Genomic DNA, 42704 nt, shown 5'->3' on the forward strand with positions numbered 1-42704 from the left:
ATTGCGATGGATCTATTATGATCAATGACGAGTAATAGTCTTGTTCCCTCTCTTTTGCTAACTTTAATAACCAAATATAATTCTCATTTTGAACCTATTCAATTATAGGGGCTAACTTACGATGACGAACCTGAAGAGAATTGCAGGGTCGGGTTTAATGTTTTTGCTCTAGATAAGATTGCTTCGTTCCTAGCAATAACCAGTTGATTGGAATTTTTCTTTCCATCAGGATTTTGATCGTAACTATAGTCTATTATACATTGTTTCAAACGCATTATAATACTCAACGAGTGGAGATTCTCTGAGCACTTCAACGTCAACCAATGAGAAACAACTAATTAACACTGCCTTAAATCACATAAGGTAGTATGTTGAAATAGCTTTATAATTTACATAGGGTGTCCCCAGAAGGATTTTAAATAGTTTTATAAAGTTTCAATTTAACTATATTTGATATCATAGTTATCATCATTTTATCTGATAAAATCATATGATTTTCATGAAGCAATTACAAATACATATTAATTTATGCTTAAATAACTCTATTACCAATAGTAATGTGCATTTTATGAAACTACTAAATCAAAGGTTTGTATCCTTATCTTCTATATTTAGAAGAGATGGGGTTTTATCCAATAAGTTTAGTAGTACTTGGTGAAAATTGAAAAGATATTATTTTATTAAAAGTAATACATAATTAGCTATTTTTGAACAAATAAAAGCTTATGGAGGAATATGCTAATTACTTTTTACTGGATGTGTTTACCAATCAAGCATTTGGAGGAAATCCTTTGGCAGTATTTCCTGATGCTGACAAATTAAGCACAGAGCAGATGCAAAGACTTACGAAAGAATTAAATCTTTCAGAATCTGTTTTTTTGTTAAAGCCCTCTAAAGCTGATGCAGATATTAGAATGCGGATATTTACACCAGGTAAAGAATTACCCACTGCAGGACACCCTACCATAGGCACTGCCTTTCTTCTATTAAAAGAATTACATTGCACCCCGCAACAGAAAAATATTTTAACCCTGGAGCAAAGTATAGGTGATATTCGGGTGAGCTTTGAAGAAAGTGAGGGTAATTACTCTAAAATAATGATGCAGCAACCCTTGCCAAAATTTGAGCAAACATTTACTGATAAGCTATTCGTTGCTTCTTTATTGTCTGTTAAGCAAAAAGATATCAAAGAAGATTTTCCTTGCAGAATAGTTAACTGTGGTAATCCATTCTTAATAGTACCCATAAAATCTTTGCAGGCTATGAAGCAGCTGAAACTAAATCATGAGCTATATTATCAAATACTTGATGAAGTGGAAATTACGGGAATAATGGCCTTTACAATGGAAACTACAGAGGCCAAGGTGCTTACTCATAGCAGAATGTTTGCGCCTCAATTGGGAGTTCCTGAAGACCCTGCAACAGGTAGTGCACATGGACCTCTGGCTGCTTATCTCTACAATTACCAAATGGCTGATATGACTACCTTAAAAGTGGGTGTACAAGGAATTGAAATGGGAAGACCTGCCCGACTAAAAATGCAAATCGAACAAACAGATGGTAAAATTTCAGCCGTAATGGTTGGCGGAGAATCTGTTATTATGGGAAAAGGAACCATTAGAATTTAGAACATGAGCAACAAACGAATCCTTTTCGTCTGTCCCTACCCTTTTGATGAAGCACCCAGCCAAAGGTTTAGATTTGAGCAATATCTAGCCATTTTAAAAGAAAACGGATACTCTTATCAGTTAAAGCCTTTTTTTAGCCTATACATGTGGCGCATCCTTTACAAAAAAGGAAAAGTGATAAGTAAAGCTTTTGGAATTTTCATTGCTTACATAAAAAGGTTTTTCCTTCTTTTTACGCTATATAAATATGCCTTTATTTTTATCCATAGAGAAGCTACACCTGCAGGCCCACCTTTTTTTGAATGGGCTACTAAATATATATGGAAAAAGAAGATTATTTATGATTTTGATGATGCTATTTGGTTGGAAGACCCTAATGAAACCGGAACTTTTAAAAGTACTTTAAAATGGAAAAAGAAGGTTAAGAAAATTTGTAATTGGAGTTATAAAGTAAGTTGTGGAAACCAATATTTAGCCAATTATGCAAGTCAATTTAATAAGCGGGTGGTAGTAAATCCTACCACACTGGATACAGAAAACCTACATAAAATCTCCATTAATAACACTGAACTGCAATCAAAAACTAAAGTAACCATTGGATGGACAGGTACTCATACAACTCTGCAGTACTTACAAGACGTGATACCTGCACTGGAAGCACTGGAGCTCAAGTATGATTTCAGTTTTCTGGTAATCTCTAACCAAAAACCGGATTTCAATCTAAAAAGTCTGAAGTTTATAGCCTGGAACAAAACCACGGAGATACAGGACTTAGATTTGATTGATATAGGTATTATGCCGCTTAGTAATGACATATGGAGCAAGGGGAAGTGCGGTTTTAAAGCTTTACAGTACATGGCTTTAGCTAAGCCTGTAATTGCCTCTCCAGTAGGAGTTAACGAAATTATAGTAGAAGATAATGTGAGCGGATTTCATGCAGAAACCAAAGAAGACTGGATTAATGCATTAGAGAAGCTTCTGCAAGACGAGGCACTAAGCATTAAAATGGGGTTGAAAGGGTTGCAAAAAGTGGAGAAATATTACACCGTCAAAAGTAATAAGAACAATTTCTTATCTTTGTTTCAGTAAATCATCATAAAATTTCTGAAATAGTTCAAATTTAAACAAGCTTATATGAAAAGACTATTTACTAACAAGACATTGCTTTTGATTGCATTTTCTTTGATTATTTCTCCTTTAAAGGCGCAAGATTTTGAAGAACTTGTAAGATCAGGAACACAGGATGCCAACACTTATCTATCCAATTACATGAATCCTTTTGCAGGTTCACTAGGAAATGGTTTGGCAAGTGGATGGTACAACACCGCAAGACCCCACAAAACATTTGGTTTTGATTTAACAACATCTGTAGGATTAGCTGTTATTCCGGATGCGTCCAAAGTATTTACTTTCAATGAGGCAGATTACGAAAATTTGCGATTGGTAGGTTCTTCCACCAACGAACTACCCACCTTTATAGGGGGTGAATACACTGGAGGTGGTCAATTAGAGGCTGAAGGGAGCAGAGAACTGGCACCGGGAGTATCATTCATTCAATGGAAGCGAACAATTTAATGTGCCTGATGGTATTGATTTAGATTTTCCGGGCCCGTTAGCAGTGCCTGTTCCCAACTTTCAAATAGGCGTGGGAGCGATTAAAAATACAGATATAATTGTACGTTTCACTCCTGAATTAAACTTTGATGATGTGAGTTTTAAGCAGTTCGGGTTAGGAGTGAAGCATGATATAAAGCAATGGATTCCAGGTATGAAATTATTACCTTTTGACTTATCAGCTTTGTTAGCCTTTAACAATATCAATGCCACTTACCAAATTGATGAAAGTGAGGATCAATACGCTGAGTTTAAAACTACTGCTACAACATTTCAGGTTTTGATTTCAAAAAAATTACTCTTTTTTACCCCCTATGCCGGACTGGGCTTTAACGCTATAAAATCTACTTTTGATGTAAAAGGCGACTATACCTTTGAAGATGATGGATTTGGCGGATCAGGGGATTCCGTTACAGTTACTGACCCTGTTTCCCTTGATTTTAAAGGAAATGGAGGAGCAAGATTTACCGTAGGTGCCCGGTTTAAAATCCTTTGGGTACTAGCTGCTTCAATAGATTATACCTTCCAGGATTACAATACTTTGAATGTTGGATTTGGTATTAATATCAGATAAGAAAAAAACCTTCTTTATACATTACCGTTTTAAGCCCTTGATAAAGCTATCAAGGGCTTAATTTTTTATTATCAATTCAATTACAAACAAATCAATTATGAAAATTAAACTATTTATTTTATTCGTTTTTGCTGCTGTTCAAACAAGTTATGCTCAGCTTGGAGCTGGAAATATTTTAGCCGGAGGCCAAATTGAAGTCAATTCGAGTGACAACCGTAATTCTTTCACCTTTGCTCCAACTGGCCATTATTTATTAACAGATCATATTGCTGTAGGTGCAAGTGTTGGCTTTGCGACAGGAAGAAGTAATCCGGGAGAAGATGATTATACGAGAGATAATAGCTTTAGCCTTGCTCCTTCTATAAGATATTTCCACAATTTATCAGAGCAAGTGTATTTGTATGGCCAAGGATCGATCGGCTTTGAATTCGGTGGGAGAAAACAATATGTAGGAGATACTAGCATTGATGTTTACGATGAAAATACTTTTGGTATTTCAGTAAGACCAGGTTTAATGTATGTAGTTTCTCCTAAAGTGGGTATTGACTTCAGCATAAACTTTATTTCTTACGAAAGGGAATCTCGAACAGAAGAAAACTTGGCTGGCAATGATGTAACAACTGAAAATAATTATTTTCAATTGGGTTTCAATACACTAGCACCTAGACTTGGATTATACTTTATCTTTTAATTAATTGGAAAGCCGGAGCAGACACATCAATTCGGGTCTACAGGTAAATACATCTTAGCCTTAGTCCAGAGTCTGTCCCGGCTTTCAATGTTCATGGTTCCTCCTATTTTCTTTAAAATTTCACGGGTATTGTGTAATCCCATCCCATTTCCGGTAGATAATTCGGTTCCTCTGTAAAACATGTCGAAAATTCTTGGTTTCACTTCGTCTTTAATACCTATACCATTGTCTACAATTTCAATGAGGTGAAAGTCTTCATTCTTGCTTACGTTAACTTCTATTATCAGATTATTCTTCCCTATATCCCGGTACTGATAACTATTTTTTAAAATTCCCTTTAATACTATTGCTAACCTGTCAGGATCACTGATCAAAGTATAATCATACGGAACGTTAATTTTCTTTACTGCATTTAGTTCGTAGATATTATTCATAAACAATAGCAATTCATCAACCATGTCATAAAGATTGATTTCCTTATATTTTACATGGGTATGGATATTAGTGGCTACATTGCTAATGTCATGAACAAATGAATTTAACAAACGCAAATTTAAACGCAAGTGATGTTTTAACTGATTAACAGCATTTAAATCCGAGATTTCTATCACCTTCAAAAGCCCTTCCAATGAAGCTATAGGGCCGCGGATATTATGCGACACACTATACAGAAACTTATCCAGTTCGTGATTGATCTGGTTAAGTTCGAGGCTTTTTGTTTTTATCTCTTGAGAGAAATTAGTTTTCTCCGTTTCATCCTCCAATAAAAAAATAAAACCTTCTGCTCCCTCATCCCCTACGGGGTTAGCAAGTGCTGTACATTTAATAAACAAATCTGTTCCGGATTTTATATTCTTTATTGAAAAGCTGGAACTTACAGGGGTACTTGCTTTCTTATTTTCCTTAACTCTGCACCAGAACTCATCAATATTATCCACCAAAATAGCATCAACAAAGCTAGATTGGGAAAGGCTGCTTCTTCCTAATAACTGATGGCTTTTCTCATTGCTCCACAAAACTTTAAAATCAGCATCGGTAAAAACAAATCCAAGAGGAGCTATTTCAAAAACTTTTAAAAAAGCTGTCTCTACCTTTTCCTTAAAAAAATCGAAAGCTTTAGAACTATTCTTTTTTTGGTTTAAAACATCTTGCTTCGATGTTAACTTACCTCCACCTGCAGGAGACTGGGTTAACTCAATAATTTGGATCAGAAGTAAATCTTCTCCTAAATTAGAAGAAAGAAGTTGGAATTTATTTTTGGAGTGTTCAACAAAAGTAGAAGGAGTATTTTCAGATGAATAATTAGCGGTCCAGATGGAGACTAAATGCTTGTAATGTGCTGTTTTTTGAAGAAATGCGCTATTATATGCTACGACTTTTTTTGAAATAGTATGAAAAAGAAAAATGGGTAACTGATTCTTCTCAAAAAATTCATACATCTGATCTTGTATATAAAGCGTAATATTTTCAGCACTTTCCATAAACTCAGACTAAATCTTTAAAAATTGAAACGCTCCAAATAGCGATATAAGGGGAAAAAATTATAATTGAAACATCATACAAAATTACTGAGAAGAAGGTTCATACAAAAGTTTATATAGGGCCTGACCTTACAGGAAAGCATAAGGGGATTTTCCGAACATTTAAACATATAAAGACAATGTAGTTGAAATTTTATCTTACAAATAAACCTAAACACGTAATTATATTCTATAATAAGGCAGATCTTAAATTAAACAAGAAATTAAATTAAAATTACTTACTTAAAGTTACATCAACACAGATCTTTATTCCAGTCAAGATGTTATTGGGAAGAATAGCTATTTTTATAACTCAACCGAAAAATTACAGTTAAAATAAATGAAAGACATAAAGTCTGAACAAAATATGTCTTTCCAATATTCTAATTTTATCTTTGTGATTTAATTTTGAGTGGCTAACATGACATTTAACTCACTTAGTCAGAAGGTTTAAAGACAAAGGCTTTAACTAACTTAGCGCCTCAGATTATTGTAATTGATTGTCTTACTAGTATTTATAATTAAAAAATAATATGTACGGAAATTTAAAAGAAAGATTACAGGAAGAACTCCAAACATTAGAGAAGGAGGGTTTATATAAAAGAGAAAGAGTAATTACTACCCCTCAGGATGCTGCTATAAAAACAACTACCGGTAAGGAGGTACTTAATTTTTGTTCTAATAATTATCTGGGACTTTCCTCTCATCCTAAAGTACTGGAAGCTGCTAAAAATAGTTTAGATACTCACGGATTCGGTATGTCCTCAGTAAGGTTTATCTGTGGCACGCAGGATATACATAAAGAACTTGAAGCTAAAATTGCTTCTTTTTTGGGCACTGAAGACACTATTTTATATGCTGCTGCTTTTGATGCCAATGGCGGTGTATTTGAACCCATTCTAGGCGAAGGAGATGCAATTATCTCTGACTCCTTAAACCACGCCTCAATTATTGATGGTGTTCGCCTATGCAAAGCAGCCAGATACAGGTACCAGAACAACGATATGGCTGACCTGGAAGAGCAGTTGAAAAAAGCCAAAGATGCAAAAAATAAGATTATTGTTACAGATGGTGTTTTTTCAATGGATGGTTATGTAGCTCAATTGGACAAAATCTGTGACCTTGCTGATAAATATGATGCTCTGGTAATGGTAGATGATTGCCATGCTACTGGCTTTATAGGCAAAACAGGTAGAGGAACCCATGAGTTAAATAACGTAATGGGAAGAATAGATATTATCACCGGTACACTCGGTAAGGCCTTAGGAGGTGCAATGGGTGGATTTACATCAGGCAGAAAGGAAATTATTGACATGTTACGTCAAAAATCAAGACCTTACTTATTCTCTAACTCGCTTGCCCCTTCAATAGTGGGTGCATCAATTGCAGTTTTTGATTTACTAAGTAATACTACTGAACTAAGAGACAAGCTGGAATCTAATATTAATTATTTTAAAAAAGAGATCAAATCAGCTGGATTTGATATTAAAGATGGAGATTCTGCGATTGTTCCTATTATGGTTTATGATGCTGCTTTGTCGCAAAAATTTGCTGACAGGTTACTGGAAGAGGGAATTTATGTTATTGGTTTTTTCTTTCCTGTAGTTCCTAAAGGTCAGGCCAGAATAAGAGTTCAGCTTTCTGCTGCGCATGAGAAAGAACATCTAGATAAAGCAATTGCTGCTTTTACTAAAGTAGGAAAAGAGCTGGGAATCATTTAAATTACTGTCCATTGCTTGTGATACTACTTCTGCTCAGTTTAGATTGAGCAGAAGTAGTATGCTTATTATAGAGCTCCTTCATGAAGAATATAATGTTTTATAGGATGAGAAAAATATCTGTCATTTACCTGTTTTTATTGGGGTTCATTTTGTCTGCCTCTCTTCAATCCTGCAATAGCAAGGAAAAAGATATTGAAGTATTAAAAGATGAAGTAATCAGCATACATGATGAAGTTATGCCAAGGATGGATGAGCTTATGAGATTAAAAGGAGAGCTAAAAGAAATGCAAAACACTCTGGACTCAACAGCCACTCAGGAAAGTAAAAGAGAAATCACAAGACACATTACCTCTCTAAACAAAGCAGATGAAGAAATGATGAACTGGATGAGGAAATATGACCCTCAAATGGAAAATAAGTCTGAGCAGGAAAAATTAGATTATCTTGAATCTCAAAAAATTGCTATTAAAATGGTGAGACAAGAAATGCTAAGCGCTATAGCGCAATCTGAAGAATTTCTTAAAAACAACAATTGATTAATCTGCAGCTAATTTTAACTTAGATTAATTTTATTGGCAATTACTTAAAGAAGTTTCTACCTCCTTTACTGTAACAAATCCTCTTTCGTTTCCCCAGGAATTATATATATATGTTGCAATTTCCGCAACTTCCAAGTTTGTAAGTTCTTCTAAAGCTGGCATCTCCTGGTTATACGTAATGTTATTCACTATTATTTCCCCTTTAATACCATTTTTTATAAGGCAAGCTGTTCTATTTACATTTTGCATCATAAAATCTGATTTTGCCAGAGGAGGGTAAAGTTTTCCTAAGCCCTGGCCACTCTCTTGATGGCAGTTGCTACAGTGTGTAGTATATAACTGCTTACCAGCAACCATATACTTTGCAAATTTCTGCATCTCAGCTCTACTGTAATCCTTTGTAGCTTCACTGGAAAATTCCGAGTAGCTACCGCATCCAGTAGAAAAGATGAGGCTTAAAAATGTAATATAACTAAGACTTTGTTTTAGGCTCATTGTAAGTGGCTAGTAATCTATCAATATCTTTTATTAACCGATCTACATCATTAGAATTGGTGCCGTCATAAACACCCCTTACGTGCTTCTCTTTATCTACTAAAATGAACGCCCCGCTATGAATGTAACCGCCTTCTTCATTTTCGTCTTCCATGGCTGTTACCATATAGCCTTTCTGACCTAATTCATAAATCTCTTCCTTATTACCAGTAACAAAATTCCATTTAGGAGCTTCAACATCCAATCGCTGAGCAAAATCTTTTAAAAGGGCAACAGTATCATGCTTTGGATCGATTGTATGAGAGATAATCGCTACACTATTATTGTTTTTGTAAGCATTGTAAACCCGCAGCATTTCTTTTTTCATAGTAGGGCAAATGGTAGGACACGAGGTAAAGAAAAAATCCGCAACATACACTTTATTCTCAAATGATTTTGGTGTTACCCAGATGCTATCCTGATTCACTAATCTGAAGTCAGGAATAGTATGATCAATAGTATCAACTACTGTTTCACCATTCACTGTGCGCTCTACAAATTGCTTACGCCCCAATATTGGAAATTCTTCGTTTTTATTTTGCTTTTCCGCAGGATCGCATCCTAAAAGAGAAACTCCAAATATGATTGCTATAAATGTTTTAAAGTATATTTTCATTGATCAATTAATTTTATATTTATCTGATAATATCAACTCTTACCTGAAGGTTTGTTTTCCCTTATTGCTTTATACAGTTTAATAGCTACCATTAGCAACACGCCAAAAGCTATAAAGCCCAAAGTTCCCCAAATCCAGTTGATCTGACTTTTAAGAATGATAAGAAACACTATTGCCACTAAAAATAAAGTAGCTACCTCGTTCCAAATTCGTAACTGAGTAGAAGAATATTTGATTTCTCCCTTCTGTAATTTCTTGAAAATATAATGACAAGAAAAGTGATAAAGATAAAGAAGGAAAACGAATGATAGCTTAATATGCATGAATGACATTTTCAACCAATCAGGCTGCAATATTAGCAATGTTGTAGCTAAAATAAGTGTAATAACAGCAGAAGGCCAAGTGATTACATACCATAACAAGCGCGACATTTTACTTAGTTGCTGGTGTAAAATAGACCTTTCGGGTTCGTTTTTTTGTAATGCTTCGGTCTGATAAATGAATAGACGAACAATATAAAAAAGGCCTGCAAACCATGTGACAACAAAAATGAGATGTAGAGATTTTATATATAAATACATTAATTAATTTATCAGAATAGTTTGATTCTTAACAAAGCAAAAGGAGTTTAGGTTGAGCAAAATCATTAATAATTTTAATACCCGGGTAGCATTAACCTTAACTATGGCAAAAGTAAGAAATAAGAACCAATTGTGATAGAAAAACGTAAGTAGTTAAAATTTAAATATTCATCCTTTATCTGGTTTATCTTTTTAAAATGAAATTGTCAAATTGCTCCCCCTCTGTTGAATCCACTTACTATGGTATGATGAGGCTTATAAATTGAACACTGCAATATGATAACTAGTATAAAAAACTCATGTCAGAAGTAAGTAATCTTTGGTATTTTGAAAATGTGGATCTATTCAATGTTTTATGCCCTCACAAAGTAAAAGGGTTAGGGGGAAAACATGTGTTTAATAAATTCAAAAAAGAACAATTTATCTATTTTCCCGAAGAGACCTCTCATCATGTGTATATGATAGCTGAGGGAAGAGTAAAGATAGGTTCCTACACTTCTGAAGGAAAAGAGGTGGTGAAAGCAATTTTAGGAAAGGGAGAACTTTTCGGAGAGCTGGCATTGGCTGGCGAAGAAATAAGAACAGACTTTGCTCAGGCGATGGACAATAATACTACTATTTGCCCAATGAGCCTTGAGGAAATGAATGAGATGATGGCTCATAACAAACCCTTAAGTTTTAAACTATTAAAGCTTGTCGGCCTACGTCTGAGAAAAACAGAAAGAAGATTGGAAGCATTGGTGTTTAAAGATGCAAGAACAAGAATAGTGGATTTTTTAAGAGATCAGGCAGAAGAAAAGGGACAAAAAGTAGGCTACGAAACTCTCATCCCCAGCTATCTTACTCATAAAGACATTGCTGCTTTAACAGGTACCTCCAGACAAACAGTTACGACAACATTAAACGAATTAAGAGATAAAAATCTGATCAACTTTGATCGTAGAAAAATATTGATTAGGGATTTAACTAAGCTTTCGTAATTATATTCAGTAAAAAGCTTACTCACACATAATTAAAAGGCATCCATCTGAAGTGATGGATGCCTTTTGAAATTTGTACTATTAATATTTATTTAATTATTAATTAGCAAATCCGTTTCTGATGATAAAATCCTCATAAGCTTTTTGATAAATTTCCACCTCTGGTGCCAGCTGAATGGCCTTTTCATAAGAAGTAAGTGCATCAAGCAAAAGATTGTTGTCTTCATAAAATGCTGCCATCACTACATTATCTAAAGCATTTTCTTCCTTTACTTCAGTTTTAAGCTGGTTCATTGTCTTTTTTATTTCTGCAGATTCATCCTCTGGCTTTATGATGATAGCATATTCTTCAGAGTTTAAATCTTTGCCCACCACATTGATTTTAACTTTTACAAATTTATTTTCCAACTGACTGAAAGGAGCTTCATTCATATTAAGCATGTAGGCAGTTTTATCTGTCTGCTCTGTCTTTATCACCTCATCAAATAAGTTACTAAAGACCACCTCATACTTTAGTGCTTCCTTCTCTCCCACCTGTTTTGGCTCGCTCCATCTGATGAGAATTTCAGGATTTATGATGTCAGTTGAACTGTGAGCCATCACCTTTATTTTTGCACCACTCGCCAAAGCGCGATCAACTGCTCCAGTTGCTCCTAAACTTTTTCTGTAATCACCCTCACCTTTTTCACTGCTCATCCTATTCATTACAAAATCAGCATATTTACTAGCTACGCTAGAGTTTTTTCCTTTCAGGTTATCTGCAAGTGAACTCACTTTGTACTCACCTGAAGATTTTACTTCCAGGGTTTTACCTGACTTATGCATCAATCCAAGGTACGCTTCACTGGAAAGCTTTAATTCATCTCCTGAATTTAAGGACTGGCCTGTTTTGAGTGGAGCCCAGGCTTTACCTTGAAGCTTAACAGAATTATCGCCTTTATTAGCCAATACTTTAAAAACATACTCCTGCGCATTGGCGGTAGCACCAACCATATAAACAGCCACTGCTAAAATTCTTATAATAGTTTTCATAATTGATTAATTTATCACCACTTTTTTTGTCTTTCTTTTAAAGCTAAATAATTCTTTCCTTCCTTCTTTGGTAAACATATTTTTCACCACACCATTGTATACTTCGAGAGAATCGCCTACAGCAGCCACAACACCCATTGCAAGCGTAAGCTCCAGATTCCAGTTAAACCAATGATATGAATAAATGATTAAACCTATAATCAACAGCAGTTCCACCAATTGAGTGAGTTTTGTAATGCCATCATACCAGTTTGGCAGACTATAATAAACCCACATAAAAGCTACCACATTCAGGTAACAAAGAATGATGGCAGCTAATAGTTGATAGGTTTTATCTAATTGATAAACATACTCCTGGTCTAAAATCATGGAAATAATATTAGCATGAATTACGGCTCCATACATATCGGGAGCACCTCTGCCTGCATATTTCACATTCAGAGGAGTGAAGTACTTGTCTTCAATATTGTAAGGATCACCAAAATAATCACCCATAAAGCCAAAGATCACAATTTTCCCTTCTATTACATCAGGGGTGAAATTCTCATTGAATACATCCTGAATATCTAATGCATAAAAGGTGGTGGCAAAATTGGATTCAGAGCCAATTGAATTCCCTTTAAAATCAATATACTCTACTGCGTTTCCCCTCGCTAAGAATTTTTCAACCTTTTCAGGTGCATAATAATTAGCTATCCTTACAGCAAATGCCATTTGTATTTCATCTTTATATTTTAATGTAGGAGTGAAAGTACGACATGTTTTTACATCTTCCTGTGTTACTCCTTCGGCAGTAACAAGATTGGCAAAAGCGAAGTCAGCATTCGGCCTGAAAGGTGCTGCCGATATGCGCATTGAATCAAAATAATTTTGTTCTTCTTTCAAATTAAGTAGCTTAGATGCCATCACAAGATTTTCAACCTCAGATAATGCAACAGCCAATATGCTATCCTGAGTAGGATCTTTCGGGTAAGGAAAAAAGGAATCTATACCAACTACCCTGGGGTTATATTTATTTATAATTCGTATTTCTTCAGCTACACCTGCCCGCGGTAAACGGCCTATATTTATAAGCACAATGTCATCTTCCGCTGGAGGCGCCTCACGCAGGTTACTGTAAACCAGATCCGTAAACTCCACATCCTCAAGTGCCTCCCCTATGGGATCAATGGCTTCCAGTCTATTCAATAAAGATGATAAAACATAGATAATAAGGAAAATGAAGGCTGTTGCCATTATTGAATCCAACCAAATGTTCCCTATTATTTTTATTTTCATACTATATAAAAAAAATGCACTTTTTTAATCGAATAATAAAATTATGATAAAAATCAATAAATACCAATTATTCCACTTAAAAACTTGCTTATTCCGTAGCAGTAGTAGTAACTTTTGAGCATTATTATCCAAATGAAATTCATTGAAGAGAAAAAACAGACTTAGTATAAAGGAGTATAAGGAGGGCATTTTATCCGGCAATCGGGTAATTCTTAGCAGAGCTATTACTTTAGTAGAAAGTGCCCTGGAAGAAGATAATGAATTGGCCGCTGAGTTGATTGATGAAATTTATCCTCATACCGGAAACTCCTTCCGCATTGGAATAACAGGAGTTCCTGGTGTTGGGAAGAGTACTTTTATAGAGTCCTTTGGACTACATTTATTAAAAAAGAGAAAAAAACTGGCAGTTTTAACCATAGACCCCTCAAGCCAAAAAAGTGGTGGAAGCATTTTGGGTGACAAAACCCGAATGGAAAGACTTAGTGTTATGGAAAATGCTTTTATAAGACCTTCTCCTGCCGGTGATGCTTTAGGAGGAGTAGCTCATAAAACCAGAGAAACTATGCTTCTGTGCGAAGCGGCAGGCTATGATGTGGTTTTTATTGAAACAGTTGGAGTCGGGCAATCCGAAACTGCCGTCAAAAATATGGTAGACTTTTTCCTACTCTTGATGCTTGCAGGTGCCGGAGACGAGCTCCAGGGAATTAAAAAAGGGATTATGGAAATGGCCGATACAATAGCTATTACAAAAGCAGATGGAGCCAATTTAGCAGCTTCAAAAAAAGCCCGAAAAGAATATCAGAATGCTTTACATTTATTTCCTGCAAATGAAAATGGCTGGAACCCGGAGGTAGTAGTTTGTTCTGCTTTGGAAAATTTTGGATTGGATGAGATAGAAAAAAGGCTGAATGATTATCAACAAAAAATGAAAGAATCAGGCTTTTTCAATTATAATCGAAAACAGCAAGCAGTCCACTGGATGCACCAAACCATCAACTTTTATCTGAAAAGAAATTTCTATAATCAGGAAAAGATCAGAGAAAAAATTGACATATTTGAAGAAGCTGTGCGAGCGGGTAACAAACATTCTGTTCAGGCAGCAAGAGAACTGCTTTCAATTTAAAGTAAACCAAAAATGACTAAAATCTACTATCTTTTAATTTGTTTATTACCAATTCAACTCTTTTGCCAGACCCCGTGCGAAAATGGGTCCGTAAACGGTTACCCGTGTAACCAGGTAGATTTTTATGCCCGACTAAGTAATACAGAACTTTCAGGTGATGCAAATATTGAATCAGCTGATATCTGGGGATGGACAGACCCTGACACCGGAAAAGAATACGCACTGGTAGGCATGACAAATGGAATCGTATTCGTGGACATCAGCTCTCCTGCTACTCCTGTTATTATAGGAAGGCTTCCCAGCCATACGGGAAAATCGAGCTTATGGAGAGACCTTAAAGTATTTAACAACTATGTTTTTGTAGTTGCTGATAATAATTCCGGCCATGGAATGCAGGTTTTTGACCTTACCAGATTACGAAATGTGACCAACCCTCCTGCAACTTTTGATAACGATGGTCATTATGATGGCGTGAGTAGTGCTCATAACGTGGTAATAAATGAAGCAACAGGTTATGCTTACATAGTAGGCGCCAGAGGGGCTAGCAACGGTTGTGGTCAGGGAGGCTTGCATATTGTGGATATCAATGACCCTACAAACCCTGTATTTGCAGGCTGCTTTGATGCTGATGGCTACACACACGATGGCCAGTGCGTTATCTATAATGGTCCTGACGTTGATTACCAGGGCAAAGAAATCTGCTTTAATGCTAATGAAAACACTATTACTTTGGTAGATGTAACCAATAAATCTGCCCCCAGCCTTATTAGTAAGCAAGGATATCCCCAGTCGGCTTACTCACACCAGGGCTGGTTAACCGATGACCATCAATATTTTATTTCTAATGACGAACTTGATGAGAATAGTTATAATATTAACACAAGAACCCTTGTATGGGATGTAAGAGATTTAGATAACCCCATATTATTAACACAGTATTATGCGGAAGGGAATACGATTGACCATAATTTGTATGTAAAAGGAAACAGAATTTATCAGTCAAACTATGAAAGAGGCTTCGTTATATTAGATGCTGAAAGAGTAGCAGAAGGTAAAATCAGAGAACTCGCTTTTTTTGACACCTATCCTTCCAGTGATAACACACAATTCAATGGAGCATGGAGCAATTACCCATTTTTTGAAAGTGGGATAATAATAGTGAGCGATATAAACAACGGGTTATTTATTTTAAAGCCGAATATCGCTAACATAATTGAGACTCATCCTGTATTAGATATTGAAGCAAATATTAACTCTTTATTGGTTGAGATAGGTGATGAGTATACTGTAAGCAACTATCAATGGCAATCATTTAATAATTTAGTCCCTAATGATATAGAAAACAACTACTATTTTGAAGGTACAAAAACAGCTAACCTTGTACTTAAACAACCCCTTAACACTTATTTAAATCAAGTATACCGATGTAAAATCACATTGACAGATGGACGAATTGCCTACAGTTTCCCTTCAGGTTTTCCTTCCAATGTTTCGGTTTTAAATAACCGGAAAAAGCAAGATAGGCATGTACAGGTTTATCCAAATCCGGTAATGAATCAACTTCATATTAGAGCAACTGAGGGAGAAATAAAACTGGAAAGTATTCAAGTTTTAGACGCTCAAGGACGCGTGATGGAGCAAATAACACCGTCAGCATTCGAAAACATTAAAATAGATACTGATAAATGGCCTGCAAACATTTACTTGTTGAGACTTAACTATGAAAACGGTGAAAAGTCACAATTAAAAATTGTTAAAAGATAATAGATATAAAGAATAATCTGTACAGGTATAAATGGGTAAATAGAAAAGTCTTACACTAAATCAGCAAAATAGAATTCACTTTTCACCTCTTCAATTTCTCCCGCTTCATTTTCAATTTTGTATTGATAAAAATGGGATTGTACTTCTTTCAGGACAACATTTATTGGCTTTGAAAATAGTGGCCCACCATATACAAAGGTGTGGAATTCGCCATTTTCACCGCAGGGATCCACATGTATAGTTAATTGCTTAATTAAATCGGCTGATAATGTCTGTCCAACCTGTACTTTATTAAAGTACTGCGCATTACCTGCACAAATCTTAGTCTGGTAGCCTAAACTAAGGAAATCATGAAGTTGCTCTGTTGTATCATTTTTCCATAGAGGAAATAAAGCTTTTAATCCTGTCGAAGCTAGCTGCTTCTCTCTATATTTTTTTAAATCTTCCAGAAATATATCTCCGAAAACTATAGCAGAAATTCCATTTTGAATACATTTCTTACAGTAGGCCTCCATTACTTTTTCATAGGAATTATGGCTTTCATCAGCAGGGAGTTCACTAAATATAACAGGGATACCTAATGAATCTGCCTGTTTTTGTATTAAGCTTTTATGGATCCCATGCATGCCTACACGCTGAGTGGATTCACCAATGACAGTATGTAAGTGATGAATCTCATAATCAGTTGATTCTTTGATTTGATGCAGGGCCATCATTGCATCTTTACCCCCACTCCAACTTATTGCTACTTTTGGGTTACTCACTAATTTATAATAACAAAAATGAGACATATAGCTCCATAAACAAAGCTGTTAAAAGAAGTGTAAAGTAAAAGAAACCAAGAATCATAAATTTCAGAATGGCTTTCATGAAATCATTCTTGTATACTCTTTTAACAGAAATAAATGCATATAAAGTAACTAAAGCAAAGCTGACAAAAAACAAAAGCCCATTTATTGCTTCAAAATTAAATATGAGTATAATCCCCACCCCATAGAAAAAATATGCAAAAGCATGTAAGTGTAATGCATGAATTAAATGCTCCACATAAAACTTCTTATTTTTAAGATGTAGCACCATTAATATAAGAGCAAAAAGTGGTAATAAAACAAACATCATTATCGGAAGATTTCGCAAGGAGTTTGTTAAGTAAAGGTTTGAATTCGCAATAAAAGACCTCTTCTTTTGAATTGTAAATGAAGAATTGCTTGAAACAATTTTGTAAGGTTGCAGTTTTAAAATCTTGCTAAAAGCCGAATCACTAACTTCCTCATCAATTGCTGCTGCTTTCAAATTAGCCCACTTAGTGTAATTTCTTGATGAATCTTTTGATAAAGTGGCGCTTGTGGAATCGGCAAATCTTCCATTGAGAAACTCAGGAACACCTCTATCTCCAAACGCTTGTTCTAATTCCCTTCTTTGAGTAGAATCCATTGCAGCAAAACCGGCCTTTATATCGGATGAAGACAAGAGTTTGTTCATTACTTTATCCACAGCGTTATTCGGCACCACAATACTCACAATAAAAAAATAGAAGAGCGAAAAAATAAGGTAAAGACGAATAGGATGAATATAATAATTTCTCTTACCAGAATTAAATTCAATAGTTAATTTTCCCGGCTTGAAAAAAAATGGTTTCAAAGTCCTGAAAAAGGTAGTATCAAAACTTAGGTAATTTGATATAAAGTCATGGAGAAAAACACCTATAGATACTCTCTGATCTGTATTTTGCTGCCCACAGTTTGGGCAATAATTCTCTTCATTACTTAGCGGCTGCTCACAATTAAGACATTGCGAAAGTTTCCTTTTACTTTTCAATTTATTGAATGGAAAGTGATTTAAAGCGAAAAGTACAAATAGAACAGTAAATTAAAAAATGTGAAGAATCATTTTTGATCCTTCACATTCTCATAAGCATAAGGACAATGCCTGCACTTGTTACCGCAACAGTAGCCTCTTTTAAGATGATATTGTGCCGTGAAAACGTAGAATCCGTTTTCAATGTAAAAGTCATCCTTCTCTATAGCTACAGGCTTTGTTTTATCCTTTTTCATAAAATAGCAACCGGCTTTTTATCATCATCTACAGCTACCATAGTAAACCTCCCTGAAATTGACATTTCTCTGTTTTCAGAATACATTTCCTCAGTAAACACATCTACTTGTACGTCCATACTCGTATTTCCCACGCGCACAACGGTACCAATAAGCTCCACAATGGTGCCTGCTGGTATAGCTGTGTTAAAATCAATTTTATCACTACTTACAGTAACCATTTTTTGACGGGAGTAACGGGTAGCTGTTATAAAAGCTACCTCGTCCATCCAGTTTAATGCGGTACCACCAAATAATGTATCGTAATGATTGGTGGTATTGGGGAAAACCGCTTTGGTCACCTTGGTGATAGATTTTTGAACTTTTTCTGCGTTCATTTTTAATTAAATATGAATTGAGTAGGTAGGATACCAGAAATGAAGTCATCCAACAACTCTCCATTAGCAGAATATCTATATACTAAACCTCCATCGCTATAATCGACACCATCACCAATATATATTTCTCCATTGTTAGGATCTACAGCAAATGCGTAAGGAGTTGTGATATCTACTGTATTGAATAGTGAAATGATTTCACCGGAACTAATATTTACTTTTTTCACCTTATTTTCCTGCAAGAAATATATTTCATTAGAATAAATATCTGCTTCTCCTAGAATAGCACCTGATAAGTCTATAGTTTCAACTGCAGTTCCCTGCTCTTCATCTATTCTTACAAGAAATCCTCCTGAACAAACAACCCATGGGTTACCTGCCCTATCTACTATTATTTCCTGTGGGCCACTCGGAAGCTCTATATCCTTCTCAACCTCATTATTATCTATATTTATAATTGTCAAATTCTGGTAGGCACCGTAATAATTACGAGTAACTAACAACTTATTACCAACTATTTCCACATCTTCTACACCATTCTCTGTATCGATGGTGCCTGATACTGTATTAGTTGTTAAGTCAATAGTGAGAATATTACTATCAGTTAAGGAAAAGTTTTCTCCATACGGGCCCCAATTACTTAAGTAACCTGTGGTACCGCTTATTGTAATAGCTCTTGGCTTATCTATCATTTCATCCTCAACTGAAGCTATGAAGTTTAAATTTTCCAAACCAATTATTTCTACTGAATTGCTCCCATTTAATACACTGTAAAGGGAATTTTCATGCTGAAGAACACTTTGTTGAACATCTCCGATAAAAGGGCTACTGCCTTTCATAAAAGCATTTGCATTATAAGATTTTAGATCGGGATCGTATGATCCTATTGTTGCATTTTTACCGTTAAAACCTCCTTCGTGAATTATTAAAACAGAGCCTGTTTCAGGTTTTGGACTTTCATCATCACAACCGGTAAATAAAATCAGTGAAAATACGGCAAAAAAAGCCTTGTTTAGTAAATTTAGTTTCTTCATTTGTTAAAGTTTAATTGATATTGAATTGATAATTGATAATTTATTCCCGGCATAGCATAGCCTGCGTATACTCTGTAATCAGTATTAAATACATTGTTCACCCTTCCTGAAAATCTCCAGGATCTTTTTTCCCAGGCAAGTGCAGCATCTGTCAGAAAAAAAGCATCTAATGCATATATTTCCGAATTAGTATTTGTTGTATATACTTTACCTGTCCACTGTTGAAATGCTTGCAAAGAGAAACTCCTCCATTGCAGAGTAAAATCCCCATTAGCTTTGTGAAGTGGTGTATAAATTAGCTGAGTACCTATTTCATTAGCATTCCTTTCAGATTGCTCAACAGTAGACTTTGAGTAACTATATTGAAGATTGGTTTTAAAATGAAGCACCTCAGCAATTGGTGTGTTAAAATTAATCGATGCCTCCACTCCTCTTGCTAATACTTCTTTAATATTTCTCGGGCGGAAAGTACCCTGAGCATCAGGAGTCCATTGAATCCAATTATCAACAAGATTATGAAAGGCAGTTACTGAGATATTTAACTTAACATTCTGAAGATAATGCTCACTAGAAATACCGACTTCCTTATTCCAGCCAGTTTCTGCATTCAGTTCCGGATTTCCAGCATTGTTCCAAAACCTATCATTCAAAGTTGGAAGCCTGTAATTATATGAGGTATTGGCTTTCAGTCTCAATTTGTAATTATTTTGTTCTATGAGAGGAACAGATAGGCCTATGTAGGGAGAAACAGGTATATTAACATCCTGGACCATCTGTTGTCTTATATGAAGAGCGTACTCTAATTCATTTCTAAATAACCTTCCTTTTAATTGCAGTCCCAAACTATATCTTTGCTCCTCAGCTCCTCCTCCATTGTATGATTCATTTTCTGCTTTAATTGCATTATGCCGGGCAGAAAATTTGATTTGATGATGATCAGAAAGATGGTAATTATAATCTGCAAAGCTTTCAATCCTATTTACCTTAAAATAAGAAGTCGCCTGATCCAATCTGTAGACCATCTCATCCTGAAAAAACCCTGTTCCTAAAGAAAGTTTACTTCGATTACCACTATATTGATAGTTTAGAGTGGATCTGAAATTCTTATCTTCCTGATTATTAGTATTTCTTTTGATACCAATAGGAGGTTGGATCTCCCTGAAGTTATCATTGTACCACAAGGCCGCCTTTAAACTGCTATTCTTATTAATTTGATAACCTAAAGATTGATTTATACCCTTACGCTCAAAATAAGCATTGTTTTGATGTTCTCCTGTGCTAAGAATCTCAAAATCATTATCTGATTTGCCCCAATAAAGGCGCGTATCAAAACCCAATTTTCGAATTGATCCTTCAGCATTTAGACTTGTGCTATATTGCCCAAAACTACCTACTTGCTGGCTAATTGTAATACTTGGTGCAGCATTAAAATCAACTTGGTTCTGTAATAAAACACTACCTCCGAAGGCGCCACTTCCACCTGCACTGCTTCCACTACCAGGAATTATGGTAATTTCATCTACTGCTTGAGTAGGAAGTAAAGAAAAATCCATTTGGCCTAAAGTGAAACTATTAATATTAAAGTTGTTCCATAACACAGTAGTTTGAGAAGCATTTGTTCCTCTGAAAGCAATAGTGCTTAACATTCCATTACCGTATTCTTTTATATGTATGCTGCTTTGCTGCCTAAGGACCTCGCTAATATTATCAGAATGATAAAATTGAAGAGTTGTAGCTTTAGGAATGATAATATCATTTCCTGGAAGAAATTGTTTCTCAAAATTACCCAGCACCATTACCTCCTGCAAAGTAATAGCAGAATCTACTGGAGTTTGTGCATAAATATTCAGGGCAAATACCCAAAATAGCAATACTATACCTAATCGCATAATGTTAATTTAGATGCGACAGATGTAAAATCAGATGTAAAAAAGTATGCTTATAGCTTTAGTACATTCATGACCTTTCACCCGAAAGTCGTTAAATAGTTAAGAATTGTGGCAGGTCTCCTGACTCGTCCGAAGTATGTCGGCCTTCCCATCACGGCTTAGCGTAACAGTGGCAAAGGTGTGCATACTTACAAAAATGGACTTACAGTTGCGGGGACAGTTTCGGAATTGTAAATAAACTTGTTATTTACGCACCAAATTCCCTTTTAATTCTGAATCACCAATCATAATTCAGAAACCATAATTCAGTGCAAATGTAAAGAGAAGATTTTAGTTTCCAAATAAATTTCATCTTTGGAGTATGAGCATGATAATTAAATGACTCCCAAGAAAATGAAAAGTTCTTACCTCTCTAAACTGACTTCTTATTGAGCTATTCAATAAAATTAAAGAATAAGTTTATTTACCATATTAAAGCAATTACCAAGACAACAGTTTAATTTTATTTTTTCATTAAAATGAACAATTTTAAAATTGAAATTAGTATGTTTATGGATAAATAAATTAAAATTTAAACTTAACGATTATGGCTTACGTAACAATTGACGGAGAAAAGTATGAAAAAGAGCTAATAGACTTGGCAAAGGAACATACAACAGGTGCAGGCGAAGGAAAATTATCTAAAGATGAAGTAAACATACTTTTCAAGTCTGCAGCAGATGGTGTTTCAATTACAGAAACTGAAAAGAAAACATTAGAATATATCCGTAAAAACTTTGAGTTTACAGATGCCTCTGCTAAGCTTTTTGACGAAAAATTTGGTGAATTATAATTGATTTCATTGAGAATAAACTGTTGTAAAAAGGTGGGAATTTTGCCCCGCCTTTTTTACAATCTTCTATAACCAACATAAGAGTTATTCCTTATATATTATTGGTAACAATTACTGATTAACACACCGCAATTAGCTTAAGAAGAGAATTATTTCTTTTATATAGAAAAGAAAAAAGCTTTGAAAGATAACTAAATTTCTTCTCGCAACTCATTATGATGAGTAAGCACCCTTTCCAAAACTATAGCGATTATGCGTTTATTCAAAGCTGATGAAAAATTGCGGTAGATTTTAAATTCACCGGTGGTAAATTGGCCAACTATAATCCCTTTTAGTTGATTCTTAAATTGAAGATCTTTATTAAAAATTGATTTAATATAATCTGATCTTTTATCTTCAGAAATCTTAAAGTAGTGGTTTTTCTTCAGTATAAGCGTGTGGTTAAAAAAAGCGATCAACAAATCATGCTTCATTTTGATAATAGGCCGCAGTGTCTCATTCTGAAATTGTTCTTCTTTGTTGGTAAATGCTGTTACTGTAGCAGAGGGAATGATAGGCCGATTATTACTTATTTCAGACATTACTATTTAAAAGCGAATAAAGTGGCTTTTGTTTATCAGGCTTACTAATAATTACTTCTCAAGTCAAAATTTTCTTTTTGGGAATCCAGCAATTTTCCCTGATAGCATTTAAATACCCTGGCAGGATGCTTTTCCAAAAAACTATGATCATGTGTACCCATTAAAATTGCGGTACCACTTTTATTGATATCTGTAAAAAGCTTGAAAATTCCATCAGAAACTTCCGGATCGAGGTTACCTGTTGGCTCATCGGCAATCAGTAAAACCGGCTCATTTAGTAAAGCGCGAGCTATAACCACTCTTTGTTGCTCTCCACCTGAAAGCTGGTGGGGCATTTTAGAATCTACTGAGCCCAAACCAACCTGCATGAGTACGTCAGCCATTCTGGCTTTCATCTTAGATCTTTCTTTCCATCCGGTAGCCTTCATTACAAATATCAGGTTTTCTGCTACCGTTCTGTCGGGAAGTAATTGAAAATCCTGAAATATAATGCCTATTTTTCTTCTCAGCTGAGCTATTTTCTTCGCGGAAATGCCATTGATCTTAAAACCCGCTACTTCCATAGTGCCAAGGCGAAGCTCCAAATCCGCATATAAGGTTTTAAGTAAGGAGCTTTTTCCGCTTCCTGTTCTGCCAATTAAGTAGGCAAACTCACCTTTTTCCATTGAAAGGTTAATGTCATTTAATATTGCTACATCTTCCTGAAAAATAGTAGCATTTTCTATGCGTACAACTGGATCGTTTGAAAAAGAATTCGCCATGAATTAAAGGTCTAATGCTTGTATCTTGCCAAAAGGCAACTCATTAATTAATTTTTCCAATGCTTCCTCTTTACCCTCCAAACCATACTTTTCCATGTTTTTAAGAGGTCTGTCTGCCCTGAAATAGGCTATTAGAACGAAGTCTTCGTCTCTTAATTGAATATAATCAGGAATTTTAGCCTTCCCTTTTACTTTAATTATGTACATATAGTATAATGTAAAGGATAGACAAAACTTTTCCGAAGCTGAATAGCCCGGAAAAGCTTGAATCTCAATTTAAGAGTTTACTTTTTTATGGTCAGCAAGAAATTTCGCTAAGCCACTATCTGTTAAAGGATGGTTTAATAAAGCGGTAATAACATTCAATGGACATGTTACTACATCTGCACCCATATTGGCACATTCTAATAAGTGCATTGTGTGTCTTACAGAAGCTGCAAGAACTTCAGTTTCGTATGCGTAATTATCGTAAATCCGGATAATATCTTCAATTAGTGTTAGTCCATCTGTAGAGATATCATCCAACCTGCCAATAAATGGCGAAACGTATGAAGCACCTGCTTTAGCAGCTAATAAAGCTTGCCCTGCTGAAAATACTAATGTGCAGTTAGTACGGATATCCATCGAAGAAAAGTATTTAATGGCTTTAATCCCATCTTTAATCATAGGCACTTTTACCACAATTTTATCATCAATCTTAGCCAGTTCTTTTCCTTCTTTAATGATATTGTCAAAATCTGTAGCAATAACTTCGGCACTTACATTATTGTCAACTATATCACAAATAGCTTTATAATGAGCTCTCACATTCTCCTCACCCTTAATACCTTCTTTAGCCATTAAGCTTGGGTTAGTAGTTACTCCATCCAACACGCCCAATTCATAGGCTTCTTTGATTTCGTTGAGGTTAGCGGTATCAATAAAAAATTTCATAGTAGTATTTATAGAGTATAAGAAATAGTTTTTCTGACGTAAAGTTAGAATAAATTAGCTATAAAATGAGAAGAAGCCGCGAGAAGATATAATGAAAATGTAGAATAGAGAAGAAATAAAAATGGCAAACCAACATCGCACCGCTACAACCGCCTACCCTTGCTACCTTCCGGTCCTGGGGGAGTTCAGCAGGAGCTGGTCGTGCCGATTTGCCGATGCAAAGGTAGGAAGAAGTTATGAAATTGTAAACCTGAGAATCAAAATTTAACCTAAAATTATAAAATAAAATCTCGATTTATCCCATGACACTCCACAAGCGTCTGACAACCAATACTTAACCATTTTTTATTAGTCCCTGGGGTTAATGACAATATCCATAACCAACAAAAAACCCCGAAGTGATAAACAATCACCCCGGGGCTTCAACACGTAAAAAAAAGAGAATCTACTTACTTAATCACAAAATTGGTACTCACCTGCTCTTTTGCAGATTTAGCTTTTATAAAATACATTCCTTTAGAAAGATTGCTTATATCTATCTGAGTCTGCCCTTCTTCCATCATTAACTCTTTTACCAAAGCACCAGTATTGTTAAAAATTCTTACTGGCTCATTCGTATCAATATCTTTTACATTGAAGTTAATTATGTTATCTGCAGGATTAGGATAAAGCTGAACCAGACGACTATTAGCTTCATTACCCAATATTTCAGAAGCTCGATCACTGAAAGCCGTCATTACAGATGCACTGCTATTGACAATATTTACTGTATAATCCTCCACCTCACCATAAGCAAAAGTTTCGCATGAAGTTGCCTGAGCATTGTATTTCATTGTCACACGCATTCTAGTAGGCCCAGTTAAGGCACTGGTAGGGATATTTAATGTTGCGCTTAATAAATTTGCACTGCTGGATGAACCATTTACTAATCTTTCCGCAGTAGAGAAAACCCCATCCTGATCTAAATCAATCCACACACTCCAGTATTCATTGTAACTTGAACCACTAAAACCTGCCTGTAAGTTTATAGTTGCAGATGCACCTCTGGCCAGGGAAGCAGACTGACTGGTAAAGTCACCATACCCATTATTATTTCCACTGGTGTTATTGATAGCCCCCAGTACCACTCTGTTGATCCACTCATAGCTAGAGTTATCACCTTGAGATGAACAGTAGCTTACTTGCACCGGAGCATCAGTTGTAAATGTAGCTGAGGAAGAATAACCACTTGTAGTGCTTCCGCAAACGCTTCGCACCTGGAATTCATATTGAGTATCAGCAACCAGACCGCTTACAGATAGCGAGTTGGAAGAAGACGACAAGTTACTCCAGGAAGATGTTCCTGTAGCTCTTACTCTCACATTATAACTATCAGCAGACTCATTAGACCAACCTAAAGTAGCAGTAGTTTCACCAATTGCTGAAGCAGACAATGAACCAGGAACAACACAAGATACTCCACCGGATGTAATATTAACTGTATAATCTTCTACTTCACCATAGTTGAAGGACTCACATGAGGTTGGCACACCATTATATTTCATTGAAACCCTCATTCTTGTAGCACCTGTAGCTGCCCCTGCCGGAACAGTAAAGGTTCCACTGATTGAAGCACTATTTGTTGCGGATTGAGTGAAAACCTGTTCACCTGCATCAGTGAATGAGCCATTTTTATTATAATCTATCCAAACGCTGTATCCTTCATTATACGTAGTACCTGTCCACTCAGGAGTTATACTAATTGTATAGCTACTATTTGCGCTGAGAGAGGTACTAATTCCGGTATAATCAGCATAACCTCCGGCAGAAGCTCCTGAAGTATTATTAATACCCGCAAGAGTTACATTACCAATATATTCATCAGCAACGCTATTACCATTTGAGGCACAATAAGTAATTTGAACTTCTGTAGTAGTGAATGTAACTGAAGAACTGTATGAAGAAGTAGTTCCATCTGAACACTTGCTTCTTACCTGAGCCTCATACTGTGTAGTGGCTGAAAGTTCTGATAATTGCGTAGAAGAACCTGTAGCGGAAACTGTTGTCCAGCTACTGCTACCCGTTGGCCTGTAACGCACGTCATAAGTAGTACCTGCAACAACATCCCAGCTTAAAGTAGCAGTAGAAGAACCAATATTAGAAGCACTTACACTTGTTGGAGTGCTAACTTCACAAGCAACAGGATCACCAGAGATACCAGTTACTACTAAGGAAAAATCCTGACTTCCACCCACTAAGCTACCTTTGTGTGTAACAGTGATGGTATAAGTACCAGAAGCATTATTAACATCGATTCTCTCATAAGGATCCACATTATTATCCCCTTTAGCATTAGAGTTTACCCCTGTCAGTTTGTAAGGCTGATAGGTGGTACTTCCTTTTGTAACTCTGATATCCAAATCATTCACTAATACTGGTGTGGAAAGGTTTGTAGTACCTGTATTGGCGGTTCCGGCTAAGTCAGTCCATGAAATTGAAGCTAATAAAGGAGAAGAACCATCAGAATCTACAGTTATACTGTATGATTGACCTGAACTCAAGGTTAATTCTTCAATTTTAGAAGCGGTTCCGTTAGCGGTAATTGCCTGAGCTGCAGCTTTTGCATTTAATAAACCCCAGCCAAATACTGCGTCAGGACCCGAAATACCTGCATCATCAGCAGTATGAAGTGCAAGGCCTTTTAATGTGGCTGCTCTTAAATAATTACCAGTAACATCTGAAGCATGTTGTTGTAATAACAAAAGAGTACCCGCTACATTAGGAGAAGCCATTGAAGTACCTGTAATAGAAGCGTATGCGGTATTACTATTTTCATAAGTAGAATAAACACCTGTTCCATTTCCAGTAATATCTGGCTTGATACGTAAATCATCGGTTGGACCTTCACTGCTGGAACTATTAATAGATACTGAAACTAAAGTACCATCATTAGCAATATTAGCGTCATTTGCATTGGCTACCACCATATTATTTTTAGAAGTGGAGTGACCTGTTAATTTATCGAAAGCAGAATTCCCTCCTAAAGGTGCTCCATTATAATTAGTATTCCCATCATTACCTGCAGCTACTACCATTAAGAAATAAGGAGAGTTGTGCATTAATTCATCCCAGTCTCTGGAATCAGTAATGTATGCACCAAAGTACCAGTCAGGCACTAAATCTGATCGATACCCGTAAGAGTGATTTGAGATTAACATACCATTAGCCGCAGCACTAGTTGCTTCAGCCAAATCACTATTCCAATCATAACCCACAGCACTGGCGTATGGTGCCATTCCTTTAGCATTTGCTACTACTCCGGAAGCAATGATTGTTCCTGTAACGTGAGCAGAATGGTAATTAAGCGTAGTGGTTCCATCTCCAATTGAAAACCTGTTGTTCCCACCCGGACCATCATATTCCTGATGGGTACTTCTGGCTAATCCGCCATCCCAAACATGGGCAGTCATATTCTGGCCGTTTAGGTTTAACCCCAGTGAACCACCTGAATTTAGGTGATTAGCACGGGTGGAGCGCGCTGCGGCAACGTTGTAAGTAGTGTAATAAATCGGATAACCGTCTGTCGTTACACGCTGTAGTTCCGCATAGCTCCCATCTTCCATTTTCAGGGTAAGCTCCCACCCTTTTGCCTTAGCAATAGCAATAGCTTCCTGCTTTTCCTGAATAGCTTTGGCTGAAAACTCAGCTTGCATATTACTGAGTTTTATTTTGTTGTAGTTTCGAGTTAGTTGAGTGACTTCCTGTTTCGTCTGCGCGAATGCAGCAGTAACAGGCAAACAGAAAATGACTAACAGCATTTTCAAATTAGTAAACTTACTTTTCATATTAGATTGTTTAGGTTAGAAAAAAATTTAAATCACATCTTTACCTGATGTGATTTAAATAAAATATTTGATAGAATTTTTGAGAAAATTATATAATTACACATCCTTCTTAAAACAGAATAATCCTAAATTAAAATCTTTTGTATAAAAGGAACGGGTTGTGCAGAAGAGGATCTTCCATGATTATTCATCCATTGAAATTGCTTCCATAACAGATTGAGAGTAATTAGTTGTTGGCACATTGAATTTGGGTTTTAGTTGAATAATTAATTTTAAGTACTACATTAATCCAAAATTATAAAATAAAATTCGGAATAAGAAATTTATTTTCCATTTAATACAATATTTCGAAAATGAGTATGTAAGTAAAACACAGTACTATTTTTCATAATATTTAATTAAAAAAATCAACAACCATATAAAACACCTCAAACTTCACTAATAATTAATTATAAAATAAATACAATTTATAAAATCACCGGTTACGTTTAATATTGATGACATCATAACGTTCAATTTATCCGGACACCAAATTATTTATTGATAGAGTTAGTGAACTCTTAAACCTGGTATTACGTTAGAAATAAGGCTAAAAATAATAGCTAAAACGATTTTAAATTTTCAGAATTTAAATCGTTCATAAGGCGTGACGGATCTTAGTTTACTGAAATGAACTTAATGTTTATTTTTACAATCGCTTAAATTATTGTAATCTTGCGCTCTTCTTTTTTTTTAAAAGAGAGACAAAATAAGTTCTTTAACATATGGGGTTGACCGGTATTGACGGTAAGTGTGAATTGTGTATCAGCATGTCGGGTGGAGCATATACATCCGCAAGTAATTTATGCGAACTATAATTGGCGAAAATACTTACGCCATGGCTGCCTAATCTCAGTTTAACAACAGAGATAAGGGCTTAATGGGTTGAGCCCGCTAAAGCGGGCTCCCCGGCCACATCCCTCAGCGCTTCGTTTTTCCGGGGCTGATCAAGGGGTGTCGACTAGGAGAAACTAGCAGCTATGATGCTATTAAGTGGTTGCGAAACTCAAATAGATAAGCTCTGCAGCAGGATTGTTACCTTCCATAGCAGAGACGAAAATTCAATTGGTAACTAAGCATGTAGAGGATGCATTGTTTCCTTATCCGGACGAGGGTTCGAATCCCTCCAACTCCACAATTAAAGCCTTTTCATTGATTTGAAGAGGCTTTTTTGGTTTAAAAGGGACTACATTGGGGACTACACAAATTTTTCGCTTGAGATTTATTCTTCAATTAATTCCAATAATCTCTGAATGTTGGACGACCACTTTTCTTTTTTTACATCTGAGTCAATGTAACCATCATCAGTGTATAGCCTCACTTTAGCAATTGGACTACTTTTCAACATTGAAATTTGATCACTATCTAAAACAAACCTTAAGTTAGCACCAGGTGCATCAGACCCAAGAACCCCAACTGCTCCGTTGCCATATCCAGCTACAACATAATCATCTAATCTTAAGGTAACTACCTTTTCATTCTTTAGCTTCAATAGCAATGCATTACCTTTATTTATAGTGACAATTTTACCCGTAATCATAAACCTGTAATTCAAAACAGTCTCATTATTAATACTGGAAACCCTTACATAGCTAAACATGCCATTTTCCCTAAGTAAATTTTCCTCACTTGTTCTAATGATTTTTGACCCAGTGAAATCATCTGTTTTTTTCTCCTCAATTGTTTGACTCAAAGTTGGATAGCTAATTAGCATTCCAATTACTCCTATTAATACTTTTCTTAAAATCATAATTGTTAACAGTTTAATTGTTTAATATAAAGTAAAATATTGAGGTTACAACAAACTCAACTGATTAAAGCAATCTCAATAGCATTAGGGGGTAAATTGTGAGCTTTATCTAGTTCATTAAGTAGTTTTAAATATCTCTTAGTCGGCTTGCCTGAATAGGTCTTCTTAAAATACTTTTTATTTAATTGCTGAGCATATTCTGGTTTCAACAACAAGGGCGCAATCCATCTCATTAAACTTCTATTCTTTTTACTGAGTGTTTGAGAGTCATACATTGCATTTTTAAATGCTTCTCGGTGATAAAAATAGCCTGCCACTTGATAGAGAATGCGACAACGTTTGTTTGTATGCGGACAAATGAAATAGTAAACTTCGCCATTATTGAGATTGGAAGGTATAGCAGTTAAATACACTCTGTACCTTCTAGGTTCATTATTGAATTTATAATCTAATTCAATAAAAGGGGTTGTACTACATGTATCTATAAAAATGGCAATACTACCTGAAGGACTACCATTCCTAGTCCACTTGTAGTTTGAATTTATAATCTGATTAGGCTCAAGATAACCCCATTCTTTAAGCTTTGAAATATTTAATTTTAAAGTATTATCAAAAAGGGTCGGTAAAGTAATTGGTTTAGGCATAATGTAGTTTATCTATACGGGTATAACCTAAATAACTAAGGAAAACTAACTTAAATTCCCATTGAAATGGAGGTACAAAATGTACTTTTAAAAGCCTTTTTCATCACAGATAATTCACAGTTAATGACCATTTTTAGGAGTTACTTTCTAACATTATAATTGAATGGTAAAATAGTAATGAAATGTTTATTTATAATGCGGTAAATAGGTAATGAATTATTGACTAATTCAAACCACTTATTTTTGATATCCCTACCTATTTTAGAATGTCTATTATCTGAGTGATCCTCCACTAATGAATGATAGGCTTTTCTTACTTCATACCTTCTTTGCTTTGTCAATTCAAGCCAGTAGTTCACATTCTGCCACTGATTAAGCTTTTTAAGAACTACATAAGGCGTAAGCTTGCTTTTTTGTATTGTTTTATCATACAAAAGCGTTTCATCCCAAGCAATTTCCAGAAGATCAAAAATAAAAGCCAGGTTATCAGTATCAAATAAATCATTTAATACAAAAATACCTCTATCATTTAGCTTTTGCATTTTGAAATATTTTAGTTCGAACCTTAAAAGTTCATTTTGAAATTGTGGAAACTCCCTTCTGTACTGCTTACCTTTGTCATAAATCTTTACTAAATACTGTGAATGAGTCGCCTGCTTATAATTACCATTTATTAGACTTACATCTTTAAACCTTACTGTTTGATGGATTAGTAAATAGTTAAGGATTTGAGAAGCTTTAAAGCTAATGGGAATATTTACTCCTATTTCGATATTAGATAGCTTATAACGTCCTAAATCAATCTTAAATAGACTTTCTATTTGGTTTAGCACAGTAAGTAAATCCAACAAACCAAATTCATCAGCATTGTGGAGGCCTCCATTAAAAAACTTGTGGAGGCTCCCGGATATTTCAGCATAATTATCAGCAAAAACAGTAAACTTTAAGTCATTGTATTTGGCTACTTGTTTCTTGGATAATTCACCAGTCCTGTTATTTAATTCCTGCTTAAATTCTAAGTATTCATTTTCAAGCAATAGTGGAATATGATTAGGTGGAATAACGGCCTTAATAAAATCAACCATCAGAAAAGGCTTATTTGGTTGTTTCCAAAACCTCGTAATCTTTCAAAGTCACTAGCATTTGTACAAATTTCCTTTGCCTCCTCAGATGTATAAGGACATCTAATGTTTGCAAAGGATTCAATCAATAAGCCTAATTTCTCATAGTGCCTCTTATACCTACAAGCTCCCTCAACTGGAATATTTAACGCTTTTGTAATTGCTTTTTTGGTGGTTGACACATGCTTCAGCGCAATAAAAAATACTTTATCCTCTGAATGATGCTTTTTCAACTCTGCAATAGTTACTCCTGTGCCTTTTTCTACCTCTGCGATTATTTCCTTAATCACAGTTTCCCTATCTTTACCTAGTTGAAAAGTAAAAGCCTTTGCATTATGATTCGTACTCATAGCTTAGGCTTTTTTGTTGATCCAATTTTCTACATCACTTCTTTTGTAAAGCGTTTTTCTTCCTACCTTATCATAGAGAAGCTTATCACTATTCATAGCGTTGTGAATGGTGCCAAAGCTTACTTTGTATTGCTTCTTAATATCGGCTCTGGTTAGCCGTTCGTGTGGGTCAATTTTGGCACTGTCTGAATTATCTCTTTTTTGCAGTCCTTGAATTAGTGCTTCCAGTTCATCAAATCTTTGGTCAATTTGCTGAAAAGGATTTTCTGTTTTTGAATACATTTTTTACCATTTTTGTTGATGGTTCAAAAGTGCATTACTATGAATTTATAGGTAGTTCATTATTTCATTGCAGTTAATTAATGAACTAAATATTCAAAAATCTATTGAAAAATGTTCTTCAGTGCGTCCTTGATATCTATAAATAAACTTTCATTCCAATTATTTCTATTATTAAAATACTTATTTACCGACTCATATTTTAAAGCAGGATTATCTAATTCTTTGGCAATAGTTTGAATCAACTCTTTCGCATTACGATAATCAGTTTTTTTATCTTTTAAAATTTTTTGCTCCATCATTGCCATTAGTAAATATGCAACTTCCTTTGGTTTATAGTTTTTAAACTCATCGATGAAATGATTCTTTACTTCTTCATATTTTCGTTTCAAATCATCATTAAGTAAAAGCTTCTTGAAACTTAATGGCTCCTTTACTTCATTCTGTAAAGCATTTTCAACTTTCGTACCCGTTCTTCGAGCAATTAAATTATCTAATTCTCTTAACTTGGGTGAGATAACCGATTGGTAAAATGGACTTTTATTCAAATCATAACCGTATTCACTTAGCTGTCTTTTCATTAAAACGCCAAAAACATATTCAAATAATTGTTGATAGCTTTTTAATAAATTTTTATCGTGAAACTCTAAGGAATCCAGTGCATGAATAAAGTAAAAATTGGTAACACTTCTAAATGAGTGATTAAACTGAATTAAAATAAAACTAGAATTGTAATTAGCATAAAATTTACGAAGATCTTCGCTTTCAGCTATCTCTAATTTTCTAATCAATGTTAAATCAAATCTTTCAATGTTTTTAATAAGTTCCTTTAGATAATAGTTTAATTCTTTATTATTTAAGGCGTGATTTGGGATTTTTGCTTTAATTAAATTTAAGAGATCAGGAGATGTAAAGCTTGGAATGGTTTCGTAGAATTTCAAATTCTCAATCCAATCTTTTAGTTTCTCTAATTGATTCTCCTCAGTTATACCTATCTTATTTTTTTCATCTCCGAAAAAATACTTATCCTTATTTTTAAATATTGGGGTTTTAAGAGATTCAATATTTTTTAGAAACGGACTTTTTATTTCAAAATAATTTACTATTTCCATTATCCTGCCATTACATTTCTCACAATATCCATTTTTGACTTTTTCGGAATGTTCACATACTTACTAAAGCTTTCATAATCTCTATGCCCTGTAAACTCCATTACTATTTCAGCCGGAACACCTTTCAATAATAAATTTGTGGCAAAAGTTCTTCGGCCTGTATGGGTGGTAATTAATTCATATTTTGGAATGCTTTTAGTTAGCCTAATATTTCCTTTATACTGGATTACCTCAAAAGGCTCATTAATCTTTGCAAGCTTGCAAAGCTCTTTAGCATACAAATTCATTTTTTGATTACTGATAGGGTGTATTTCATTTTTCAAGAGCTTTCTAACGATCTGTAAGGCTTCATCATTAAGCGGTATTTCTACATAGTCATTGGTCTTTTTCTGCATCATTAGAAGGCTGTAGTTCGATTCATTATCTTTTATGAGATGTTCGCTCTTAATGCTGGAATAATCGCTAAATCGAAGCCCTGTAAGGCAGGAAAGGATTAATAAGTCCCGAACATTGTTTAGATACTTCTTTTCTTTACTTTCATAGCTTCTAAGCTTACCCAAATCAACATCGTTCAATACTGCTTTAATAGTACGGGGCTGGTGTTTAATTTTGAACTCTTTAAAATCAGTGTTCTTTGAATACTTATTCATTAAAGCCCAATTCATAAACATTTTGAAGGTGCCTAAATATTTGGCTGTAGTTTGAGTATTCAAGCCTTTATACTCTTTACCCTCACTATCAATTTTTATTACTACATCCTCATAAAAATAGCTTTGTAGCTCCTTCATTACCTTGTTGGTAATCGTTTCAAATTGTAGGGGTATTTTTCTTTCCAGTTCAAAATTCTGCAAATGCTTTTTAAGGGAATTGAATTTTTTAACAGTACTTAGTGAAAAGCTTTTCTTTTTCTCATTCATGTAGTAATCAAAAACTTTCCAAAATTCAGTATTTCGGTTTTCTACTTCCTTATTGGGCTTCATTTCCAATTCAAAATACTCCCGGTTAGGTATCAATCGTTTTTCTTTGGCCTCTAAGTAAACCGAAAGAGCTTTTTTAGTGAACTCCTTTAAGCCTTTATTAATTGCCACCGCATTAGGGTTGGCCGATAGTACGTTTTTATTTTTCTTACTCCAATGGGTTGGCTTTACAGAAAATCCTGTGGATAGTCTTAATTGAAATTGTCTACCGTCTGTAATCTTTGCTATTATCCTGGTGTTACCCTCCACCGAATTATCTTTTAGCATTAATGAAATTGAAGCCATAAGCACTTTATAATCTATGTAAGTGCAATATACGACTTTCTTAAATTGGGGACTACATTGGGGACTACATTTTTATATTTTAGTGAACTTTAGTAAATCTCAATTTAACATAAAGTTGATTTAATGGTATTTAGGTGCATTTTTAAGCTTTTGGAAGTACACGAAAATACAAGGGTGAGATTCCCTCCAACTCCACAATTAAAGCCTTCTAATTGACTTTAGAGGGCTTTTTTACTTTTAGAGAACCCACCTCTCAATCCAGGAACTGTAGCCTGGCACCGGGATTTAGCACTTTAACTTGCTAATTATTACAATCATGAACATCGGCACTATTAAGTTTTGAAAAAGAAATTTTAACAGATAGATTACTTACCTGCTAACTGGTGCTGCATTAATATTTAAAATTTCACGTAAAATCTCTTCATTTTAAAACATCTTCTCATGTGTAAATCGATATTAGAATATCAGTTTTAAGAAATAATTCTTATTCTGGTTAGTATAACTTGAAACAAATTACGTACACAGGTTTATATAATATCATCCTCAGGTAAGGTTTAAATCTGTTATATTATAAGTTTTTAGAATTTCATAAACTGATTTACATGATAATTGATAAAATTAAAAATGGCAATAGCATTCTCGACTCCATAGGTCAAACTCCTTTAATTCAACTCAATAAAATATTTTCAGAATCTAAACTTAATTTTTATGGAAAATTAGAAGCTGCTAATCCTTCCGGCAGTTTGAAAGACAGAACTTCTGCATTTATATTGAAAAAAGCCTTTGAAGAAGGTGAAATCAAAATTGGTGACACAATCATCGAATCAAGTTCGGGAAACATGGCCTTAGGTCTAGCACAAGCATGTTTATATTATAAATTAAAATTAATTGTAGTGGTTGACCCTACTTTAAATAAACACACTGAAAAGTTGCTAAAAACCTACGGGGCACATATTGAATATGTGCTTGAACCTTTAGAGGAAGGAGGTTTTCTTTCCGCCCGGTTAAATAAAGTAAAACAACTTTTAAAATCTGTCCCTAACAGCTTTTGGACCAATCAATATGGGAATTATAACAATCCTCTAGCGCACCATAAAGCTATTGAAGAAATCATGATAGCATTAGATGGAAATGTAGATTATATTTTTGTTTCCACAAGTACTTGTGGTACTCTTATGGGGTATGCAGACTATATTTCTGAAAACAACCTTAGCACCAAATTAATTGCTGTAGATGCAAAAGGCAGTGTATTATTTGGGGGTGATTCTAAAAAGCGATTAATTCCCGGACACGGTTCCTCGGTACAATCGCAATTTTTACAGCAAGAAAGAATTTATGATTATTTAACTGTAAGCGATTTGGATTGCGTTGAGGGATGTTGGTCTTTGCTGAAATCTGAAGGTATTTTATGCGGTGGCTCTACAGGTGGGGTGGTTACAGCAATTAGAAAATATAAAGAAAAACTTGATGATTCCAGTAATTGTGTTTTTCTTTTATGTGACAGAGGTGAACGATATTTAGATACAATTTATAATCCTGACTGGTTACAATCAAATTTCCAAACCTATAAGTCTATTGATAATTCTGTAATTGGGTGGTAGATATCGGAAGTTCTGAAAATAGTAAAGTACAAACTTACAGGGTGGCTATAGTTGGAATGGGGCCCAAAGGCCTGTATGCACTAGAGCGATTGTTAGCTCAAGTAAACCATAAGTGCATTAAGGATCCTATTGAAGTACATATATTTAATTCTAATGAGAGTTTTGGTTCCGGTAATGTATACGACAAAAATCAACCTCACTATTTGATAATGAACTATGCAAGCAGCAACATCAATGCTTGGATAGAGGAAATACCTAAACCTGTAGTAGAACATCCTTTAAGCTTTACACAATGGTTAACAGAAAATCAAGTTGACAAGAAGTTCAACATACCACTAGACTTTGCTCCCAGGGCAATAGTAGGTGATTATCTAAGTAGCGTTTTTCAACAATTAGTGAATAACTCTCCAGATACAATTACCTGGTATTTCCATACAGACATAGTTGCAGACATAACAAAAATTGAAGGGAAATTTCAAATTAAAAAGCAGTCTTCTCCTGATGAGGAGAGTCAAAGGTTTAATAGCATTATATTAACCACCGGGCATCTTGGTGCAGGAGCAGATTTCTCTTCAAAGCAAAACACATCCTCTTTTATCAACTTTATATATCCTACTAAAACCAAATTAGGTTCAGTAGGGTCTGGCAACATTGTTATTCGTGGTTTTGGTTTAACATGCATTGACACAATTTTGGAATTAACAGAAGGTAGATCAGGTACTTTTACCTCTAACTCCTCAGGCCAATTGGATTATGTACCATCTGGCAATGAACCTAAATGTATTTATGTGACATCAAGATCTGGTTTGCCTATGCTGCCTAGAAATAGCAGCAATAAAGAAATCTCTTCACTCTATTATTTTACAGAGGAGAATATTGAAGCAGCTCCGGAGTTTTCCTTTATCGATCTGTTTTTACCTTTGATAAAGAAAGAATTTTACTTTCAGTATTACAAAACACTTTTCGGTATTAAGAATCGCGAGTTAAAATTTGATAAAAATTTTGATGTTATTGCTGCTCAGGTTACGGAGTTTCATTCAGAATTCCCTGAGGAAGAAAAATATAGCTGGGACAAATTTACAGACCCATTTTTGAATCAGAAATCAATCTCCAACAAGCAAATAATAGAATATTTAAAATTTTTAGTTTCAGAAGCTAAAAAAGGGTTACATGAGAGTCCTACTATGGCCGCTGCTGGAACATGGCGGAAAATCAGTCCTATATTTAACAAATATTATAGCTTCGGAGGTATGGATGCTGATTCACAAAAATTATTCGACACTCACTATTTTGGCCTATTTAATCGCCTGGCCTATGGCCCACCTATCAGAAATACCCAAAAATTGATCGCATTAGGAGAAAAAGGCCTTGTAGACTTTAGCGGAGTAAGAAATGCCAAAATCACTAAAAACGAAGAAAATAGCTACGACTTGGTATTAGAACAAAATACCACATCGCATAAGAGCAATAATTCTGAAAAAATAAATACTGATAAAATTAAGGTTGATGCAGTTATCAATGCTATTATACCTAGGGGCATTGACATGCGCCCTGACTTGTTATTTAATAATTTAATTACCAAAGGCTTACTACGTAGTTTTAAAAACAAGAATAATGGACACTATGAATCTAATGGTATTGATATTAATAAATCAGGTAATGCCATCAATGCAAATGGTTCCGTAGAAAATAATCTATCCCTTTATGGAACACCAACAGAAGGGGTAACACTGGACAATGACACACTATCCAGAACACGAAATAATTTTGCCTCAATATGGGCTCAAAATTTAATTCAGGATATTCAAAATAAAAACAAAAAGCAATCACTCAATAATAAAAGCAATGTATACAAAGGGTAATAAAACAAATGGCTTAACACCTGTAACCTCTGAATGGATGAAGCAGATAATGAGTGATAAATCGCTGGTTGAAAACTTGATTTCGATTTATGGTTCCCCAGTAAACCTTCATCATTTAACTACTTTTTCAGCTAATATCAAGAAATTTAAAGAACTGTTTAAACAATATGATCTTAAGCATCAAATTTACTATGCTCGAAAAGCAAATAAGAGCAAATCGCTCGTGCAACATGCTTTAAATAATGGCATTGGAGTGGACACAGCAAGCTTTCGTGAATTAGAGCAATCTCTGGCTTTGGGAGGTACAGGAAAAACGCTGGTACTTACATCCGCCATTAAAACCAGGGAACAATATGCATTAGCCATTAAAAAGCAGGTGCCTATTATTCTAGATAATATAGATGAGTGTGAATTAGCCAATGCTATTGCTTTAGAAGTGGGTGAAACAGCAGTTATTGGTTTTAGAGTAAGCGGATTTGAGGTTGATAATAAAAAATTATACAGTCGCTTTGGATTCGATATAGAATCACTGAAGCAATTTATATTCGAAAATATTGGCGGTCAACTTAAATATAAGCACTTAAATATAAAAGGTTTGCACTTTCATTTAGATGGCTACTCCACTCTTGAGCGTGGAAAAGCATTAAGTGATTGTATTACTATAGTAAGCGAGCTAAACGAAGGCGGATTTGGTTTAGAATTTATTGACATAGGAGGTGGCATATTAATCAATTACCTGGAAAAAGAACAAGAGTGGATCAATTTTGACAGCCAGCTAAGAGAGCAAGTAGCTTCAGGAAAAGGTAACTTGACCTTCAATCAAAATGGACTAGGTTATGAGCTTATTAACGGGAATGTGGAAAGATCATTAAAAACATATCCTTATTACAACAAAGTAAATGGTGTTGACTTTTTAAAGGGTGTGCTGGAATATAAAGCGTCTGAAGAGTCTTTGCCAAATTTCTCAAAATTACAAAGTGGAAATATAGAACTACGTATTGAACCAGGCAGGTCACTTTTAAACCAAGTAGGAATGACAGTTGCTAAAGTTGCACATCGTAAGCAAGACGCAAGGGGACAATGGTTGGTTGGTTTAGAAATGAATATGAGCCAAATGATGAGTTCAAGCGAAGATTTCCTTTTAGACCCCTATTTTATTTATGAGGATGATTCTTCTGATAAATCAGCGGTTGATGTTTTTTTTACTGGTGCGTATTGCCTTGAGAGAGACCTACTCTTGAAGCGTAAAATAACTTTACCGCAATTACCCAAAATTGGGGATTTAGTAGCCTTTGTAAATACTGCTGGTTATATGATGCACTTTTTTGAAACTGAAGCTCACCTTTTTGAGCTATCTGCTAATCTTAGCTTCGAAAGCTCCGAAAAGCTTAGCGCTTCTGATTTTGTGAATGATGATAATTTGTAAGCTTAAGTAGAGTAAGCGGTTCAATTTTTTCTCTATACTAAAGTGATTCGGTCATTTAGTTTAGAATTTTTTTAAGAACTCTCAAATAAGGGTTGAGATTAAATTTCATGTTTCGGAGCTGAGTTTACAAATTACCGCTTCGTAATATTTAAGAATTTAAATTGGTGGCTAAATAGGTAGAGGATGCATTGTTTCCTTATCGTGAGGAGGGTGAGATCCCCTGTCACTCCATAAGACAGTTAAGAGTTTGAGTAGTGAGTATATATACTCCAGATAGTCATACTCTTAACTGGCCCCACCCTTTTCCTCAATTACCTTCAAAATATTTTTTGGGGCGAAAGTTACATTCATTAAGATTTATATATTATATAATCGATTAACATATTAATATTTATTTATGCTATTTGATTTTGTAAAACTTTTACTATTCAAAACAAAATAAAAATTTTTACCAGACCGATAGATATGATCCTCACAATTGCAGAAGCGTTTATCAGATTTTAAAAATAGATAAAAGGCATTCCTTTTTGATTCCCACAGGTTCACGTTATTACAACCCTTGATCATCTGAAAGAAAACAATTTCTTAAATTCACCAATTAACTAAAAGAATTATCTAAAATTCAATCTTCTCATTTTAATTGGTCTAAGTGATTTGTTACATGCTCAGAATTTTAAAAAGAAAGTTTTAGCTTGTCCAGTATTTTCAACAAAAGCTTTATTCTGAGAAAACTCCAGGCTTAAGTTGGAAACATATTCGATTTTTAGCATGATGTATGTTTAGCTTCTAATTAATTACTCATTTCTTTTTTACAAAAAAATAATTGGTGAGGTTTTGCTTTCTTTCTATTTAGTCCAGTAACATACCAATCTAATATTACATTGCCTATAGATGGTTATGGATACAAGAACTGACTATCCTATGGTCAATAAATCAATAAAATACCATTTTATAGAAAAATTATTTAATTTTTTGAAATTACTTACATCCACAGGCTAGCTACCTACTATCCTAGTATCTTTATAGCTTTATTTAAACTACCTTATATGAAAACAATCTTTACTAATGTAATTGCTTTATTATTGGTTTTATTATGCTTTAATGGCTTATCACAAGTTCAAAAATGGGAGAATAGTTCTGCTTTTCCCGGTACAGCAAGAAGTGAAGCAATAAGTTTCACTATCAATAATGTAGCTTATGTAGGACTTGGATCAAATAGTTCTCAAAAATTTACGGATTTTTACAAGTTTGATCCAGTTACTGAGCAATGGACACAAATTGCAAGTTTTCCTGGAGAAGCCAGATCCGGTGCTATTGCTTTTACTGCTTCTGGAAAAGGTTATGTCGGAACTGGAATGAGTACATCTTCAACAAGATTGAAAGACTTCTACGAGTACGACCCAACATCTAACACCTGGGCTCCAATAGCAGAGTTTCCAGGCTCTGCACGGAATTTAGCCTCTTCATTCAGTATCAATAATATTGGATATGTAGGACTAGGTAAAAGTGCTAATGATGAAGAATCTGATTTCTATAAATTCAATCCTGCCAGTGGTACCTGGTCTGCAATAGCAGGATTAGGAGCCGATAATAAAAGATTACAAGCGAAAGGTTTTTCTGTAGCAGGCAAAGGATATATTACAGGAGGAACTGAAGTTGATGAAGTTAATTATACTACTACAACATTTAGTGATGTACAATCATACGACCCCATAACTAATACATGGAGTGAAGAAGTCTTTGCTGATAGTAAACTCAGTGGACTAAACGATGCTTCCCTTTTTGTTGATGATAATAATTTGGTTTATCTACTTGGAAAATCTTATTCATTTTCTACAAGCTCCTATACTGCTAAATCAGTAAAGTATGATCCTTCCGATAATTCTGTAACTACATTTACTCCGGCTTTTGCATCGGCAGGAAGAAGTTATTCAGTTGCTTTTTTTGTGAATAATACAGCATACGCAGGCTTAGGTTCTTCTAGTACTTCTTTTGGCGGAGCAACTACTTACCATAATGATTTACAAAAATTGGTCACAGTAGAGCCCCCTGCTTCACCAACTAATTTCTCCGCATATAATATTTCTAAAACAAGTGCAAGGATTTCATGGACCAGACCTTCAGGGATTGATTCTGTTGTGGTCAGTATTTCCCCGATTAACAATGAAAGCTATGTTGAACTTGATATGGTTAGATATTCATCCTATTATGACGTAACAAACTTAACTGAAGGCACAAAATATTATATTAAATTAGAATCTTTAAAAGAAGGAGTTAAATCAACCCCATTATTGGGAAGTTTTACTACTTTAAGTGATGTACCAATTGCTATCACAGATCTTCATGCTGATACCACTAACATCTTAGGGTTTAAACTTACATGGAGCAGAGAGAGGTCCTCTTATTATGATAAATACTATGTTGAGAGAGCAATTGGTGAGGGGGCTTTTGAAAGAATAGATACTGTAGATTATGGCTACACTACAGAATATTACGACAGGGATATCATAGACAAAAACAGTGATTTATTCCGGTACAGAATATTCATCTACAACCCTGATAAAAACACACTATCCGAGTCATCGAATATAGCAGAGGTCACTACTGAATACATGGCCCCAATAGCCATAGAACCTTCTATTACAGTGTACTTGTAAGCTTCCCTTAAAACCGAACTGTTTAAAAGTATAGAAATATTTATTAATTTTAAACAGTAGTTATGAAGAAGAGTAAATTTTCACCACAACAAATCGCACGGATTTTAAAGGAATTCGATAA

39 protein-coding genes, 2 other RNA genes, 1 pseudogene and 1 riboswitch are annotated in these 42704 nt (G+C 34.8%); of the genes and pseudogenes, 16 read left to right on the plus strand and 26 right to left on the minus strand.

What is annotated here, in order from left to right:
• Nucleotides 1–725: 725 nt before the first annotated feature.
• The 5 genes from IEV85_RS23295 (at nt 726) to IEV85_RS23315 (ending at nt 4507) form a co-directional block, all read left to right on the plus strand.
• Nucleotides 726–1628 carry a PhzF family phenazine biosynthesis protein gene (locus tag IEV85_RS23295; protein ID WP_188467682.1) on the plus strand — a complete coding sequence of 301 codons (903 nt, stop codon included), beginning with the start codon at nt 726–728 and terminating at the stop codon, nt 1626–1628.
• A gap of 3 nt (nt 1629–1631) precedes the next feature.
• Nucleotides 1632–2717: a glycosyltransferase gene (locus tag IEV85_RS23300; protein ID WP_188467683.1), complete on the plus strand. Its 1086-nt coding sequence runs from the start codon at nt 1632–1634 to the stop codon at nt 2715–2717.
• 45 nt (nt 2718–2762) lie between these two features.
• Nucleotides 2763–3203 (plus strand): DUF6588 family protein, encoded by a 441-nt coding sequence (locus IEV85_RS23305; RefSeq protein WP_188467684.1) that lies wholly within the window; start codon nt 2763–2765, stop codon nt 3201–3203.
• A gap of 1 nt (nt 3204) precedes the next feature.
• Nucleotides 3205–3816: a DUF6588 family protein gene (locus IEV85_RS23310; protein WP_188467685.1), complete on the plus strand. Its 612-nt coding sequence runs from the start codon at nt 3205–3207 to the stop codon at nt 3814–3816.
• 97 nt (nt 3817–3913) lie between these two features.
• Entirely contained in the window at nt 3914–4507 is a 594-nt protein-coding gene (locus tag IEV85_RS23315) for an outer membrane beta-barrel protein (RefSeq protein WP_188467686.1), read from the plus strand.
• Nucleotides 4508–4533: 26 nt separating this feature from the next.
• Here IEV85_RS23315 and IEV85_RS23320 read toward each other — a convergent pair whose 3' ends face one another.
• Nucleotides 4534–5988 carry a PAS domain-containing sensor histidine kinase gene (locus IEV85_RS23320; RefSeq protein ID WP_188467687.1) on the minus strand — a complete coding sequence of 485 codons (1455 nt, stop codon included), beginning with the start codon at nt 5986–5988 and terminating at the stop codon, nt 4534–4536.
• A 572-nt stretch (nt 5989–6560) separates the two neighbouring features.
• On the opposite strand from IEV85_RS23320, the gene kbl reads away from it, so the two are divergent.
• Together kbl and IEV85_RS23330 are read left to right on the plus strand one after the other, a co-directional pair.
• On the plus strand, nt 6561–7748 hold the full coding sequence (kbl, locus tag IEV85_RS23325) for a glycine C-acetyltransferase (protein ID WP_188467688.1): 1188 nt from the start codon (nt 6561–6563) through the stop codon (nt 7746–7748).
• A 104-nt stretch (nt 7749–7852) separates the two neighbouring features.
• Nucleotides 7853–8284: a hypothetical protein gene (locus IEV85_RS23330; RefSeq protein ID WP_188467689.1), complete on the plus strand. Its 432-nt coding sequence runs from the start codon at nt 7853–7855 to the stop codon at nt 8282–8284.
• 33 nt (nt 8285–8317) lie between these two features.
• Here the strand turns inward: IEV85_RS23330 and IEV85_RS23335 are convergent, their stop codons facing one another.
• The 3 genes from IEV85_RS23335 to IEV85_RS23345 are packed head-to-tail and all read right to left on the minus strand — an operon-like array spanning nt 8318 to nt 10018.
• Nucleotides 8318–8782: a c-type cytochrome gene (locus IEV85_RS23335; RefSeq protein ID WP_188467690.1), complete on the minus strand. Its 465-nt coding sequence runs from the start codon at nt 8780–8782 to the stop codon at nt 8318–8320.
• Nucleotides 8760–9437 (minus strand): SCO family protein, encoded by a 678-nt coding sequence (locus IEV85_RS23340; protein ID WP_188467691.1) that lies wholly within the window; start codon nt 9435–9437, stop codon nt 8760–8762. The genes IEV85_RS23335 and IEV85_RS23340 overlap by 23 nt, the downstream gene beginning before the upstream one ends.
• 32 nt (nt 9438–9469) lie before the next feature.
• Entirely contained in the window at nt 9470–10018 is a 549-nt protein-coding gene (locus IEV85_RS23345) for a CopD family protein (protein WP_188467692.1), read from the minus strand.
• A gap of 299 nt (nt 10019–10317) precedes the next feature.
• On the opposite strand from IEV85_RS23345, the gene IEV85_RS23350 reads away from it, so the two are divergent.
• Nucleotides 10318–10998: a Crp/Fnr family transcriptional regulator gene (locus IEV85_RS23350; RefSeq protein ID WP_188467693.1), complete on the plus strand. Its 681-nt coding sequence runs from the start codon at nt 10318–10320 to the stop codon at nt 10996–10998.
• A 99-nt stretch (nt 10999–11097) separates the two neighbouring features.
• Here IEV85_RS23350 and IEV85_RS23355 read toward each other — a convergent pair whose 3' ends face one another.
• Together IEV85_RS23355 and IEV85_RS23360 are read right to left on the minus strand one after the other, a co-directional pair.
• The gene (locus tag IEV85_RS23355; RefSeq protein WP_188467694.1) at nt 11098–12030 is read right to left on the minus strand and encodes a FecR family protein; all 933 of its coding nucleotides are present in this window, start codon (nt 12028–12030) and stop codon (nt 11098–11100) included.
• Nucleotides 12031–12036: 6 nt separating this feature from the next.
• Entirely contained in the window at nt 12037–13308 is a 1272-nt protein-coding gene (locus tag IEV85_RS23360) for a CHASE2 domain-containing protein (protein WP_188467695.1), read from the minus strand.
• Between the two features lie 142 nt (nt 13309–13450).
• Here IEV85_RS23360 and meaB point away from each other — a divergent pair, with 142 nt between their 5' ends.
• Together meaB and IEV85_RS23370 are read left to right on the plus strand one after the other, a co-directional pair.
• Nucleotides 13451–14431 carry a methylmalonyl Co-A mutase-associated GTPase MeaB gene (meaB, locus tag IEV85_RS23365; protein ID WP_188467696.1) on the plus strand — a complete coding sequence of 327 codons (981 nt, stop codon included), beginning with the start codon at nt 13451–13453 and terminating at the stop codon, nt 14429–14431.
• A gap of 12 nt (nt 14432–14443) precedes the next feature.
• Nucleotides 14444–16195, plus strand: coding sequence for a choice-of-anchor B family protein (locus IEV85_RS23370; RefSeq protein ID WP_188467697.1), 1752 nt, complete (start codon nt 14444–14446; stop codon nt 16193–16195).
• Nucleotides 16196–16245: 50 nt separating this feature from the next.
• Here the strand turns inward: IEV85_RS23370 and IEV85_RS23375 are convergent, their stop codons facing one another.
• From IEV85_RS23375 to IEV85_RS23400, 7 genes and pseudogenes are all read right to left on the minus strand, one after another.
• Nucleotides 16246–16959 (minus strand): Dph6-related ATP pyrophosphatase, encoded by a 714-nt coding sequence (locus IEV85_RS23375; RefSeq protein ID WP_188467698.1) that lies wholly within the window; start codon nt 16957–16959, stop codon nt 16246–16248.
• Nucleotides 16960–16963: 4 nt separating this feature from the next.
• Nucleotides 16964–17677: a hypothetical protein gene (locus IEV85_RS23380; protein ID WP_229712709.1), complete on the minus strand. Its 714-nt coding sequence runs from the start codon at nt 17675–17677 to the stop codon at nt 16964–16966.
• Nucleotides 17678–17734: 57 nt separating this feature from the next.
• Nucleotides 17735–18013: pseudogene (locus IEV85_RS25275) on the minus strand (DUF3667 domain-containing protein); the annotation flags it as partial.
• Nucleotides 18014–18081: 68 nt separating this feature from the next.
• Nucleotides 18082–18249 (minus strand): C1orf53 family protein, encoded by a 168-nt coding sequence (locus tag IEV85_RS23385; protein ID WP_188467700.1) that lies wholly within the window; start codon nt 18247–18249, stop codon nt 18082–18084.
• Complete coding sequence (locus IEV85_RS23390; protein ID WP_188467701.1) at nt 18246–18626, minus strand: acyl-CoA thioesterase; 381 nt, start codon at nt 18624–18626, stop codon at nt 18246–18248. The genes IEV85_RS23385 and IEV85_RS23390 overlap by 4 nt, the downstream gene beginning before the upstream one ends.
• A gap of 2 nt (nt 18627–18628) precedes the next feature.
• Entirely contained in the window at nt 18629–19660 is a 1032-nt protein-coding gene (locus tag IEV85_RS23395) for a YncE family protein (protein ID WP_188467702.1), read from the minus strand.
• Entirely contained in the window at nt 19657–21549 is a 1893-nt protein-coding gene (locus IEV85_RS23400) for a TonB-dependent receptor (RefSeq protein WP_188467703.1), read from the minus strand. The genes IEV85_RS23395 and IEV85_RS23400 overlap by 4 nt, the downstream gene beginning before the upstream one ends.
• 93 nt (nt 21550–21642) lie before the next feature.
• Nucleotides 21643–21867, minus strand: a riboswitch (cobalamin riboswitch).
• 268 nt (nt 21868–22135) lie between these two features.
• Between IEV85_RS23400 and IEV85_RS23405 the strand changes: the two genes are divergently transcribed.
• Nucleotides 22136–22381: a hypothetical protein gene (locus IEV85_RS23405; protein ID WP_188467704.1), complete on the plus strand. Its 246-nt coding sequence runs from the start codon at nt 22136–22138 to the stop codon at nt 22379–22381.
• A 191-nt stretch (nt 22382–22572) separates the two neighbouring features.
• Here the strand turns inward: IEV85_RS23405 and IEV85_RS23410 are convergent, their stop codons facing one another.
• The 6 genes from IEV85_RS23410 to IEV85_RS23435 form a co-directional block, all read right to left on the minus strand.
• A complete protein-coding gene (locus IEV85_RS23410) occupies nt 22573–22962 on the minus strand; it encodes a glyoxalase (protein WP_188467705.1) in 390 nt (129 codons plus the stop codon).
• A 44-nt stretch (nt 22963–23006) separates the two neighbouring features.
• The gene (locus IEV85_RS23415) at nt 23007–23723 is read right to left on the minus strand and encodes a cell division ATP-binding protein FtsE (protein ID WP_188467706.1); all 717 of its coding nucleotides are present in this window, start codon (nt 23721–23723) and stop codon (nt 23007–23009) included.
• A gap of 3 nt (nt 23724–23726) precedes the next feature.
• Nucleotides 23727–23930: a fructose-6-phosphate aldolase gene (locus IEV85_RS23420; protein WP_188467707.1), complete on the minus strand. Its 204-nt coding sequence runs from the start codon at nt 23928–23930 to the stop codon at nt 23727–23729.
• A 69-nt stretch (nt 23931–23999) separates the two neighbouring features.
• A complete protein-coding gene (gene fsa, locus IEV85_RS23425) occupies nt 24000–24656 on the minus strand; it encodes a fructose-6-phosphate aldolase (protein ID WP_188467708.1) in 657 nt (218 codons plus the stop codon).
• 118 nt (nt 24657–24774) lie between these two features.
• An RNA gene (gene ffs / locus IEV85_RS23430) (signal recognition particle sRNA small type) lies at nt 24775–24872 on the minus strand.
• 233 nt (nt 24873–25105) lie between these two features.
• Entirely contained in the window at nt 25106–28480 is a 3375-nt protein-coding gene (locus IEV85_RS23435; RefSeq protein ID WP_188467709.1) for a GEVED domain-containing protein, read from the minus strand.
• 766 nt (nt 28481–29246) lie between these two features.
• Here IEV85_RS23435 and ssrA point away from each other — a divergent pair.
• Nucleotides 29247–29657: a transfer-messenger RNA gene (gene ssrA / locus IEV85_RS23440) on the plus strand.
• A gap of 84 nt (nt 29658–29741) precedes the next feature.
• Here the strand turns inward: ssrA and IEV85_RS23445 are convergent.
• From IEV85_RS23445 to IEV85_RS23475, 7 genes are all read right to left on the minus strand, one after another.
• A complete protein-coding gene (locus tag IEV85_RS23445; RefSeq protein WP_188467710.1) occupies nt 29742–30269 on the minus strand; it encodes a hypothetical protein in 528 nt (175 codons plus the stop codon).
• A 56-nt stretch (nt 30270–30325) separates the two neighbouring features.
• Nucleotides 30326–30913, minus strand: a complete 588-nt coding sequence (locus IEV85_RS23450; RefSeq protein ID WP_188467711.1) for a hypothetical protein — start codon at nt 30911–30913, stop codon at nt 30326–30328.
• 140 nt (nt 30914–31053) lie between these two features.
• A complete protein-coding gene (locus IEV85_RS23455; protein ID WP_188467712.1) occupies nt 31054–31998 on the minus strand; it encodes a hypothetical protein in 945 nt (314 codons plus the stop codon).
• Nucleotides 31998–32384 carry a hypothetical protein gene (locus tag IEV85_RS23460; protein ID WP_188467713.1) on the minus strand — a complete coding sequence of 129 codons (387 nt, stop codon included), beginning with the start codon at nt 32382–32384 and terminating at the stop codon, nt 31998–32000. Before IEV85_RS23460 ends, IEV85_RS23455 begins: the two co-directional genes overlap by 1 nt.
• Nucleotides 32385–32387: 3 nt before the next feature.
• A complete protein-coding gene (locus IEV85_RS23465) occupies nt 32388–32666 on the minus strand; it encodes a MerR family transcriptional regulator (RefSeq protein WP_188467714.1) in 279 nt (92 codons plus the stop codon).
• A 101-nt stretch (nt 32667–32767) separates the two neighbouring features.
• A complete protein-coding gene (locus IEV85_RS23470) occupies nt 32768–33775 on the minus strand; it encodes a hypothetical protein (RefSeq protein ID WP_188467715.1) in 1008 nt (335 codons plus the stop codon).
• Nucleotides 33775–35037: a tyrosine-type recombinase/integrase gene (locus IEV85_RS23475; RefSeq protein ID WP_188467716.1), complete on the minus strand. Its 1263-nt coding sequence runs from the start codon at nt 35035–35037 to the stop codon at nt 33775–33777. The genes IEV85_RS23470 and IEV85_RS23475 overlap by 1 nt, the downstream gene beginning before the upstream one ends.
• A gap of 602 nt (nt 35038–35639) precedes the next feature.
• On the opposite strand from IEV85_RS23475, the gene sbnA reads away from it, so the two are divergent.
• From sbnA to IEV85_RS23495, 4 genes are all read left to right on the plus strand, one after another.
• Nucleotides 35640–36638 (plus strand): 2,3-diaminopropionate biosynthesis protein SbnA, encoded by a 999-nt coding sequence (gene sbnA, locus IEV85_RS23480; RefSeq protein ID WP_188467717.1) that lies wholly within the window; start codon nt 35640–35642, stop codon nt 36636–36638.
• Entirely contained in the window at nt 36632–38500 is a 1869-nt protein-coding gene (locus IEV85_RS23485; RefSeq protein ID WP_188467718.1) for an FAD/NAD(P)-binding protein, read from the plus strand. The genes sbnA and IEV85_RS23485 overlap by 7 nt, the downstream gene beginning before the upstream one ends.
• Nucleotides 38484–39926, plus strand: coding sequence for a type III PLP-dependent enzyme domain-containing protein (locus tag IEV85_RS23490; protein WP_229712710.1), 1443 nt, complete (start codon nt 38484–38486; stop codon nt 39924–39926). The genes IEV85_RS23485 and IEV85_RS23490 overlap by 17 nt, the downstream gene beginning before the upstream one ends.
• A gap of 1046 nt (nt 39927–40972) precedes the next feature.
• Nucleotides 40973–42583 carry a Kelch repeat-containing protein gene (locus tag IEV85_RS23495; protein ID WP_188467719.1) on the plus strand — a complete coding sequence of 537 codons (1611 nt, stop codon included), beginning with the start codon at nt 40973–40975 and terminating at the stop codon, nt 42581–42583.
• Nucleotides 42584–42704 lie beyond the last annotated feature (121 nt).

This window comes from Marivirga lumbricoides (genome assembly GCF_014636295.1).
GTDB lineage: Bacteria > Bacteroidota > Bacteroidia > Cytophagales > Cyclobacteriaceae > Marivirga > Marivirga lumbricoides.

Coding starts and splice junctions, on each gene's coding strand:
- IEV85_RS23295 (WP_188467682.1), top strand. CDS start 726: ATGGAGGAATATGCTAATTACTTTTTACTGGATGTGTTTACCAATCAA.
- IEV85_RS23300 (WP_188467683.1), top strand. CDS start 1,632: ATGAGCAACAAACGAATCCTTTTCGTCTGTCCCTACCCTTTTGATGAA.
- IEV85_RS23305 (WP_188467684.1), top strand. CDS start 2,763: ATGAAAAGACTATTTACTAACAAGACATTGCTTTTGATTGCATTTTCT.
- IEV85_RS23315 (WP_188467686.1), top strand. CDS start 3,914: ATGAAAATTAAACTATTTATTTTATTCGTTTTTGCTGCTGTTCAAACA.
- IEV85_RS23320 (WP_188467687.1), bottom strand. CDS start 5,988: ATGGAAAGTGCTGAAAATATTACGCTTTATATACAAGATCAGATGTAT.
- kbl (WP_188467688.1), top strand. CDS start 6,561: ATGTACGGAAATTTAAAAGAAAGATTACAGGAAGAACTCCAAACATTA.
- IEV85_RS23330 (WP_188467689.1), top strand. CDS start 7,853: ATGAGAAAAATATCTGTCATTTACCTGTTTTTATTGGGGTTCATTTTG.
- IEV85_RS23335 (WP_188467690.1), bottom strand. CDS start 8,782: ATGAGCCTAAAACAAAGTCTTAGTTATATTACATTTTTAAGCCTCATC.
- IEV85_RS23340 (WP_188467691.1), bottom strand. CDS start 9,437: ATGAAAATATACTTTAAAACATTTATAGCAATCATATTTGGAGTTTCT.
- IEV85_RS23345 (WP_188467692.1), bottom strand. CDS start 10,018: ATGTATTTATATATAAAATCTCTACATCTCATTTTTGTTGTCACATGG.
- IEV85_RS23350 (WP_188467693.1), top strand. CDS start 10,318: ATGTCAGAAGTAAGTAATCTTTGGTATTTTGAAAATGTGGATCTATTC.
- IEV85_RS23355 (WP_188467694.1), bottom strand. CDS start 12,030: ATGAAAACTATTATAAGAATTTTAGCAGTGGCTGTTTATATGGTTGGT.
- IEV85_RS23360 (WP_188467695.1), bottom strand. CDS start 13,308: ATGAAAATAAAAATAATAGGGAACATTTGGTTGGATTCAATAATGGCA.
- IEV85_RS23370 (WP_188467697.1), top strand. CDS start 14,444: ATGACTAAAATCTACTATCTTTTAATTTGTTTATTACCAATTCAACTC.
- IEV85_RS23380 (WP_229712709.1), bottom strand. CDS start 17,677: ATGAACAAACTCTTGTCTTCATCCGATATAAAGGCCGGTTTTGCTGCA.
- IEV85_RS23385 (WP_188467700.1), bottom strand. CDS start 18,249: ATGAAAAAGGATAAAACAAAGCCTGTAGCTATAGAGAAGGATGACTTT.
- IEV85_RS23390 (WP_188467701.1), bottom strand. CDS start 18,626: ATGAACGCAGAAAAAGTTCAAAAATCTATCACCAAGGTGACCAAAGCG.
- IEV85_RS23395 (WP_188467702.1), bottom strand. CDS start 19,660: ATGAAGAAACTAAATTTACTAAACAAGGCTTTTTTTGCCGTATTTTCA.
- IEV85_RS23400 (WP_188467703.1), bottom strand. CDS start 21,549: ATGCGATTAGGTATAGTATTGCTATTTTGGGTATTTGCCCTGAATATT.
- IEV85_RS23405 (WP_188467704.1), top strand. CDS start 22,136: ATGGCTTACGTAACAATTGACGGAGAAAAGTATGAAAAAGAGCTAATA.
- IEV85_RS23410 (WP_188467705.1), bottom strand. CDS start 22,962: ATGTCTGAAATAAGTAATAATCGGCCTATCATTCCCTCTGCTACAGTA.
- IEV85_RS23415 (WP_188467706.1), bottom strand. CDS start 23,723: ATGGCGAATTCTTTTTCAAACGATCCAGTTGTACGCATAGAAAATGCT.
- IEV85_RS23420 (WP_188467707.1), bottom strand. CDS start 23,930: ATGTACATAATTAAAGTAAAAGGGAAGGCTAAAATTCCTGATTATATT.
- fsa (WP_188467708.1), bottom strand. CDS start 24,656: ATGAAATTTTTTATTGATACCGCTAACCTCAACGAAATCAAAGAAGCC.
- IEV85_RS23435 (WP_188467709.1), bottom strand. CDS start 28,480: ATGAAAAGTAAGTTTACTAATTTGAAAATGCTGTTAGTCATTTTCTGT.
- IEV85_RS23445 (WP_188467710.1), bottom strand. CDS start 30,269: ATGATTTTAAGAAAAGTATTAATAGGAGTAATTGGAATGCTAATTAGC.
- IEV85_RS23450 (WP_188467711.1), bottom strand. CDS start 30,913: ATGCCTAAACCAATTACTTTACCGACCCTTTTTGATAATACTTTAAAA.
- IEV85_RS23455 (WP_188467712.1), bottom strand. CDS start 31,998: ATGGTTGATTTTATTAAGGCCGTTATTCCACCTAATCATATTCCACTA.
- IEV85_RS23460 (WP_188467713.1), bottom strand. CDS start 32,384: ATGAGTACGAATCATAATGCAAAGGCTTTTACTTTTCAACTAGGTAAA.
- IEV85_RS23465 (WP_188467714.1), bottom strand. CDS start 32,666: ATGTATTCAAAAACAGAAAATCCTTTTCAGCAAATTGACCAAAGATTT.
- IEV85_RS23470 (WP_188467715.1), bottom strand. CDS start 33,775: ATGGAAATAGTAAATTATTTTGAAATAAAAAGTCCGTTTCTAAAAAAT.
- IEV85_RS23475 (WP_188467716.1), bottom strand. CDS start 35,037: ATGGCTTCAATTTCATTAATGCTAAAAGATAATTCGGTGGAGGGTAAC.
- sbnA (WP_188467717.1), top strand. CDS start 35,640: ATGATAATTGATAAAATTAAAAATGGCAATAGCATTCTCGACTCCATA.
- IEV85_RS23490 (WP_229712710.1), top strand. CDS start 38,484: ATGTATACAAAGGGTAATAAAACAAATGGCTTAACACCTGTAACCTCT.
- IEV85_RS23495 (WP_188467719.1), top strand. CDS start 40,973: ATGAAAACAATCTTTACTAATGTAATTGCTTTATTATTGGTTTTATTA.